The sequence below is a fragment of the Streptomyces sp. NPDC041784 genome, from assembly GCF_055591025.1.
Genome location: NZ_JBVJAB010000013.1, coordinates 1 through 56,806, shown reverse-complemented (window position 1 = coordinate 56,806; position 56,806 = coordinate 1). Strand labels below are relative to the sequence as shown.

Below are 56,806 nucleotides of genomic sequence, written 5' to 3'. Positions count from 1 at the left end.
TGGGCGCGCATGCGGTCGGGCTGATCGACGTGGGCTGTTCGGCTGGGTTCAGTCTCCATGTCGATCGTGTCGGCATCAGGTACAGCGACGGACAGTCGCTGGGCGATCCGTCGTCTGCCGTGCACCTGTCGTCTTCGGTCGTGGGAGAGCGGCCCGTCCCGGCGCGGGTGATGCCCGAGGTCGTCGCCCGGGTCGGCGTCGACCTCGATCCGGTCGACGTGACCGACGCGGATGACGCCCGGTGGTTGCGCGCCTGCCTGTGGCCGGACCAGCGGGATCGGGTCGCGAGGCTCGAAGCGGAGATGGCGTTGGCGGCGGCGAACCCTCCGCTGCTGCTGAAAGGTGATGCCGTCGAGGTGCTGCCCGATGCCTTCGCCCGTGTGCCCGCGGACGCCCTGCCTGTCGTCACCACGACGTGGGCGCTGTCGTACTTTCCGCTCGAGAGCCGCCTGCGCTTCCTGCACCGCCTCGACGAAGCGGCGGCCGGCCGGGCGGTGGCGTGGGTGTCGGCGGAGGGGGTCGGAGTCGCGCCGACGATACCGACACTTGGCGATCGCCGCGCCTCTGGCCACAGCATCATCGGGCTGGCGGTGTTCGACGGGTCGTCTCTGCGCGCCGAGGCCGTCGGCCGCTGCTGGTCACGGGGCCGCTTGCTGGCGTGGCTGGCAGATTCCTAGTGTCCTACTGTCCTGTCAGGTTGATTTATCGACGCCGTTCCTGGAGTCGGGATTTCGTGGTCCCTGGGGGCGGTCAGGCACTGGACACCCTGGTCTGGTGGTGTGGCCGGTGGTGACGGCTGTGGGGCCGCCTGGTGCTGCCCGGCCTGTGGTGAACGGCTTCGGCCGGACGTCGGCCCGCAGGCTCGGTTCTGTTACGAGGGCTTGGCCGCAGCGACAGGAAGCGTTCGGTACTGCGTCACAGTGACGCAGATCTGAATGCCGCGCTTGCCCAACTCCAGCCGATTATCGGTCAGTTGACGTTCTCCACTCTTTCGTATGCTCGTCACTTGGGCATCCGTCACCTTGATGGCCTGCCGCATCGTCGGGAAGCCGGTACGACGATCAGTGCGGGCACCGATCGCCCCGGCCGTGATGGGGCCGCTGCCTGACCGACATCCATGTCATCGTCGTCACGTCGATGACCGAAGCGGTGTGTCCGCCAGGATGCGTTCCAGGGACCGTCGGCCCGTCCGGCTCATGGCCGGGTTGCTTTCGACGTAGTACCAGACCAACCCCATCGCTTGAGCGAAGGCCCACGCCTTGCCTCGCTGCCATTCGAGGTCGTCGCAGCCCAGGTGATCGCGGAGCGCCTGCCGCGTCCGGGCCTGGAGCAGATGCCATGCGCTCACGAGATCCAGGGAAGGGTCGGCCGGCCCGAAGCCGCCGACGTCGAGAATCCCCGCGAGCCGGCCGGCGGACACGAGGAGGTTGCCGGGGATCAGGTCACCGTGCGTCATGACGTCCTCGGCCGTGCCTCGCGGCAGATCGCGCAGGGTTGCCCAGATGCGGCGAAGCCGGGGAACGTCCAGGAGGTGCTCGCTGCGCCTGAAACAGGTCTCCATCCAGGCGTCATGGGAGTGCAGGTCGCCTCCTCGGCCGGTGCCGGCGAACGTGCGGCCACGTGTGTCGATCGCGCGTAGGGCGCCGATGAGATCGGCCAGGTCGCGGGCGAAGGCGACCGATTCGCCGGGGTCCTTGTCGGCGGCCACGATCCCGGGCAGCCAGGTCTGCACCGACCACGGGAGCGGGTAGCCTGCCCCGGGTTCACCGAGCGCGACCGGCTCGGGCGTGGGGAAACGCGTGCGGCCGGCCAGCTCGCGAGCCGCTTCCGCTTCGGATTCCAGCCGGCGCCGGGTCGGCTCGACGCCTGCGGGCCTGAGGGGGAATCGAGCCGCGAACCGATCGCCGATACGGAAGAGGGCGTTCTCCGTGCCCTGTGCAGCGATGCTCCTGACGGGCACGTTCCGCCACTGAGGAAACTGCTGATCCACCAACGTGCGTGCCGTCTCGGGTGACACCGTCAGCTGGTCGGGGTGCATCTTCACGGCGGAAGCATCCGCGTCGGGGGGCTTCGACTGCAACCCGATTTCGTCGCGCAGTCTGGCCTGCTGATGGTCCGACATGTGGCGAGACGCGCCTGAGCGCCTCGTGGCGGTTCATGCCGTAGCGGTCACCGTGCGGCACGCTTGGGCACGGCCGCCGTCAGGTACGGAGGCGCGCGTGGCGGAGCGTCCCATGGGGGAGTGTCATGCGTGGCTCGCGTACAGGCGCTGGGCGCGGTCCCCGGACGGAGGGTGTCGGCCGGGCGTGAGGTCGGTGCACGTGTGTACGAGGCGGACCGGGTGCCGCCGTTGTCCGGACGTATCCGGGGACACGCCGTCGGCGCCGTCTGCGGCTTCGGCGGCTTACGCGGTCACGACTGGCTCGACTGGCTCGACCGGCTGTGCTCGGAGCCGCTGCCGGGAGTTCCGCCCGGCGTAGTGCAGTTGGCCATTGCTGTCGGGGGTGGCCGGGCAGGGCCGTGGTCGGGTCGGCCGGGGCCTCGGTGGTGTGCCTCATCCGCTGGTGAAACGTTCGTATACGAAGGCTGCGGTGTTCGGGGGGCGTCCCGGATCAGGCGTCGGCGGATCCGTCGGGTACGGCGCTGGACCGGGCGACGCGGCCGGCCTTGGCGGCGAAGGTTCGGCGACGGATTCCCGCGGTGCGGGCGCCGTTGAGGTCCAGCGACTGCCCGCCCTCGGCGGCCGGCCCGGCTCCGGGAGTTGCGAGCCGTAGCTCGTCGGGAGTTTTCCGCTTGTCGGCCTGCGCGGCACGCGGCCCTGGCGGGACGGTCATGCGGCGTGGCAGAGCACCGCGGGGTCGGCCGGGGCCGCGGCGCGGGCCACGGTCGCGTGCACGGGACGGGCGGGGCGGGCGGTGGCCGCGGCCTGCGAGCGGTTGCGCGCGAAGACGACGAGGCGCAGCACCGCGAACCGCGCGACGCCGGCGAGGGCGGAGGCGGACAGGTAGACGGCCTGCTCGAGCACCGCGCCGGGTGTCGCCACCAGTTGCTGCAGGAGCAGCATCGCCCCGCAGGTCACCGCGTACGCGGCCGCTGCGGACCCGGCCGACTGCGCATGCTGGCGCCCGGTCGCGCGCCCGCCCGCGCCGAAGGTGAAGCGGGCGTGCAGCTCGGTGGCGAGGAGCGTGGAGACCACGGTGATCAGGGCGTTGGCCAGGACCCAGGGGATCCAGGAGGCGAGGGCCGCCACGGCGAAGCTGGAGGCGAGCCCCACCCCGCCGCCGCAGACCACGAAGCGGGCGAAGGCGGTGAAGGCGCCGGGTGCTGCCTGCTGTCTACTCCGCGCCGTATCCATGATCCGTCCCCCTTGATCGCTCACTCCGCGAAACGCGCACCCCTTGGCCGACGAGGCCGAGGCGCGTGCTTCCAATGGCGCCATGATGGCACACTCATGGCGCCATTGGCGAGCCAAATGTGATGCCATGCATGTCGCCAATGGCGTCACGGTGTGGAGGGATTCGCGGATCTGCAGGTCAGCGGCTCAGCGGCTCAGCGGCTCAACTCAGCTTCGGTGTACGCCGGAAGCGTGGTGGGTCCTCCGGTTGGCACCAGTGGCACACCGACCGCAGAGAGCGCCACGACCAGGCTCTTGCCGCGCGCCCCCGATGCGGGTTCTCCGGGCGGTAGGGGGAGCGGTTTGTGCTCCGCACGTTGGCCGAGGCTGGCACGGTGGGCAGCCGGCCGCATGCCTGCCTGGCAGGTCCCGGCGGCGAGCTGACCGAGTGTGGTGGGGGTTCCTCCCGCTCGTTCTGCGAGGCCGACGTGCAGGAGGTGCTCGAGGGATTCACCGCCGGGTGCCGTGGTGTGTTCCGCCGTGCTCAGAGCTCTGGACGTCTTCGGGGCGTCGGACACTCCGCTCGTCGGGCGCGGACTGCTCGATCTGCTGCCGCGGTTCGACCTCCATCTCACTGCGGGCTCGGTGCGGCATCCCGGCGGTGTGAACCCGCCCGGGCGGGCTCAGCCGGTGCGGACGGTCGCGCGACGGACCGACAGGAGCGAGTTCCCGGTCGAGGTCATCGCCGCGCAATCCGGCAACGCCGGGCAGACCTCCGGCGGTTGCAGCCCCGCGGCCGGCGAACCGCTGATGCTCGTGGTACGCGACCTGTCGTGGACCGCCGACATCATGAACGAACTGGCCCCCTCCCAGTGGCAGACCGAGACGATCCTGCAGGCCACCGCGGAAGAGGTCCTGGGGACCGACACCGACGGCCGGATCGTCCTCGTCAGCCCCGCCGCCGCACGGATGCTGGGCTACCGGGCCGACGAGCTGGGCCGGCAGGAGCTGCACCCGCTCGTCCTGCACTCGCGCGCCGACGGCTCACCCTTGCCGTACGAGGAGTCGCCGCTGGCCGACCCCCTGCGCTCCGGGCGCAGGCACCGGGTGCGCGGGCAGGTGCTGTGGTCCAAGGGCGGGGACAAGGTCTCCGTCGACCTGACGACCGCCCCCGTGCGCGACGGCGACCAGCTCGTCGGTGCCGTGATGACCCTCACCGACCGGCGGCCGTACGACACCCTCGCCGCCGAGAAGGAAGCCGTCGAGCAGGCCCACGCGCAGCTGCTGGCTGTTCTGGGCATCTCTCTGCGCGGGCCGCTGGGCACGCTGCGTGATGAGAGGTCCCGGCTTGCCACGGACCCCGCAGGGCAGTTGTGGCCCGAGTCGAACCAGGCCCTGCACCGCCTGTCGGCCGCCTGCTCACGCGTCACTGCGCTGGTGCGCGACGTTGTTGCCTGCCGACGTCTGGACTGCGGGGCCGAAACGATCACGCGGAGCAGGGTGACGATCGAGGCGGTCATCGCGTCAGCCGTCGACGCGGCAGTGGAACTGACCGGGCCGGGACATGCGCCGGTCACCGTGCGCACCCCGGCCATCGAGGCAGACCTGGACCCGCAGCGGGTCGCCACCGCACTCGCCCATCTGATCGCCGACGTCGCGGGCGCCGCGGGCGTCGGCTTCGCGGACCACGCGAGAGCCGTGGCCGACGGCTCCCAGGAGGACACCGTCATCGTGACGGCGGCGCAGCACGGCACGGTCCTGCAGATCGACGTGCGCGGCCCTCGCACCGCAGGAGACCCGGCACACGAGAGCGTCGGCGCGCGCCGTCGTGCGCGCCCATGGCGGAGTGCTGCAGGCGCACCGGTCACCCGGCACGGACGGCAGCACCTTCACACTCGAACTGCCGGTCGCGGACGGGGACGAGGCGCATACGCCCTCCAACGCGGACGGACCCGCCGGCACCGCGGACACCCCCGCGCACCGGCCGCCCGGCCCGGCCGGCGCCACCGTCGCAGCAATCGGTGCGCTGTGCCTGCAGCCCGTCCGGGACGGGTCACCGCCGCAGCCGGACGAGCCGAGGAGACTGCTGGTGCGCCCCGCTCTGGACACCACGACACAACAGACGCTGAGCGAGAACGGCTACCAGCCCGTGATCGTCCACTCGCGTGAGGAAGCCGAAGCACAGATCCCCGCCTCCGCGGCCGCGTTCTTCGTCGACCCCCTGACGGCGCCGAGACCACCGACCTCCAGGTGGAACAGATCGCCATCCGGTGCGGCCTCGGCAGCGGCGCCAACATGCGCGCCCGATTCCGTGACGCCCTCGGCATCACGCCCACGGCCTATCGCCGCACCTTCCAGCACCAGGCCGCCTGACGGCTTAGGCCGGACCACGCGGTCGCAGAGTCCGTCGACCCGGGCGCGCGTCCGCCCACCTGTGCCGTCGCGTCCTTCCGGAGGAAGTTCAAGAACCCCTTCATATCGCGGGCGGACGCCAGCGGCGTGTTCCCATTCGGGTCGGTGTCGTGCTCACCGGCCGGACTTCGAGTGGGCCTCGAAGGGGGCGCGGGAAGGGCACGTACGGGTGCCGGTGGGGGTGGGTCTGCGGCTCTGCTGGAGGAGGCGGTGCGGCAGGCGAGATCCGCCGGGCCTGCCGGTGACGTCATCTCACCGCGGTGAGCGTCGCGTAGACCACGATGTTGCCCTGGTACCCGGTGCGCTTGTCGTAGCCGCCGCCGCAGGTGATCACCCGTAGTTCGGCCCGTTCGGAGCTGCCGTACACCTTCTCGCTCGGGAAACGTTCCTTGTGGTAGACCTCCACGGCGTTGACGCTGAATACGGCCGTGCGCTGGTCTGCCCGGGTGATCTCGATCGTGTCGCCCTTGGACACGGTGCCGAGTTCGTAGAAGACGCCAGGGTTACCGGTGCGCAGGTCCACGTGCCCCGCAGCGATGGCTGTCCCGACGGATCCCGGCGCAGTGCCCTCGCCGTACCAGCCGGCGAGGTTGGGATGGTCGGCGGGCGGGGGCCGGAGCGCCCCCGATGAGTCAAGGCGCAGCTTTGTGACGGGGGCGTTCACGTTGATGGCGGGAATCCGGAGCCGGAGTGGCTCTGAGGGCGGCAGCGGCGGGACGGCGGGTTCCGTTGTGGAGGCAGTGCGGTGGGGGGCCGTGGGGCCTGGCAGGGGGGAGAAAGCCTGTCCCGCCGCAGGCTGTGGTGGCTGACCGTCGTGCACCGCACCGGCCACCAGCACGGTACCTGCCACGAGGGTCCAGGCCAGAAGCCTGGCCGACGGGATGAACGAGGGAGGGGAGGAGTCGGTGGTCTGCCCGGGGGCCATCGCGGTCGAATCTCTTGGTTGCGGCGGGGGAGAGGGGAAACGATTCGCTCCTCGCGTCTGCTCCCGGGAGAAGGGGGTCCCGGGAGCCGACGGGGGATACGGGCGGTCAGTCTCGGTTCGCGTTCGAGCGGTGACGCATCCTCACCAGCCACCCGGCGGCGGCTGCGGCGACCAGGGCCCCGCCCAGAGCGAGCTGCGGGGCTGTGTTCCCGGTGTCTCCGAAGCCGGCCTCGACGGCACCGTCGGGTCGGCGTGACGTGAGCTGGTACGAATCCGTGATCTTGACCCGCGGCGGGCACTTGACGGTGACGGTGTCGGTGCTGGACGAAGATCCTTCCGGCACAGTGAACTCGCCGGTGAGCACCCCCTTGCTCTCGCCTTCGAAGAGGTGGAACGCTCCTGCCACCTCGGACTGGCCCTTGCCGTAGGTCACGTCCGCGCCGCAGGCCGTGGTGCTGACGGTGACCGTGGAGCCGTGGCTGGCGTGCCGCGAGCGGATGTCGAGACCTGAGTCACCGGCGGCGGCAGCGACTGGAATCTGCAGAGCCAGGGCACCGACCATCAGGCCGATACCGATGCCAACGTTTGTTTTGCCCACGAGAACCCTCCAGCGGAGCAGCGTCCGGCCATTTGTGCGGCGCCTCTTTTTGTACGCCACTGACGAGGCAACCGACGCTCCGTCACCTCCGCAACACGACGGATCGACTCACGGGTCACTCGGGCAGGTGTACCTATTGCTTGAGTGCGAGCAATTGCCCAGGTCAAGGGGGCGGAAATCGAGATGGTGGAGGAATCGCCACGGGTCGGCGAACAGGCTAACGACGCGTACCGACTCGCAGCGAGCATGTGCCCATCGCGCGCTGACGGAAGGTAAAGGTGCGAGGGATCGGGCTTGCACCGGGCCGCGCGGCAGATCCGCCATTGACTTCTCTAACCGACCACCTCATGCCTGCGCACCGGCAACAGTGGTTGATCCGGCGAGATCCTGTCACCAAGCTGTGAAGAACCCGCGGGACGCTTGTGCGCAGCCAGGCAGACTTCACGCTTCTCAATCGGGGGAACAACACTATGAGCAACGTTCGCAGAGCCGTCGTCGTCCTCACCGCCGTTTCCGCTCTCGCACTCACCGCATGTGGGCCCACCGAAGACGACGCGGCGGGCGGGGCCGTGAAGACGCCGACCGCGAGTGCGTCCAAGTCGGCGGAGCCGTCCGTACCGTCGAAGCCGTCAGCGCCGTCGACGGCTCCGTCGGGGGCCGCGGCCGGCGGCTCGTCCGGCGACGACGACAGTTCGTCGGCCGACTACGACGTTTTCCCGTGCAGCACGTACGACGTGAAGTTCACCGCGAGCCTGGCGGAACCCACGACCAGCAGCTACCTCCTGAAGATCACCAACAAGGGCACCAAGGCGTGCAGGGCGCTGGGCCATCCGGTCGTGACCTTCGGTGATCTGGACGGACAGGCCACGGAACGAGGCGAGGCGCCGGGAATCGAGGACGCACTCCGGCTCGAGCCGGGTGAGTCGGCCTACGCCGGGCTCATGGGCGGGGCCGACGACGGCAAGGGGAGGACCGTGGGCTCGATCGCGATGACCATGAACACCGAGTCCGACCTGGAGCAGACACCGCTCACAGCCACCACCCCCGCCTTCTACGTCTCGCCCGACACCAACTCCGTGACCCCCTGGATGAACAACGTGGAGGACGCGCTCAGCCTGTAGGTGGTCCAGGCGTTCGGAGAACCGCGGGCATGTGCTGCCGCTGCACAAGCGGGTCCTGGACCAGGCTTTCGGTGCTCCGACGCTCGCCTCGGCCGTCGACGTCGGGGGCCTTCGACCTGGGTAGCGCCCTTGCCGCCTGGCTCGGCGGCATGGTGATCGGCGGCGGCGGGGGGACCCGCCGCCGCCGACCAGGACCACCCCGACGCTCTCCTTGCTCCGCACGACGGCAGGGCAACGTGCGGCGGACTCAGCGTCGCGGCCAGTCCCCGGACGCACGGCCCGACCACGATCGCCGCATGTTCTGATCTGGCTCCGCCACCGCTGAGGGACGTCACTCCGACGGGTCACCGTAGTCGGCACGTCGGCACGTCGGCACGTCGGCACGTCGGCACGTCGGTGGCGGGGGAGGTGGGGTCGCGCCTACCGGCCAGGTCCGGCCGCTGCTCGCCGAGTTGTCCGCGAACTCCCCCGGAATTGTCCGTGATCGGTAACAGACGCATCCCGTGGCCGCCGCTCCTCGTCCTGTCAGGTGGTCGGAAGACGACCAAGGATCGGCGAGGAACTGCGGGAAGGCGGGGCGGACATGGCACGGCACGGCGGCGGGCGAGGCTGGTACGGCAAGATGGTCGGGGCGGCGCTCGGGGTGACGGTGCTGGCCGCCGGTGCCTCGGTGTGGACCGCGCAGGCCGGTGCCGTGGGCGGCTCGTCGCCTCAGGCGGGCGCGTCGGCCACGCCGGGCAGTGACGTCAAGCCGGTGGCGGTGACCATCGCGCACGCCTCGGACAAGGGGGCGCGCGGCGTCAACATCACCATCGACGACGGCCCCGACCCCGTGTGGACCCCCCAGATGCTCGACGTGCTGCGGGAGCACGGGGTGAAGGCCACGTTCTGCATGGTGGGGACGCAGGCGCAGGCGCACCCGGACCTCGTGAAGAAGGTGGTCGCGGCCGGGCACCGCCTGTGCGACCACTCGGTGTCGCACGACACCACCATGGACAACAAGTCCCAGGCCTACCAGTCGCAGCAGATACTCGACGCCGAACGCATGATCACCGAGGCGTCCGGGGGCGTGCGGCCGATGTACTACCGCGCGCCGGGCGGGGCTTTCACCCCCTACAGCCGCAAGCTGGCCGCCTCCCGGGGCATGCGCCCCCTGGGCTGGAACGTGGACTCCAAGGACTTCGAACGGCCGGGCACGGATGCCATCGTTGCGACCGTCGAGCGGGAGTTGCCCAATGGGCCGACGCTCCTCTTCCACGACGCCGGCGGCGACCGCTCCCAGACCGTCGAGTCCCTGCGCCGGATCCTCCCCTGGCTCAAGGAGCAGGGCTACTCCTTCGGCTTCCCGGTGCGCTGAGCCCCGTCCCGGGTCGGTCACGGCGTTCGGGGTCCCGGCCCCGGAGCTTTCACGGCGCCGCGCTAGCTGCCGGCCTGACCGTCGCCAGGGCGATGGTCACGGGCGTGCGGCAGCACGCCGACCGTCGCGACGGCGGTTCAGGCCGGCCCGGCCCACCAGGTAGACAGGTAGAGACGACGGCTGCTGCGGTCAGCGGAGCGCCCGGTGAGCCAGGCGGCCTCGTCCGCCCACTCCCTGGCCACCAGGACTGTTCGGCCGGTCTCCGGTGGTGGGGCGGCGTCACTTGCGCACGGGCTCTGCCGGCGGCGGCTGGACTCCCGATAGGAGTTTCAAGACAGGCACGGCTTACGTCGACGGCCCGGTGGCCGACCTCACATTGGCTTGCGCCACACGGAGATGTGCTTCGCGGAGTCCTGCGTGAACGGCGCCCCGTCCCAGTCCGCGACGCGACGTTCCAGCTTGAGCCCGGCGATCTTTGCCATCAGGTCGAGCTCTGCCGGCCAGGCGTACCGGTGCCGGGAGTTGCTGCGGCGGTAGCGGCCGTCGTCGCCGTCGCGGGTGAAGTGGTGCGAGACGAGAATTTGCTCGACCAGGTCGAAGGTGTCGAAGCCGAGATGCTGCTCAGAGACATCGAACGGCACCGCGATCTGGCCGGGTGGCAGGAACCGTAGCGGCGGCACGCCCAGCTCGATGACGAATCGGCCGCCGGGCCCCAGATGACGTGCGGCGTTACGGAAGCACTCGACCTGCTCGTCCTGCGTGAGCAGGTTCGTGATGGTGTTGTAGACGAGATAGACCAGGGTGAACTCGCCGGGGACGACGGTGGTGGCCATGTCTCCGATGGCTACCGGGAGCGTGTCCTCGTCGATCTTGCGCCGCAGGACCGCTGCCATGTGCTCGGACAGTTCGATGCCCACTACCGGCACGCCGCGTTCTCGGAGCGGGACGCCCACTCGTCCGGTTCCGATGGCGAACTCCAGTGCCCGGCCGTCTCCGGCGAGCTCGGCAAGGAAGGTGAGAGTCGGTCCGAGAACGGCGGCCGAGGACGTCTCGGTCTCCTCGGCGTCGTAGCGTTCGGCGGTCGCACGGGTCCACAGCTCACTGCTCGTCACGGGCGGCTACTTTGCCGGGTAGTGAGGGGCGCTGTCGACGCATTTGTCTTCCGCCGGCTTTCATCACACGGTTCGGGTCAGGCCGGTACAGGCCTTTCAGGGCACCGTCCGGCTCTGGGGCGCAAGGCCACGGCAGTGGTGTGGTCGTTCTCCTCGGCGCAGCGTTCACCTTCCACAGCCCGTTGTCTTCAGCGATCTGAATCGGGAGGCCGGGCTACTGGGACCGGGGTCATGCTGGGTTCGTCCTGCCATCGGGCAGGTAAGGGCGCGGGCTTCCCGGCATTGCGCGATGGTGCTCCTCAGCTGCTGTCGCTGCCGACACCGACTACGGGGTGGTGAACAACCACCACTGGGGGGTGCCGTTCTGCGCGCAGTAGAACGACTGCCACTGCCCGGCCTGCTGCCCCTGATTGCCGGCTATCCAGCAGACTTCGTAGCTGGCGTACGGGCCGTACACCGCCGTAGGGCGTGCTTGCGTGGGCACAGCGGCCACCTGTCGGTCCGCCGCCGTGGCTTGAGAGACGCCCGTCGCCATGAATCCGGCGACGGTGGCCGCGACAACAGCGGCGAAACGAAGCATGCCCTTGTGCATGGAAAGGGTCCTTACCTGAGAGGAGTGTGTGGACTCGGCCAGCTAGGATCACCACTCCTACCGGCCCTGCAGCCCCCTGACCAGGCGATAAGGCAGCCCATCACCCGTGTGAGCTACGCAGAATCGATGCGGCTGTGCAGCCGTCGTCGACCTGCTCGCCGACCGCGCGTCGGCGCCGGCCCCTGGGTGACGACTCCTCTCAGACGTCCGCCGGGCCGTCACTCACACCCACCCAGCGAACCGTCAACCGCGCGCTCTCGGCGGCGCGGGCACCGGTGGCACGGGGTGTGGCCCGTCACGGCGGCCGTCGCGCAGGTCCGCCCGCAGTTCGTCCCTCGCGTCCCGGCGCTCCCGGTCCCACGCCGGGCGCCGGTCCCGAGCTCCCTGCGGTGCGCTGCGCGTTCCCGCGCCCACGTCCCGCCCCGAGGGTCCTGTTCGGGGTCGCAGGCCGCCTGGCCGGAGGCGTTCACCAGGGCGGCGATGCGGCGCCGTCCGGTGTGCCGGGCCGCCCATACCTCCGCCGGGTGCTCGGGATCTGCCGCGTGCGGCCTGCAGCCGACGGGAGTATCCGGCCGCTCTCAGGTCTCCTACTCGCGCAGCGCGGCCTGTGGGCCCCTCTTTTGTCACCAGGACTTCGTGCTTGGGCAAGTACCTGATCGGCCAGTTCCCGCGGGGGCAGCACGCCGTCCAGGAACACCGTGTCGTCGGTCAGGTCTCGACCGCAGCCGTGCACGGTTCGATCCTGTCCCTGCACCAGCGCCGGACCCGCTCCTCCCGCTCGGGATCGTCCGGGGCATGGATCCGGCGGTCGATCCGCTTCTCCAGTACGTCGTCCCGGGAGACCTTGAGGAAGAAGTGGTGGACATCGATGCCGCGTCCTTCAGCGTGCTGAAGATCTCGTCGACATAGCCGGGGTGGACCAAGGTCATGGGGACCAGGACCGGGCGTCGGTACTCCTCGACCAGTCCCACAGCCAGGTCGGCGACCTGCCGCCGCCACAGCCGACCATCTTCGGGTCATAGACCAGGGCCTTGGGCCAGCGCGGACGCAACGTGTCGACCAGCGTGCTCTTCCCGCTGCCGAACGCTCCGTTCACCCAGACGATCAACGCGATCCTTGCCGCCGTCCTGCCTACCAGCCGGGCCCAGCATGCCGGATCAGCATGCGACGCGGCCGGGGTGGGGCTACATTCCATTGCGACCTACGCCGCGTCCGCCTCCGTTGCCGTGGGCCGCGCCCCGCCCGGCTTCCCCGGGCCGCACCGGCGGGCCCGTATGAAGCGCACCAGGCGCGTGATGCCGTAGCCGAGCAGCCAGGGCAGCAACGTGATGCCTCCGACGTACACGGCCAGGTAGCCGAGGAAATCGTCCAAGTGCTCCGGCGGCTCCACGGCACCGTCCACCCGCACCGGCCGCTCCCACCGGCTCAGCGGGAAGATCATGAAGATCGCCGAGGTCACCACCGGTATCAGCGGGACCAGCACCGACCACAGCCGAGGCCTCAGGCCGGGCGCGGAGGCGCACCACGCCCCCAGCGAGACCATGGCGAACGGCCCGAACAGCACCCACAGCACCGCCGGGTACAGCAGTAGCACCCACCACTCGTCCGAGTATCCGAACATCATCGGCGTCGCCCCCCCCGGGTATCGCCCGCCCCTCAGGGCATTCTCTCCGTCACATACCAGCGTGAACCTACCGCCGACGGGTCCCGGACAGCACCCGCGATTCGCGCCTCCGTGCGGCCGCGTACCCGGAACCCGGCCAGGCGACCATCAGCACCCGGACACTGACGTGATCCTCAGCTTCCCCCGTCCCGGCGTCCGGCTCGGCGCCGGCTCAACCACGCCGGCCACCTGGGGGCTGTCGACGCGTCCAGCGAGGGGAACTGTCTGACGAACAATCCACGTTCCCCTCCCTTCTCGCGCAGGCAGCTCGACGCCTGGCTCCGTGGGACGTCTGCTTCCGATCCCCGGATGCGCATGCCAACAGCTCCCAGGCGGCAGCAGGGGAACCGCAAGGCGTCCGGAGAAGCGTCGCCGTGACGACCACGCGAGCAGAACGGCTGGTGACGACGGGGTCGCCGGACGGTGGGGCCCCAAGGAGGGGATGGATCGATTCCAGAAAGACCAGGCCGTCGTAGGAGCCCCGATCGTGCGACATGTGTGCGCATTCGGGTCACGGACATCACCACCCTCTGCCGCTCGCCCGCAGACGGGGATTCCCTCGTGGGACGTCAGATCCAGGGCCGGCGCCGTACAGAGAAAGGGGAACCCTCATGATCTCAGTCGCACCCATGACGTCTGCCTCACCCTCCAGGGTCCCGCCCAACAGGTCGTCAACGAGACGGACAAGTCGGTCCAGGTGTACTTCACCGCGTCCTGCACCAACCTCGTGGCGGTCCTGGCCCCCGGCCGGGCGGTGTCCTGCATCGGCGGCCCCCGGTCGGTGCGGGTCCCTCCCTGATCCGTCGGCACAGCCCCCGACCACCGCAGGGGAGGGCCGGATCGCCCGGCCTCCCCTCCCACACCACCGGACACAAGGGGCACCCCATCCGGCGGTTCACCAGGCAGAATCCAGCCGTGGCCAGCAAAACGGTCACCGTGGTGACCGTGACCCGGAAGGCGGCCGAACCAGGCGAGCACCGGGCCGTACTGCATCGTTCACAAGCGGGTGGTCTCCACCGTGACCAACGGGCCACCTGATATCAGACTGCCGAACCCGCACGGTGCGGAAACAAGCCCTGATCCAAGGGGCAGCGCGACGCAGCCCGCAGGCTCCTGCGGCCGCGCGACGTCGGGCAGGCAGGCGCCGCAGGTGCCCCGCAGCACTTCGGGCACGCCGCCGTCGCCTCACCGGTCGGCGTCGTCGCAGCCCCCCCGTGGCCGAGACAACACGTCGCTTCCTCGACGGAATCGGCCAGATCGCCCGCGATCCAGCTGCCTGCATGCCTTCGGGCCGGGCAGGGACCGCGCCGTTTCCCGGTGCGTGCCGCGGCCGTGGCCGTGGCGGGGAGATGAGCGCGGCCGTCTCGGTTCGTGCAAGGCGGGGACTCTGCCACGGTGTGCGGTGGTAGGACGGGGCTGTACCCGGCACTGCGGACAGCAGGGCACGAGTGCGGGCCGAACGAGGGGACTGGGAGAGGGAGTTGGGCATGGCGGCTGAGAACATCGACGATGTCGTGGACGGGCTTGCCGGGATCGTGCGGGAGGCCGGCCGCGCCGGTGACCGGATCGGGTACTTCGCGGCGCTGTACCGACAGGTGACGGTTGAGGTCCGCACGGCCATTCACGATGGGCTGTTCGACGACGGCGCCCGAATGGACCGATTCGACACGCTCTTCGGCAACCGCTACTTCGACGCGCACGACGCCTGGCGCCATGACCGGAGCGGGCCGCGTTGTTGGCGCGAGGCGTTCGGCCTGCTCGACGACACCGACACCATCATCGTCCAGCACCTGATACTCGGCGTGAACGCGCACATCAACCTCGACCTGGCCATCGCCGCCGCGCGGACCAGCCCAGGTCAGGCCATCCACGCGATGCGGCGCGACTTTCTGCTGATCAACGACATCCTTGCGCGGGTGGCGCTGGCGGTGCAGGACTCGGTCGGCGCCCTGTCGCCCCTCATGTCACTGCTGGATCAGGTCGGAGCCCGCACCGATGAGCAGATACTCGACTTCAGTGTCCGTCAGTCCCGCGAGGAGGCGTGGTACAACGCCGTCCTGCTCGCCGGCCAGAACGAAGAAGAGCGTGAGGCCACCATCGAGCGGCTCGACATCCGGGCCGCCGTGCTCGCACGGTTGACAGCGCGACCGGGCGTCCTCGTCCGGCCGGCCCTGCAGCTGATCCGGAGCACCGAGAGCGATGACGTGCCGGCCGTCATCGCTCATCTGGACGACGCCATGGAGCGACCCTCCGCCCGGGAGAGGACGGGGTGAGGACCGGCGGACCGACCGTCCGGCACCTCGCTGGAGCCGATGCCGACGCGTCAGGCACCCGGGTCGTACGGCCGGACGGCCGGCGCGATCGCGCACCGCGCGGCGGGGTCCAGGTGGTCGCCCTCGTCGCGAACGGTGGGCCCAGATCGATACCCAGCGCGTCGTCGCCTCGTACTGCCTGGCGAAGGTGTGCTCAGTCCCTTCAGCACGATCATCAGGGCCTCGAAGTCGGTGTTCGTGCTGCTGGCGTGTCTGGTACCCGTCGTGTCCTCGACGAGGAGCAGATCACCGGGGCGGGCGATCACCGTCTCCTCCGGCTCCCAGGACTCGAATCGGGCGGCCCCGTCATGACCCGCGTACAGCCGTCGCAGCGTCATATCCACCACAGTAGGCGCGTAGGTGCCCCGGGCTCAGCCGCCATGACGCCACCGCCGCAGTCTCCATCACCGGGGGTTCACCGGACGGCGGCCAGGACGTGGCTGGGGCCCACCTGCCAGACGGCTCCGACGTGCTCGAATCCCGCCTCGTAGAGGAGGGTGACATGGCCGGACAGGGTCAGGTCGTTGCCCTCGCATCGAGGTCGCCCGCCCTTGCCGCTCAGGGCGAGGAGGGGGGCCAGCTCAGGGTCGGTGGCCGCGCTCGACCACCAGGATTCCCAGTCCTCGGACGACGGGGGTACGGCGTGTCGCTCGGCCCGGCGGCGTCCGATGTCGGTCGCGAGCTCGGAGACCTTCGTCGAGTCCGGGCTGATGTGGTCGCCGTTGATCAGGATGCCGCCGGGGCGCAGCAGCCCGGCAAGCTCCCGGTAGACCCGCCGCAGGGTATCCGCGCCGAGGTAGTGAAGGGCCGTGGTCGAGACCACCGCGTCCACGGGGCGTTCCAACGCGAGCGTCTCGAGCCAGCCCGGCTCGCCGATCAGCGTCCTGACGTACCGCAAGGCACTGCCGTAGTGGGCGCTGCCCAGCTCCAGCAGCAGCGGATCCGCGTCGACGGCGAGGACCTCGGCGGTGGGCAGGCGGGTGGTGAGCCGCGCCGCCAGGCAGCCGGGTCCGCTTCCCAGGTCCAGTACCAGGGGAGTGGGGCGGTCGCGGGTCACATGCTCGACCAGGTCAGCGATGACCTCGAATCGTTCCTCGCGGTCGACCGCGTACAACTGCTGCTGGCGTTCCCAGCGTTCCACCCATCGTGCCGCCGTCGCCGTACTCACGCTCATGCCGGTCGCACTGCCTCCGCCTCCGGAACCCGACTCTGTTAATGGAAATCATTGCAGAGTGGCGAGGGTGGTGAGCAACCCTTTCATCTCTTCAGGTGTGTTGTGTACGTGCAGGCTCACGCGTACCGAGCCGTCCTCCGCGCTCCGGCCTGCCTGGCAGTGGCCGTCGGTGCGCACCATGAAGCCGTGGCTGAAGAGGATGAAGCCGAGGTCCTGGGAGCCGATCTCGCGGTGTCGGAAGGTGACGAGGCTGCGGCGTCGCTGTACGTCGGACCCGGCCGCGAGGCTCTGCCGGCAGCCGAGGACCTCGTAGGCGTCCATCCGGTCCAGCCCGTCGGTCAGCAGGGACGTCAGCGCCACGGTCCAGCGTTCGATCCGGCCGCTACCGGCGGTGTCCAGCCAGTCGAGTGCCGCCGCCAGCCCGGCGATGCCGACCGTGTTGGGAGTGCCGCTCCACCCGCCGGGACGGAAGTCCGGTCCACGCCGGCCGCGGGACCAGATCGCGCCGGAACCGGGCAGGGCCATCGCCTTGTGACCGGAGAACACCACGAAGTCGACGTCGAGTTCGGCCACGGAGACCGGCAGATGGCCGATGCTCTGCGCGGCGTCCAGGCAGATCGGCACCTCCGGCCCTACCACCTGCCGTATGCGGTGCACGTTCATGTCGACGCCGTAGACGTGATGGACGTGGGTGACGGCCACGAAACGGGTGCGGGGGCCGATGATCGCGGCGAGGGCCTGTGGGTCGTAGTCGCCGGAGCTCGCCTGGTAGGGCAGCTGCCGGACCTGGATGCGCACGCCCTGGCGGGCCAGCAGCTCCTGGGCCTCCAGCCATGGCGACAGGTTCGCCTGATGGTCGGCGAACGGGACGACGATCTCGTCCCCGTCGGTGAGGAGACCGGGCAGCCAGTCCCGCGCGACGGTCCGCAGCCCTTGCGTGGTCCCGCTGGTGAAGTGGACAGACGACCGCTCCGGGTCCGGGTCGCCCAGGAACTCCTTGATTCGCTCGCGGGTGTTCTCCACCAGCGCCGTCGTGGTGTTGGCCCAGGGGTAGGAGCCCCGGCCCGCGTTGGCGTTGGACGTGGTCAGATACGTCTGTACGGCGTCCAGGACGGGCTGCGGCTTCTGGGTGGTGGCCGCGCTGTCCAGGTAGGCCAGGTCCGGGTGCTGGACGATGATCGGGAACTGGGCGCGCAACGGTCGCTGCCACGCGGCCAGTTCCACCAGGTCCGCCAGATCCGCCTGCTCCGCCGGTTCCGCCTGCTCCGCGGCGGGATCGGCCATGTCAGTCACGCACCAGCGGCGCGCCGGCGTCCCGCCAGGCGATGATGCCGCCGGCCAGGCTGCGCACGTCGGGGTGGCCCATGCGGGTGAGCAGGGCCGCGTACCGGGCGGACTTCTCGCCGACCGGGCACGCGAGCAGTACGGGCTGCCGTTTACTGAAGGGCAGCCCGCCGCGTACGAGTTCGTCGAAGAGCTCGTCGACGATGTTCATCGAGCCGTCGATGTGGAGTGCCGCGTACGCGAAAGGCCCACGCAGGTCGACCACGAGCGGGCGCTGCTCGGCGATCCACTTCTGGGCGTCGTCGACATCGATGACCGTCGCCGTGCGGATCTCGGTGTCGGTCAGTGTGGTGGGCGAGTTCTTCATGGGAGGGCGGCCCAGCAGGTCCGGGCGGCGCTGCCGGACGTAGCCGAGGTAACTCTCCACCCGGTCGCAGACGATGAAGACCGCGGTCCTGCGGTCCGTTGCCCTGCGGTCCGTCGTCCTGCGGTCCGTTGTCCTGCGGTCCGTCGTCCTGCGGTCCGTCGTCTTGCGGTCCGTTGTCCTGCGTTCCGTCAATTCGGCGTCCACCGAACGGAGATGGCGGACAGCGCCGTAGTAGGCCGCTCCGCCGGTGGGTCCGGCGAGCAGGCCGCAGCGGCGGAGCAGGGTCAGCATGCCGTCGATGGCATCGTCGGCACTCACCGCCTCCAGCGTGTCGTACGTCGCCGGGTCGAAGATGCCGACTTCCTGGACTTCGTCGAGGGTGCGGATGCCGGGGATGAAGTCCGCCTTCTGCCCGACCAGTCCGACGACGCGCACCGCCGGGTCGTGCGCGCGCAGGGCGCGGGCCACGCCGGTGGACGATCCGGCCGTGCCCACGCAGGCGATGAACCAGTCGGGGGACCGGCCGTCCAGGTCCGCGATGATCTCTGGGCCGGTTCCGGTGGCGTGCGCCTCGGTGTTGAGGGCGTTGAAGTACTGGTCGGTGTGCAGGTGGGCGCTGCCGGGCCGGTTCAGCTGCTGGTGGAAGAGCGTCAGCGGATCGTCGGTGTCGGTCGGGTCGAGGCACTCGGTCTGTCCGGGCAACTCCTCGATCTCGGCGCCGAGCAGCAGGAGCAGTTCCTTGACCTCGGGGATGCGCATCCGGTTGGTGACGCTCTTGAACGGCAGTCCGTGCAGGCCGGCGATGAGGGCCAGGGCCTTGGCGGTGTTCCCGCTGGACAGCTCCACGATCGTCTCGCCGCGCTCCTTGGCCCCGGCGATGTCCTGCCGGGTCATGCTCCACGCGGCCCGGTCCTTCAGCGAGCCGAAGGGGTTGAGCATCTCCAGCTTGGCGTAGAGGTCGATGTGGCGCAGGCCGTGCACGGCCGGGTCGATACGGACCAGCGGTGTGTCGCCGATGGCGTCGGTGATGCTGTCGTACCTCATCCCTGCGGATCCCCCGTATGTGTGAGCGGCCAGGAGTGCTCGTCCAGACACCAGCGCCAGCGCCCGGCCTCCTGGCGGACGGCGACCTTCCGGGCGACGGGCTGCTGCTGAGCGTGCGTGGCACCGAAGTCCATGCAGTAGCCGGCCGTGTTGACGAAGGCGAGAAGATCGCCGGGCCGCGGCAGCCGGGGCAGGAACACGGTCCGGCGCGTGATCAGATCAGCCTCCAGGCACAGGTTGCCCATGAGATGCACACCCACCGGCCCCGTCGCGTCGGGCGGGGCCGCCTCGTGGGGCACGACCACGGGGTCCACGAGGACTCCGTGGTCCTCCAGACCGACGTCACCCGCGTTCATCGCCAGGCGCACCATCCACTCTCCAATGTCCGTCAGCCGTACCTCCAGGACCTTGCCGAGCGTGAGCCCGCACTGGTCGGCAAGGGCCCGGCCGGGCTCGACGTAGAGGTCGTACAGGCTTTCCAGGAGCAGGATGCCCAGAGGGCGCCCCAGGCTCGGGGCTGGGAGTGAGAGCAGTGCGTCGAGATACGCGGCACCGGCGACGGGCCGATGCGCCGGGTACAGGCTCAGAGCGCCCCTCAGCGTGCCGTTCTCGACCCGGAGGCCGTAGCCGTGCCCGTCCCGGGTCAGGGGCGGGCGGCTGCCCATGACGGCGTGGGTGAGCTCGGTCGTGTAGCGCTCCCACTGGGCCGCGTGGGCCAGGTAGTTGACGCCGAAGCCGCCTCCGACGTCGATCGCTCGCGGCCGGAATCCACGGATCCGCAGCTCCTCCATGGCCTGAAAGCACCCTTCGAGTGCGACCGCCTTCTCGTCCAGGCTCGTGGTGTCGACGTGGTAGCCGACACCGATCGGCTCCAGCGCCTCCCGGTGGCGGTCGAGGACGTCGAGCAGGTGGTGCAGGGACTTCACGGAGGTGCCGAAGCGGCTCCTGCGCGAGAGTCGTCTGGCTCCGGACGTCTCGAATCCCGACAGGCGTAACAGGACGCGCAGGCGCGGAAGTCCGTACGAGCGGACGAATTCCGCCGCCTGCTCCAGTTCCGCTGGGCCGTCGACGTTGAGGCTCGCTCCGCTGCGCGCGGCGAGCCAGAGGAACTCCGGGTCCTTGGGGCCGGTCGCCATGATCCGGTCTCCCGCGAATCCGGACCCGAGGGCGTGCTGCAGTTCACGCAGCGAGGCGGCGTCGAGTGCCGCGTCCGTCGTGGTGAGGCGTCGTACGAGGGCACTGGAGCGGTTCGCCTTGTGGGCGAAGTAGATCTGCCCGGCGAGCTGGTGGCGGTCGAGGACCGAGCGGAAGCGCCGTACGTTCTCGGCGATCTGGTCCGGCAGGACGATGTTGAGAGGGGATCCGAGCGCGTCCACGAGGGTGTGCAGAAGCGGTGCCGACTCCAGGAGAGCCGCTGTGCGCGGTTCCAGCCTCGGTTCCAGATACAACGGGTCGTCGTACAACGAGTCGTCGCTCATACCAGCGGTTCCTCCCCGCCGAGGAAAACGTACCGGTGTCGGCAAACGGTCATAACGACCGTAACCCCCGCCGGGCCTTCTGGGACCGGCCCGGTGGGGGAGGGACCGTTTCCCGACCGTTTCCCGACGTCGGACGGCTGGAACGGGACGGTCGGAGAGGTCAGAGGACTCGGAGGGCTCAGAGCGTTCAGGGGGTTCAGAGCGTTCAGAGCGTTCAGAGCGTTCAGAGGGTTCAGAGGGGTCAGAGGGTGAGGCTCATCAGGATCGCGTCCCGGTCGTCGCCCGGGGCGATCCGCAACGCACCGGGCCATCGGCCGACCTCCACCCAGCCCACCTTGCGGTAGAACTCCTCCAGCCCGACACCGCCTCGCGCGGACAGCGACAGCCGCTCCAGACCCATTTCGTCCCGCGCGATGTCACGGACCCGATGCATCAGCGCGGCACCGATTCCCCGGCCGCGGAAGCGCAGATGTGTCTGGACGTGGTTGACCGTGCCGCAGTGCGCGCCGAGCGGATGCGGCTCCCGGCGGAGGATCAGCCAGCCGGCGAGCGAGCCGCCGGCGGTGGCGACGAGCAGTCTGCCGTGCCGGGGGTGCAGGCCGTGGACGAGCCCGTCGACCACGGGACCTACGTCGCGTGCGCTCACCGGCAGCGACGGGAACTCGGTGGCGAGGACCGCGCCGCCGGCATTGGCCACCGCCTCCCAACAGGCGACGATTTCCTGTCTGAGTCCCGGGGTGACGTCCCCGGGACGGGTCAACTGCAGGAATTCCGAGGCTGTGTGCAGCGTCATGTCCGTCAGCCTCGCAGAAACGCACGCGCAGACGCATTCACGCAGACGCATTCGCAGAAACGCGATGAGGGTGCCGCGGCGGGCGCCGTTGCCGGTGGCGGCCGGCGCTGATGGCGGTCGGGTTGGCGAGGCCGGCCGCGCAGGAGCAGCCGACCAGCAGCATGGTCATCGCCTGGCGGGCGTCGTCGGTGACCGCGCAGGTCAGTGCGGCCAGGGCGACGGAGACGGGGACGAACCGCCGGGTGAAAGCGGGTGGCGACGGTCTGGATCGGCACCCGTCGGGGGTGAGCGGGCCGGAGACGTCCGCGCCGGCACAGAGCGCGCTGCGCACACTGGCCGCGATCTACACGGTTGCCGAACCTTTCGACCGGGTGACCGGCCTCGCCCGCCTGGCAAGCACCAGGGCCGAGGACATCGGTGGGCTCCATGACGTGACCGGAGCGATCGGGATAGCCGACGGCGGCCCGGTCACCTGGGCCGTCGACCTGAATGCCGGCGGGGCCTCCTTGTGGATCGCGCTGCTGGTCAGCCACGGCCAGAAGCTGTTCTACATCCCCGGCCGGACCGTGCACCACGCCTCAGCGGCCTACCGGGGCAGCGGGAAGACGGACGCTAAGGACGCGTTCATCATCGCCGACACCGCCCGCATGCGCCGCGACCTGCAGCCTCTGCAGGAGCTCGGTGAGATCGCAGTAGACCTGCGGATTCTGACCGCGCGCCGGATCGACCTCGCGGCCGACCGCACTCGCGCGATCAACCGCCTCCGCGCGCAGCTGCTGGAGTACTTCCCCGCCCTGGAGCGTGCCTTCGATCTGAGCACCTCCAAGAGCGCACTGATTCTGCTGGCCGGCTACCAAACCCCGGCAGCCCTGCGAAGGATCGGCCGGTCGCGGCTCACGACCTGGTTGAAGAACCACGGCGTGCGCACCAGCACTGCTGCCAGGAGCACGGCCGAGGCCGCGGTGACCGCCGGAGAAGCCCAGTTCACCGCCGTTCCCGGGGAAGGACCTGCGCGCGGATGGTCCACACGCTGGCCGCGGCGGTGACGGCCCTCGACGAGGAAATCTCGGAGCTCGAAGCCCAGATCGAGGCCCGGTTCCGGGAGCATCCCGACGCAGAGGTGATCACCAGCATGCCCGGCATCGGCATGACGCTGGGAGCCGAGTTCATCGCCGCTACCGGTGGAGACATGTCTGTGTTCGGTAGCGCCGACCGGCTCGCCGGTGTGGCCGGCCTGGCCCCGGTCCCCCGTGACTCGGGCATGGTCAGCGGTAACCTCCGCAGGCCCCGGCGCTACAGCAGGCGACTGCTGCGAATGTTCTATCTCTCTGCCCAGGTCGCCACCGTGTACTGCCCTGAATCGAAGCGGTACTACCAGCGCAAACGCGCGGAGGGAAAGTCCCACAAGCAAGCCGTCCTGGCCCTCGCCCGGCGCCGCCTGAACGTGCTCTGGGCCCTCCTGCGTGACCACAAGCTCTTCGAGACCGCTGCGGCGCGCGCAGGCGCGACAGCGATATGACCCGACCACAGTGGGTCACTACCGCCGCTTGACAACATCATTGGGAATCAGTGGCCACGCTGAAAACGCTCACTGAGCGCCGCCAGTACCCACGGGCGGCGCTCGGTGATGCTGTTCTGTTTCAGGCGCTCATGGTCTTCAGGAGTGCGGCGAGGCCGTCGACGTAGATGCCGTGGAAGAGCTCCTCGGCGTCGGTGTCGGTGACACCGACGGGGGTGAACGTGCCGGACCATTCGACGCGCGAGACGTCGGGGCGGCCGGGGACGGCGTGCACCTGCAGAGTGGACAGGTAGCCGGTCACCGGGAACGGCGCCCGCTCGATGGCGTAGGAGTAGCTGCGGGCATCGTGGTCGAAGGCCTGGAGGCGTTCGACGATGACGCCGCCGTCCTGGTTGGTCAGACGGCGTACGCGGCCGCCTTCGCTCAGCTCGCTCTCGGGGATGTAAGGGAGCCAGTCGGGCAGGGATCCGAAACCGCCGATGAGCTGCCAGACGCTGTCGGGGCTCTGCGGGATGTCGAGAGATGCGGTGGTGGTGGTGGCCATGGTGAGTGCTTCCGTGCTTCCTGCTGTGTGCTGCGGTGTGCCGTGCTGTGCTGCGGTGTGTCAGGCGGTGGGGGTGGGGGCGTCGGCGGCGATGAGCTTTTCGTCGCGCAGGGCGGTCCAGAAGGCGGCCGGGACGCTCTCGGCGAGGGCGGCGACGTCCTCGGCGATGCGGCTGGGCCTGGTGGCGCCGGGTACGACGGCGGCTGTGGCGGGGTGGGCCAGTGCGAACTGCAGTGCGGCCGCCTTGATGCTCACACCGTGTTCGGCGGCCAGTGCCTTGATCCGTTCGACCTTGGCGACGATCTCCGCCGGGGCCTCCTGGTACTCGAAGTGCCGACCGCCGGCGAGGACGCCGGAGCTGTACGGGCCGCCGACGACCATGTCGACGCCCTGCTCGGTGGCGGCGGGCAGCAGGCGCTGCAGGGACCGGTTGTGGTCGAGGAGGGTGTAGCGGCCGGCCAGGAGGAACGCGTCGGGCCGGGGCTCGTCCAGGTCGAGGGTGAGCTCGATCGGCTCCACACGGTTGACGCCGAGGCCCCACGCCTTGATGACGCCTTCGTCACGCAGCCGCTGCAGGGCGCGGAAAGCACCGGTGCGCGCGGTCTCGTAGACGGCCAGCCAGTCGTCGCCGTGGAAGTCCTGGGCGACGTCGTGCACCCAGACGATGTCGAGGCGGTCCGTCCTCAGGCGGGTGAGGCTGTCCTCGATGGAGCGCAGGGTGGCGTCCGCCGTGTAGACGTCGATCATCTTGTTCGGGCGGCCGTGCTCGAACAGGCCGCCCTTTTCGCCCAGGTCTCGGGCGGCGGGGTCCTCCAGCTCGTCGAGGATGACACGGCCGACCTTGGTGCTGAGCACGAACTCGTCGCGCGGCCGGCCGGCCAGCACCTCGCCCAGGCGGATCTCGGACAGACCGGCGCCGTAGAACGGGGCGGTGTCGAAGTAGCGGATGCCCTGGTCCCAGGCGGCTTCGACGGTGGCCGCGGCCTCCTCGTCCGGGATGCTGCGGAACATGTTGCCCAGCGGTGCGGTACCGAAGCCGAGGGTGCCCGGCAGAAGGGACTTGATGCCCATGAGGAAGATCCTTCTCTCCATGACGTGACGCGTAGTTCGGGAGGGTTTTTCCGCTCCGCGTCTCTTGCCCTGTCGAGGTTAGGATCGAGGGATAAGACTGTCCAAGACTTGCTTGGACACACTTGAGTCCCGAGAGGTCTTACATGCTTGACCTGCGACAACTCCGATATTTCGTGGCCGTCGCCGAAGAGGAACACGTCGGCCGGGCCGCCGAACGCCTGCACATCTCGCAGTCGCCGCTGAGCCGGCAGATCGCCCAGCTGGAGAAGAACCTGGGTCTGACGCTGTTCGAGCGCAGCCAGCAACGCCTCCGGCTCACCTCCGACGGCCGCGTCTTCCTCACCGAGGCCACAGCCCTGCTGCGGCACGCGGACCGACTGGAGAACCTGGGCCGGCGCCTCGGCCGGGGCGAAGAGGGCGGCCTGTGCGTGGGGTACGTGGGCGACGCCATGCACACTGGCCTCCTGCCCCAGGCCCTGCGCGCGCTGCAGGACGAGCGCCCCGGAATCCATGTCGCCCTCTACGACCTGACCTCTCCACAGCAGTTCGAGGGACTGCGCCAACGCAGCCTGGACATCGCCCTGGTCCCGGAGGCACCGTCCGAGACGGACCCGGACCTGCGCTGCGCCCTCCTCCTCGAGGACCCTCTGCTCCTGGCCATGCCGAGCAGCCACTCCCTCGCCGACGCGACGGAGATCCTGCCCGAAGACCTGGACTCCCAGCCGTGGATCGCCATCGAGAACAGTCAGGACCATGCCTGGCGGGACAATTTCGTCGCGTACTGCGCCGCCGCCGGGTTCACCCCCGACATCCGACTCGAGGCCCCGGAATCCCTCACCGCACTCGGCCTCGTCGCGTCCGGGCTCGGCACAGCGTTCGTACAGAAGAGCATGCTGAACGGCCACACACCAGGCATCACGGTCCGCGAACTCCCCTGGTTCCAGAGGTCCGTGCGCCTGTGGGCTGCCTGGCACCAGATCGATCTCCGCCCGGTCGTCGCCTCGTTCCGCGAGACCGTCCTGAACATCGGAAAAAACGAGCGGGAACTCACTGGCTGAACCCGCGAAACCCGCGAAACCCACGGCACAGACGGTGTCGAGGAACTGAGTGCCGAGGCCGCTCAGCCGTCAGGCGTCCCATGGCGTCGGCCTTCGGACAGCGCCGAAGAAGTGGTGCCGACCTCGTCCACACACACCCGGCAGCACAGACCCAGGGCGGCTTCGACTTCCAACCATGAGGCTGCAGAAGCGGGAGTTCGGACGGTGAGTAGTGGCTGGTAGAAGCCGCTGTCCGCTGGCTTGTGCCAGGCGAGGTCCGTGAATCCGACTTCGCTGACGAATTCCGTCAGTTGCTGTCGGGTGAGCGCCCAATACGTTGTCCGGCGCCTGCGGACAGTCCACGTGCCGTGCCGCGGCTGGAGCTGGAAGTGGTACGGCTGCACGCCGACGGCCGGGCGGTGATCCGGTCGGGCACCCAGGACATCGGCACCGGGATCGTCACCGTCCTCACCCAGGTCGCGTGCGAGGTGCTGGGGCTCGAGCCCGACCAGGTGAGCTGCGAGATCGGTGACACCGCCCTGCCGGAGGCCGGACCGACCTTCGGGTCCTCCTCGACGATGGGCGTCGGCGCCGCCGTGATGGCCGCTGCCAAGGACGCGCCGGCGCAGCTGCGCGACCGCTCCGGGCACGCGGTGCCCGGGCACGCGGTGTCCGGGCACGCGGTGGAGGAAGCGCCTCACGGCGGCGATGGAGGCCGCCGGTGTCCAGGAACCGGTCGGCGTCGGCTCGTTCGCGCCCCAGGACAGCGAGTACGCGCTGCACACCTTCGGCGCGATCTTCGTGGAGATCGGCTTCGACCCCGAACTCCGGATCCTGCGCCTGCGCCGTGCCGTCGGCCGCTACAGCGTCGGGCGGATCGTCAACCCGCGCATGGCGCGAGCGCAGATCCTCGGCGGCATCGTCTGGGGCTGGGGCAAGGCGACCATGGAGGGCAGCGGCCAGGACGAGCGCCTGGGACGCCGGCTGTCCAAGAACCTCGCCGGCGTCGCGCTGCCCGTCAACGCCGACATTCCCTCCGACCTCGACGTCGCGTTCGTCGACGAGGTCGACGAGCACGCGAGCCCGATCGGCGGCAAGGGTATCGGCGAGATCGCCGCCACCGGCGTCGACGCGGCGGTGGCCGACGCCGTCTTCCACGCGACCGGAAGGCGCATCCGCGACCTCCCGATCACCCCCGACAAACGCGTCTAGCCCGCCGTGAGCCCGCCATTAGCCCGCCGTGAGCCCGCCGTCGAGCTGTAGGAGCACTCCATGCGTGAGATCGCCCAGCGACTCGGTGCCTGGCACCGTGCGGGGGTGCGGTACGCCCGGCCACCGTCATCGGCGTACATGGCAGCGCCTCGCGTCAGGCGGGCGCGGCCATGGCCGTGGCCGAGGACGGCGAGGCGGTGGGCAGCGTGTCGGGCGGCTGCGTCGAAGGCGCGGTGTACGAGCTGTGCCGCGAGGTGACGGAGACCGGCGTGGCGGTGCGCGCCGGCTTCGGCCACTCCGACGACACCGCGTTCGCCGTCGGCCTGACCTGCGGCCGCACCGTCGAGGTCTTCGTTCAGCCGTCCCCTCCTCCGCAGGTCGTCGAGGCGGTCTCCGGCGCGTCTTCGGTGGCCGTGGCCCATGTGCTGGACGGCTCGGGCGCGACCCTCGCGGTCCGGCCCGAGCGGGTGTACGGCACCACCGGACCGGCCGATATCGACGCCGACCACGCGGCCTCGGTCGCGGCCATCGGCACCTTCCTGGGGTTCCGGGTCACGGTCTGCGACGCCCGCCCGGTGTTCGCCACCGAAGGCCGGTTCCCCGATGCCGACAAGGTGGTCGTCGACCGGCCGCACCGCTACCTGAAGTCGGACCGAGGTGGATTCCCGCACGGCTGTCGTGGTCCTCACCCACGACCCCAAGTACGACGTACCGCTGCTCGAGGTCGCTCTCCGGCTGCCTGTCGGTTACGTGGGCGCGATGGGATCGCGCCGCACCCATACTGAGAGACTGGTCGGACTGCGCGAAGCCGGGCTGACCGACGAGGAACTCGCGCGCCTGCGTTCCCCCATCGGCCTCGACCTCGGTGCCCGCACGCCCCAGGAGACCGCCGTGGCGATCGCGGCGGAGTTCATCGCCGTACGCCACGGTGGCACCGCCCTGCCCCTCGGGCGGCTCGACGGCCCCATCCACCACGACCGCACGGCGTCCGCCGCCGCGGTTCGGAACTGACTCGTACGGAGTAGACGTGAAGATAGTTCTCTTCGGGGCATCAGGCATGGTCGGACAAGGCGTCCTGCGCGCATGCCTGGAAGACCCCGAGGTGACCGAGGTCATCGCCGTCGCACGACGACCACTCGGCAAGAACGCGCCGAAGCTTCGCGAAGTGCGGCACGCCGACTTCTCCGACCTCACCCCGATCGCACCGGAGCTGTCAGGGGCGGACGCGTGCTTCTACTGCCTCGGAGTGTCGTCGGTGGGGCACAGCCCCGAGGAGTACGAGAAGATCACGTACGGCTACACCCTGGAGGCCGCGCGAGTGGTGGCGGCCGACAATCCACACGTGACATTCGTGTACGTGTCAGGGGAAGGCACCGACGCCACGGAGCGGGGGCGCGTCTTCTGGGCCCGGGTGAAGGGCCGGACGGAGAATGCGCTGATGGCGATGGACATGCGCACGTACGCCTTCCGTCCCGGATGGATCCAGCCCGTCCACGGGGAGACCTCCGGAACGCGGTGGTACCGCCTGGCCTACCGGCTCACGTCCTGGCTCTATCCGCTCCTGCGCCGCGTGGTGCCTCGCTACGTGACCAGCACCGAGCACCTCGGGCGGGCGATGATCGCCGTCGCCCGGCTCGACGGTTCCGGACCCCGCATCCTGCGGACGGACCAGATCACCCGGATCGGGGCGTAGAGACGTTCGGGGTGTAGAGACGTTCGCGGTGTAGAGATACTCGGGGTGTAGAGATGTTCGGGGTGTAGAGACGCTCGGGGCGTAGAGGCGTACGGAGCAGCAAGGACCGCAGGCCGGCCGGCGGGAATCACCGGAATCCGGTGAGGACCTTTCACCTGCCCGGCGGCAACCCTGAACCAGGGGCGTGCAGTGATGGCGCCGCGGCCTGCGAAGGAGATGTCGCCGTGAGTATCCATACGTCAGTCACCGAAGCGGAGGCCGCCGACCGGCTCGCCCTCCGCGAACTGGTCGACGCCTACGCGCACTGCGACGACCGGCGTGACGCCAAGGGCCAGATGGCCCTGCCGTGCCCCGCCCGCTCCCGTCCGCGTCGTCGTCCCCGCCGAGCACCAGCGCGGAAGCGAGCGCTCCGCCCATGACGACGACGGCCACGGCGCCGATGGCGAGCCCGATACGGCGGCGCCGGCCCGGCGGCTCGGCGGCCGGGTGCGCCTCCGCCGTACTCATCCCCCTTACCGCCTTTGCGGCCTCCCCATGGGGCTCCCGGCTTCCGGTCCGGCCTGACCGTTCCCGGGCTCCCAGCAGCAGCTCATGAAGTCGGCGACCGCCCGGCTCGGACCGCAGGGAGTCTTCACCGCGTTCACCGCGTTCTCCTGCCTCCACGTCGTCCCGCTGCCCCTGGCCGAGCGCTTCCGCCGCCTGCTGGTCGAACTGTTCGAGGAGGTTGTGCCCAGCCGGACCATCTGGCGCAACGCCCCTCCGGCCTTCGCCCTCCACGCCCGCAGACCATGTACGTGAGCCCGCGCTGCAAAGGAGACGACCCAGTGCGGCCCGCAGGCTAAGCCAACGGCAAGGGGAGGCACTCTCCTCCCAGACCCGACCTCCTGTGCCCGATCAGGTTCTATGTGGTGAGGCGGCATTCGGCCACGGAGCCTCCGCAAAAACCCGTTGGCGGGCCACGGCGACCGTTGCTAATCTCCCGGAAGCCGTGCGAGTGAATGAGGAGGTGGTACCCGTGAACGCAGTATCGACATGGGTGCTCTCCTCCGGGGTCACGGTCGGGCGATAGGTCGTCCGGGAGCGCCGTTCAAGAGCCCTCCCGAAAGGCACGACCGTGCAATTCACTTCTGAACAGCGCCTCGATGACGGCGTCCTCGAGCGCGAATTCACCCTCGGCGAGATCCCCGGCACCCTGTGGACACCTGGATCCGCACCGGCCCCGCTGGTCCTGATGGCCCACAACAACGGCCTGCCCAAGGCGGAACCCCGGCTGGTGGCCCGGGCCCGGTACACCGCGGCGCGCGGCTATGCGGTGGCCACCATCGACGCCGCTGGGTGCGGTGACCGTCCTCGTTCCGCCGCCGACGAGCAGGCCCGCGCCGACCTCCGGCGGGCGATGCAGGCCGGCGAGCCGGTCGACGAGATCTTCGAGTCCTTCATCGGCCCGCTGGTCGAAAATGCGGTCCCGGAATGGCAGACCACTCTGGACGCCCTCCTTGAGCTGCCCGAGATCGGCGGCCCGGTCGGGTACTCCGGGGGGTGGACCGCCCTCGGCATTCGGCTGGCGGTGGTCGAGCCGCGCATCGCGGCCGCAGGCTTCTTCGCCGGGGGGTACGTGCCCCGTGCCCAGCGCGAGGAGGCCCGGCAGGTCACCGTTCCGCTGCTGTTCCTGCTGCAGTGGGACGACGAAGGGAACCCCCGGCAACGGGCCCTGGACCTGTTCGACGCCTTCGGCAGCAAGGAGAAGACGCTGCACGCCAATCTGGGAGGGCACACCGGCACCCCGTGGTTCGAACTGGAGGACGGGTGCCGGTTCTTGGACCGACACCTGAAGTGAGGCCGGGTCGTCTGGCGGGCAGCAGACGGTAGGCGGTGTCGGCCAGGATGGCGCTCATCGAGGACAGGTCCGGGCCCTCCTCGATGGCGGTGGCCGGCAGATGTACAACCGCCCCGATCGCGGCGGTACCGGCCATCGGCGGTACCGGCCGGTCGGGGCGGCGCTCGGCAGCCAGCAGGCGGCACCAGGTACGCATCATCGCGGCGTTCAGCATCCCGCGAGGTCCGCCGCTGGGCTCGGTGATCCGGCTGGCCTCGGTGAACAGGGCCTCGGCGGCGGCCCGGTACGCGGCGACGAAGAAGTTGTCCTTGGTCTTGAGACCGTGCCCTATGTGGCGAGGCGGAGAAGCCGTTTGTAGCAGCAGAGGGTGGCGGCGAGACCGAGAAAGGCCAGGGGTCGGGTTGTACGGCAGCGGCGAGAAGGTCGTCGCCCGGCTCGCCGGTGGGAGCGAGGGCGGCTTGTCGAGACGGGATCGGACGGCGTCACCGGTCCGTGAGCGGGCGGCGAGCCTCCGCCTGGGCCAACGACGCCTACCCGTACGCGGCGCGCCACTGCTTCGCGAGAAGCCTGTCGGTTCCAGCGGACTGCAAAAGGCAAAGGAAATAGGAATAGGCAAGGAGATCTCTCTCCTTGCCACTCTTAACGTATAGCCCACTGGGGGGCTTGCGGCAAGGCCCGGGTGGTGGCGCAAAATCGTCGGCCGAGGCCACAACCTGCGGAAATGAGGGCACGACGTGCGTGTGTTGACGTATGGGGGACGCGGTGACGTCGAACCAATGGTGGGACTGCCCGGGGTGGGACTGGCAGTGCGATCGCGAGCGCTCGGGGCGGTGGTGTGGGGGTGCGCGCCGCCCGACCGGGCGGAGCGGTCGGGCGGTGCGTCAGAGGGCGGGCAGCCAGCGACGAGGACGTGCCGGACAAGAGGTTCGACAGAGCTGGAGGCGCCGGTGATTCGATCGGCCGGTGCAGTGCAACGGGACACGGCTGCCTCAGAGGTATCGCGATGATCGAGCAGTACGTGTGGGATCTTCAAGAGGTCGACGAGACGCAGGTCGCGGTCGTCGGTGGCAAGGGCGCGCACCTGGGCGGGCTGTCGCGGATCGAAGGCATCCGCGTGCCGGCCGGCTTCTGCGTGACGACGGACGCCTTCCGGCGGATCATGGCGGAAGTGCCGTCGATCGACGATCGGCTCGATCAGCTGTCACGCCTCAACCCGGACGACCGGGAGGTGATCCGCACGCTCAGCGCGCAGATCCGCCGGACCATCGAAGGGATCCCCATCCCGGGCGATCTCGCGGCGGCGATCATCCGCGCGCTCGCCCGGCTCGGCGAGCAGGCCGCCTACGCCGTCCGATCCAGCGCGACGGCAGAGGACCTGCCGACGGCCTCCTTCGCCGGCCAGCAGGACACGTACCTGAACGTCGTGGGGCCGGCGGCGATCCTCCAGCACGTCAGCCGGTGCTGGGCCTCGCTGTTCACCGAGCGGGCCGTGACCTACCGTCAGCGGAACGGCATCGACCACCGTACGATCCACATGGCCGTGGTCGTGCAGCAGATGGTCTTCCCGCAGGCGGCCGGCATCCTGTTCACGGCCGATCCCGTCACAGGCAACCGGAAGGTCGCCACCGTGGACGCCGGCTTCGGCCTCGGCGAGGCCCTGGTCTGCGGCCTGGTCAACCCGGACGTCTTCAAGGTGCGACACGGCGAAGTCGTCGCCAAGGCGATCGCCGTCAAAGAGCGTGCCGTTCACGCCCTGCCGGCCGGCGGTACGCAGGAAGTGGCGATCGACTCGCAGCGGCAGGAGCAGCCGGCGCTGACGGATGCGCAGGTGGTGCGGCTCGTGCAGCTCGGGCGGCGGATCGAAGCGCACTTCGGCAGCCCGCAGGACATCGAATGGTGCCTGATCGATGATGACTTCCAGATCGTTCAGAGCCGGCCGATCACGACGCTGTTCCCCATCCCCGAGACCGGCGACCAGGAGAATCACGTCTACGTCTCCGTTGGTCATGGGCAGATGATGACCGACCCCATGAAGCCCCTGGGGCTCTCCATGTGGCAGCTGACGGCGATGGCGCCGATGCACGAGGCCGGCGGGAGACTGTTCGTCGACGTCACCCCGCGCCTGGCCTCGCCCGCGAGCCGCGCCGCCCTCCTGGACGTCATGGGGAGAGGCGATCCGCTGGTCAGGGACGCTCTGGAGACCGTCCTGGACCACGAAGACTTCGTCCCGTCGCTCCCGGACGCGGGTCTCGGCGGGCCGCCGGTCGGCCAGGCATCCGTCCCGATCGAGACCGATCCGGCCATCGTCACCGAGCTGATCGAGCGCAGCCAGGCGTCCATCGCCGCCCTGGAGCGCGACATCCGGACGAAGACCGGACCGGCGCTGTTCGACTTCCTGCTGGATGCCTTCGAGGAGCAGAAGCGAGTCCTCAGTGATCCGCTGAACCTTCAGGCGATCATGGCGGGAATGGAGGCCACGTGGTGGCTCAACGACAAGCTGTGGGAGTGGCTGGGCGAGAAGAACGCGGCTGACACTCTCACGCTGTCCGCCCCCGGCAACGTCACGTCGGAGATGGGACTGGCGCTGCTCGACGTCGCGGACGTGATCCGCCCGCATCCGGAGGTGGTGGCGTTCCTGCAGGGCGTCGAGGACGAGGACTTCCTGGACAGGCTGGCGAAGCTCGCGGGCGGGACCGAAGCGCGCGACGCTATCGAGGCCTACCTCGACCGGTACGGCATGCGCTGCGTCGGCGAGATCGACATCACGAGGCCGCGTTGGCGCGAGCGCCCCACCACGCTCGTGCCCGTGATCCTCGACAACGTCAGGAACTTCGAGCCGGGCGCCGCCGAGCGGCGCTTCGAGGAAGGCCGGCAGAAGGCGCAGAAGAAGGAACAGGACGTGCTGTCACGCTTGCGAGCCCTGCCGGACGGGGACCAGAAGGCCGACGAGGCCAAGCGGATGATCGACCGAGTCCGAACCTTCATCGGGTACCGGGAGTACCCGAAGTACGGCATCGTCAGCCGCTACTTCGTCTACAAGCAGGCGTTGCTGGAGGAGGGCGAGCGCCTCGTGCAGGCAGGCGTGCTTCCTGAGCAGGAGGACATCTTCTACCTCACGTTCCAGGAGTTCCACCACGTCGTGTGCTCGAACCAGGTGGATGACCAGCTCATCCAGCAGCGCAAGGACGCGTTCCGGTCGTACCACGCGCTCACACCGCCCCGGGTCCTCACATCGGACGGCGAGGCCCTCACCGGGGCGTACCGGCGCGACGACGTGCCGGCCGGTGCCCTGATCGGCCTCCCGGTGTCCGCCGGGACCATCGAGGGGAGGGCCCGCGTCATCCTTGACATGGCGGAGGCCGATCTCGAGGCGGGCGACATCCTGGTCACGACCCACACGGACCCCAGCTGGTCGCCGCTGTTCGTCGCAGTCGCGGGCCTGGTGACGGAGGTGGGCGGCTTGATGACCCATGGCGCAGTGATCGCCCGGGAGTACGGCTTGCCGGCCGTCGTGGGCGTGGAGCAGGCCACTCGGCTGATCCGGGACGGGCAGCGGATCCGTGTGCACGGAACCGACGGGTACGTCGAGATCCTGACTTGACCGACAACACCGAGAAGGACCATCCGGCCCATCCGTAGCGTCCGGCTAGAACCACGCCAAGCAGTTCGTGACCCCTCCACGACCCGCCGCCCGCAACGCGCACACGCGCACACGCGCACACGCGGATGCGACCGGGAACGACACGGACGCACCTGGCGTGGGGCGGCTTCAGTCGTCGCGCCCCAGACCGCGATCGGGTGCGCTCATGTCCCCCGTCCCGGGCGTGCCGTCGGCGAGCCCGTAGCGCAGGTACACGGTGCCCTTCGGACCGGCTACCGGCGGTTCGAGGAGGGTGACGTTCGTGGGTACCGCGCCACCGTCGAACACCTTCTTCCCGACGCCGAGCACGATCGGGTGCACCCAGAGGTCGAGACGGTCGAAGAGCTTCTCGCGCAGGAGGGTCTGCACCAGGTTCAGGCTCCCGACGACCTTCACGTGCTCGTGTCTGTCACGGACCTCGCGCACCGCGCCGGCCAGATCCGGGCCGAGCTGCGTCGACCCGGCCCACGAGAGGTCTGGCCTGCCGCGGGAGGCCACGTACTTCGGGACGCTGTTGAAGAGTGTGGCGATCTCGTTGTCCGCGCCGCCCTCCTGGTGCGGCCAGTAGGCGGCGAAGATGTCATACGTCCGCCGACCGAGCAGGAGGGCGTCCGTGCCCTCGTACGCGGCACCGACCTGCGCCCCGGCGACCTCGTCCAGCAGGGGCGCCTGCCAGCCGCCGAACGGGAACCCCACCGGGTCCTCGTCGGGGCCGCCGGGCGACTGCCCGACGAGGTCGAGGGTTGCGAACAGCTCGATGTGGATGAGACCCATGCCTTACTCCCGATTCGTTGTCTCGGTCGGGAGGTGGACCTGTGGGCGACGGCAGACTCATCGCTGCGACGGCACCCAGCTTCGTAACCGTCGACCGCCTTGCCGGGTGCATCGGTCACCATCCCGTCCCGCGGTCAGCGTCCGCGTCCTTGCGACGCCCGGCAGCGGGGCTCGACAGGTATGCCGTGCGCCGTGACCCAGGCGCGCGAACGTCCGGTTCCTCGAACAGCACATGCTGACCGACTTGAAGCGCGTAGCACGGTGCCCTGCTTACGCCGCCCCGCCGCCAGGCCGGAACGCTGCACCGGCACTCCCCACTCACGATAGATCACAGGCCGCCTCCATGCTGGGTGGCTGCCCTGCGTCCAGCGTCACTGCAGGTCACGGGCGCGATCTGCGGCTGTGGTACGGGTGACCCGAGTCGGAGATTCGTTGTCGCGACGGTATGCGTCGTCCGGCTCCGAAGGTTCCGCCGTTGTCGGTGACGGTGACAGCGTCCAGCGGGTGGTGCTGGAGGGCTGGGTGCGTCGCCGTACGACGGCTCAGGCTCGGTTCTGGCCCTGCGGTCGCGGATCTCTGAGCGGCCATTCGGCGTGGACGGTCGGGCGCCTCACGGTCGTCAGTTCTGGCGCGTCCTCTCGGCGGCCATGGGTAGTTCCAGGCGGGGCCCGTGGAAGCGTTCGCGCAGGAGCCGGTCATGTGTCACCACGACCAGCGTGCCGGTGTAGTGGGCCAGGGCTGCCTCGATCTCTTCCATCAAGGCGGGGGCCAAGTGGTTCGTCGGCTCGTCGAGCAGGAGCAGATCGAGTGGGCCGGCCGTCACGAGCCGGGCCAGTTCGAGCTTGCGGCGCTGCCCGACGGACAGGCTCCGTACGGGAACGGCGAGGTCGGCGGCGTGGAACAGGCCGAGCGCAAGGAGTGCGTCGGCGTGCTCGTCGGGCTGCCCCGCCCTGTCGGCCGCGAATGCCGCGAGCAGCGTTCGGGCATCGAAGGCGTCGTCGGGCGCGCTTTGCTGACGTAGGAATCCAACCTGGCGCGGTCGGCGCACGGTACCGGCGTCAGGCGTCAGTTCCCCTGCCAGCAGTTGGAGAAGGGTACTTTTGCCGACACCGTTGGGGCCGGTGACGAGGAGTCGGTCACCAGGGGCGAGGTTCAGGGACGGAACGTACAACCGCCCTTTGACCAGGACGCCTTCCAGGTGCGCTGCCGTTGATGTTTCCTCGGCGGTCGGCGTGCCTTCGACGCGGCCTGTGAACCGCAGTGGCTGCGGAGGTGGCGGCACGGGGTGCTCCGTGAGCCGTTGCAACCGCTCGCGTGCGTTCCGGATGCGGCTTTGTGCGCCGTGTGCCCGCGAACGGGCTCGAAAAGCGCCGGCGCCGCTGAACGCCCACGGCCCCTTGCGGGGGATCTCGGTCAGCAGCCCGATACTGGAGTCGGCGAGGTGTTCCTGTCGGGCGACCTCATTGCGCCATTGCTCGTGATCCCACACCCACCGGGCCCGGGCTGCCGCCTTGGCGGTGAGAAAGCCGGCGTATCCATTGCCGTAGCGCCGTACCGTGCGCTGATCGTGGTCCACTTCCAGGATGGTGTCGGTGACGCGTTCCAGGAATGCCCGGTCGTGCGTGGCCACGATGACCGTGCCCCGATGACGGCGTAGATGTCCTTCGAGCCAGGCCACGGCCTCGTCGTCCAGATCGTTGGTCGGCTCGTCGAGCAGCAGCAGCTCGGGGGACAGGGCCAGGGTCGCGGCGAGCGCGAGCCGGGAGCGCTGCCCTCCGGAGAGGGTGCTCAGCACACGCTCCCGGTCCAGTGGCGCGTGCTCGCCGAGCCGGCGCAGGCTCACCTCGACCCGGCGATCCGCTCCGTGCCCGCCCCGCGCATCGAACTCGGCCACCAGTGTGGCGTAGCGCTCGAACTCAGCAGGGCCTGCCGTGCTCAGTGCGGCCTCGGCGACACGAATACGGTGTTCCAGGGCGCGCAGTTCGCCCAGTACGTGATCCACGGCATCGCCCACGCGCGCCGAACCGGGCAGATCGAGAGTCTGGCGAAGGTGGCCGATCCCGCCCGGTGCCATGACGGTCAGGCTGCCGTTGTCGACAGGCTCCTGTCCTGCCAGCAGCCGCAGGAGCGTGGACTTCCCAGAGCCGTTGTCCCCGACGATCCCGACCTTTTCGCCCGGCCGGACAGTGAGAGACACGCGGTCCAGCACCATGCGGTCGCCGTAGCGCTTGGTCACCTCGGCAAGGGCGATCTGAGACGCGGTGAGAGGAGAAGCAGTGACGGTGGTGTCGACGGAAGCACAGTGCAAGAGCAGTCCTTTGCTGGGCGACAGGATCGTGTGGCCGGCAGAAGGAGCACAATCTGCCTGCCGATGAAAGAGAAGTTAGACGATACGGTCCGTCTCGTCAAGCGGGTCTTCCCCATCATGTCCTGCCCGGCGAGCAGTGAGTCGATCAGCTCCAGCTCGCCCGCGCGCCCCACGAGGTCTCCGGGGCCGTAAGCATCGGGCTGCGCGGGATGCCGCCGACTCTCGGATGTCGCCATGGGGCGAGACAGTCATGCCGTGGCGTAGTCGGCGAGTGAGGGCTCCAGTAGGCCGAAGGCGCTGTCCGCCTCCGCGGTGACGGTGGTGGAGATCCGGGAGCTGTCCTCGCCGGCGAGGGTGAGTTCCTGGATGCGCTGGAACAGGGTGCGGTGCACGGCGCCGAGCAGGGCGGCGGCGGCGCGGGGGGTGATGTCGTCCCGGGGTGTGCCGGTGGCCTGGGCCAGAGCGTCGGCCAGGGCTGCCTCGCGCAGGTCGTGCAGGTCGCGCAGGCGGGCGGAGAGGGTGGGGCTGTCGGCGATCATGCGGGCGAAGTCGTGACCGGAGAACCCGGCGACCGGTTCGGCGGCCCTGGCTGCATCGGTGAAGGTGCGGCGCAGTGCCGCCAGGGCGGACTCACCGGCCTGGCGATCGGTCACGGTGCGGGCCAAGGAGGCGATGAAGGCGTACTGGTGGTCCAGGGCCAGGTCTTCCTTGCGCGGGAAGTAGTTGGTCACCGTCTTCTTGGCGACCCGTGCGGCGGCGGCGATCTCGGCGATGGTGGTCTGCTCGAAGCCCTGGGCGATGAAGAGGCGGGTGGCGTGGTCGGAGATGAGCTGCCGGGTCTCCTGTTTTTTCGATTCCCGCAGGCCGGCAGGGGGTGCGGACGAGGTGACGTCAGTACTCATGGGGCAATCTTACACTCGTAGTATTTTTATGTTGACACCTTCGAGGTGGCTGGACTAAGTTTACGTCCGTCATAAATTTCCCATGGGGCGAGGAACGGAAGCGCCCTTGCCCGAACCCCGCATCACGGCGCGCGACCTCGACCGACCGGCACGCACCACTCCCCACCCCGAAACCCATGAGGAGAAACACCTTGCAGATCACCGCCTCCACCGTCTCGCTCACCGTCGATGACGTCGCCGCCTCCCAGCAGTTCTTCACGACCCACCTGGGCTACACCGAGCAGGCCGCCGCCGATGGCTTCGCCTCCCTGACCCGCCCGGATGCCGCGGTCGACATCGTCCTGCTCGCCCGCGGCATCCAGATCCTGCCGGCCGACCAGCGTGACCAGCACGCCTCCGGCCTGATCCTCGCCTTCACCACCACCGGCATCGAGGACGAGGAGAAGCGCCTGCAGGCCGCGGGCGTGGACATCACCATGCCGCTGCGCGAGGAGCTCTGGGGCGAACGGCTCTTCCAGATCACCGACCCCAACGGCGTGATCGTCCAGTTCGTCGAGTGGGTCGCACCGGCCGCTCCCTGATCCCACGCCGCCGCCGTCACGCCCTGCCCCCGCCCAGAGGAGACATCCCATACGACGCCCACTACCCCCTCGCCGGCCTCGCTGCGCCCCGCCCCGCACCGCACGCACGGAGACGTCATCGAACGACATCGACCGGCCCGGCCGAGAAAAGGGGGAACGGCATCACGCGTACGTCACAACTCACTCCAACCACATCACCAAGCGATACGGCGACCACGTCGTACTCGACCAGGTGAGCCTCACCGTCAAGCCGGGCGAGAAGGTCGGTGCCATCGGTGACAACGGCTCCGGAAAGTCCATGCTGCTCAGACTCATCGCACGGCAGGAGCGCTTCGAGACCGGCGAGTTGACCGTGACGGCGCCAGGCGGCACCGGATACCTGTCCCAGACGCTGCGCCTCCCGCTTCGAGCGCCAGTGACCAGCAGCAGCGTGAAATCTGCACGACGGTTGACACGGATGCAGGTTGGCTGTCACTCGATAGGCGGCCGTGGTGAGCAGGGCCGTGCTTTTCGGGCCGGTGCCCGGGTCGGCCGCCGGCGGCCCGGGCACTCGATTCTGGACGTCTACTCCATGAACTGGAAGGTCCATGCCTGGCGTACATCGTCTACATCGAGTGGCCTCAGGGCGATGCGGGGCGGGAAGATCCGCAGCAGGCTGAGGTCCAGGGCCAGCTCCTGGCCGTCGACGGGGCCTCCCGGGACGACGACGTGGAAGGTGTGCGGCTGCGCGCTCTGGTAGAGCGCCCATTCGCGCGGTTCGGGGTACCCGACGACCGGCTTGTTCATCTCCGGGTCACCGTCGAAGGCCAGATACGTTTCGCTCCTGAGATTGCGAATCGTGCAGTTGCCGTTGCTGAGTTCCTCCAGCTGCCACTCCTGCTCGCCGGGGTTGCCGGTGGGCGGCAGCAGCACAACGGGTGTCTTGGGTTCCGACGACCCGTCCTCCATCGTGAGCAGTTGCTCGCCGGGACGGGCGATCATGTAGGTTCCGTTCGGTACCAAAGCCGACTCCACTTCTGACGCGGGGCGCCCGCGAGGGACGCCGCCGATCGTTTGGACCGACGAATCCCTTCCCCGCCAACAGACGACGACGGTCGGGAAAGCATTGCGTCACCCTTCAGGAGCAGAGCGGATTCATCCCGATGACGTCCTGAACGACGACGTCGCCTGGCTCTCCCCGCTCAAGCAGGCGAGCGCAACGTGCTGGGCCGCTACAGCTTCCGCACCTCCAATCCGGCCGGCGGCGGCCTGCGCCCGCTGCGCAACCCAGCCGCGGACGAGCCGGACGGTGTTGACGGCGGCGCCGACTGAGCGGGTACCGCTGTGGCGGGAGGAGTGATCCGGACGCTGCGGTCGAGGTACAGACTGCAGGGTGCCAGACCGCCCGGCAGGGCACGCTACTCGTTGTGGGCGGGGACGGCGATCTCCACGCTCGCCGTGGCGGACCCGGCGCGCCAGGGTCCGTTCGGGGGCTGGAAGGCGGCGGGTGCGGCTGAAGTCGTCGACGGTGAGAGCCGTGCTGTGGGGAGTGGGGCGGCACCGTGGTCAGCATGGACCCGGCCGTCGGCGATCTCGACCGCGGTGACGTGCTGCTCGAGGACGGAGTGATCGTCGAGGTGGCCGAGCGCGTCGACGCGCCGGACGCCGAGGTGATCGACGCGACCGACCGGATCGTCATGCCCGGCTTCGTGGACAACCACCGCCACACCTGGCAGACCGTGTTCCGAGGCGTCGGCGCGGACTGGACGTTCCCCGAGTGGGCGGCGGCCATGCACGGCACGGTCAAACCCCACTACCAGCCCGAAGACGTCTGTGCGGGAACCTTCTCGGCCGCCTGGAGGCCCTGCACTCCGGCGTGACCACGATGCTGGACTGGTACCACGTCGCGCAGAGCCACGAGCACGAGGACGCCGCCGGCGCCGCGCTGCGGGACGCGCCGGGGCGGTCGATCTTCTGCCTCGGCGCCGGATGGGGCACCCCCGACCCCGTCGACGCCGACATCCGCCGCGTCCGCTCCGACCTGGCCGGGGACGGCCTGGTCACCATGGCGCTGGGGCTGCGCGGACCCGAGGTCACCAGCATGGACACCGTCGCCCGGGAGCTGAAGCTGGCAGCCGAACTCGGCCTGCGCACCAGCCTGCACATCGCCTCTGACGGTACGCAGCGCCCGGTTGCCGATCTGCGCGAGCACGGTCTGCTCCGGGACGCCACCACGTTCGTGCACGCCAACGGGATCAGCGACGAAGAACTGCGGATGCTCGCCGACGCGGGCAGCTCGGTGTCGATCAGCCCGGACGTCGAGCTGAAGATGGGGTTCGGAACGCCGATGACCGGCCGGGCATTGGCCGCCGGCCTGCGCCCGACGCTGTCCATCGACGACGTCCCGTCGGTCGGCGGCGACATGTTCTCCACCATGCGCACCGCCTTCGCCGTGCGGCGCGGCCTGGACGGCGGCCTGCGCTCCCGCGACCTGCTGGCGTTCACCACCGTCGACGCCGCCGCCTCGTGCGGACTCGATGCCCGAACCGGCAGCCTCACGCCCGGCAAGGACGCCGACGTCATCCTGCTGCGCGCCGACGACCTGACCGTCTTCCCGGTCACCGACCCGGCCGCCACCATCGTCAGCGCCGGCCACCCCGGTCTGGTGGACACCGTCCTCGTCGCCGGCCGCGTGGTCAAACGCGACGGCGTGCTCGTGGACGTCGACCTGACGGCCCTGAGAACCCGACTGCTCGCATCCCGCAACCGGATCGCGGCCGCCGCCGGCTTTCCGCTCGACGGCACATTGCGCCCACGGCCGGAATCGGAGTAACGGTGGCTGAAGGGCTCGACACCCGCGTCGGACGGGTGTGGCTGGGTGGCGGCCTGGCCGCGGTAGCAGCGCTGTTTCATCGTCGGCGCGGACGCCGACTTCTTCGGGCCTGGCGATTTCAACGGACCGGCCTTGGCGTGGGCGACAGTCGACAGCGCGCTGTGCGTGTGCCACCACGACCCCGGACCGAACAACACGGTCTTCGGGAACGTCAGGCCGGTGGCGTCTATTGACATCTGTCGGCGTACTCGTCGAAGTGCTCAACCAGGTACGGATGAACGTGCTCAGTTGCTGCGCTCCAAGCTGTGGGCTCCCACAGGGCCACCACAGGAATCTGCGCAGGGCTCGTCGTGCGAGCCGGAGCCACGGATGATCGACTCATGCGAGGCAACTTCGACGACGTCCCCATGGCCGTGCTTTTCCCACTCCTGTCGCCGGCTGATGTGGACTCTCTGGATCAGGCGGCCCGCTCGGTCGACGCGGCTCGTGCTGGTAGAGGCGCGGCGGATTGGGAGTGGTTCCCGGAGCACGCCGCCTTCCCAGGGGCGCGGGTGGGGACGCCGATCATCCTCGGACTGGATGTCATCGGGCACGCCGAGGGTGGCGAGCAGCTGGAGTTCCTGCTTCAGGTGGTGTGGACAGACGCGGGCGGGCTCGCGGTCGACACGGCTGTGAACGTGGCCTGCTGGTGCGAGACCGATCACGCCACGCATGACGTCGACGCCCTCAGGATCGTGGCCGCCGAGGAGGCCTTGTTGCCCCAGGCCTTCCGTGCCGGCGCTGAACGTCTGACCGGCTGGCTGGCAGATCCTCACGACGCGGACTACTGGCGGGCCAAAGCGGGGCTGTCTCCCCGGTGACCCGCCGATATGTTCTCCACATGGTCCGTGCCGCTGCAACGCCAGGCGGCGCAGGTGAGGGGCATCGCCGAGGCCTACGGCGTGAAGTCGGCCTGCCGCCAGGCCCTGGTCGCCTCCATCCTCGAACGCCAACTGCGCCACGTCCGGTTCTGGACCAGGTTCCTGACCGCAGTCGCTCAGCCCACCGCACCGCTCGGCAGCGGCCGCAGCAGCGGTGCTCGAGGACAGGATCGCCCGCAGCAGGCGGGAACACGGCTTCACCTGCAAGAACCGGGAAGGCTTCGACGCTCCCCTCGCCTGAGGGCAGAGGTCAGGCCGGCTGGTCCTGCGCCTGGTCCTCGGCCCGCGGCGGAGCTTCGGGGGAGGTGTAGAAGACGGACGAGCCCTGCTTGGTGCGTTGGGCGTGGTTCTTGGCGACCAGCCCTTCGAGGGTGGTGCGCACGACGGTCGTCTTGATGCCGCGCTCGGGATGCTGCTGTCCCAGCGACTGGGCGACCTCTGCTGCGGAGCGTGGTTCGCTCTGGCCTGCCAGGTGCTCGCGGACCAGGGAGACCAGCGAGGGCGGAGCCGGCTCGGCGGGCGTCGTGCGGGGCGTCCTCTGCTTGCCGGCCGGCTTGCCGGCCGCTGTGGCGGACTTCTTGGCCTTCGTCTGCTTGGCCGTGCCCGCCGTGGTCGCAGCCTTCTTGCGGGCAGCGGGCACCTTCGCAACAGGCTCGGCAATAGGCGCGGCGGGGGAGGAGACGGAGCCGAGTGCCTGCTGGAGGTTCAGCAGCACCGTCCGGTCCTTCTCCAGAGCGTCCAACTGGCCCTGCAGCACGGCGATCTCACCGGCGAGGCGTTCCCGCTCCTTGAGATTGTGCTCCAGGTCACCGGCCACCTGAGCTGCGTACTGGGAGGTCACCCCGTTTGTTTCGGTCGTGGTGTCAGACATGATCCTCACGCTCCTTCATGGACCTCGCAGGCCCGCGCCCGGACTCGGATGCGGACTCTTCCAACTGCCGCTGCGTCCGTCAGTGGTTACTGCTGCTCTTTCGTGTCCTAGTGATACTACGGATGCGGGATGCGGCATTCCTCATCCGCAAGGCTGGGAACAGGTGGTCGGTCAGCACCGGTGCCTGTCTGCGCTGCAGATGGTTCGGTGAGGCCTTTCCGTAGCCGCCTGCCAGAACACCTCGTCGGTTCCCTGTTGGTGCTGCCAGGAACTGAGGACGCGAACGCCGACCAGCCGGTCGAGGAGTTCCGCGGTCTGCCGAGACGAGTGCCCACACAGGCGTGCGACGACGTCCATATCGGCCGCGCAGCCGGCCGCGATGGTGTGTGCCGCCGGCACGAGTGCGGTCAGCCGCTCGGCTGGTGCAGCTGCCGCGGATACGACCAGCAGGGCAGGCCGTAGCGCCCAGTGGGCGGCGTACCGACGGGCGGTGCGCCCCGGGGCTCGATCCAGTCGCCCGGGACGAGTTCCTGCCACACCTCGCCGCGCCGGTGCAGGCGCATGCCGCGCAGCAGGCGGCCGGCAGGCGGACCTCGCTGCCCGCGTTCACGCGGAGGGCGCACTGCATGGCGTGGCGCACTGCAGGGCCGGCAGCCGGGCCGCAGAGGACCTGATACTCGGCAGGCGCGGACGCGAGGTGGGCGAGTGTCTCTCCCACACCCGCTGGGGCTTGTCCCGAATGCGCGGTGTCCTGCAACGACGTACCGCCGTCGCGGGCCGTTCGGGGCTGAGCATGGTGTCCGGCACCACGGCGGCGTTGCGGGTCGCTGCCGCGCAAACGGCGCAGGTGTCGGCCAGCCGCCATGCGCGGCCGCTGCGATCGCGGGTGGGAGTGAGCAGCACCGGCCCGCCGAAGCCCTGGTGGCGCGGATGCCATGTGCAGCCGCGCTCCCGGCACGCGCATGTGCGCACAACCGACAACCTCCCCCGACCATGACCTTGGCGGCACCGACTTCGCCCAGCGCGACCCCGAACGCGCCACCCGCCGGGCCCTCAACCAGCTCAACCAGCTCGACCAGGTCAACCAGCCCGGCTATACCGTCACCCTCAACCCGAGGGAGAACGCCACCTGACTGGCAACCCCGGACACCCGACACCCGGACCCTCCACGGCCGCCGGGCACCCACCCTGCCCACACCCACCCTGCCCACACCCACCCTGGCCAGTCCCTATTGACGCGTCAGAGGCTCCACCAGGGTCGGCTCCTGGGGCCGGTGTTCGCATTGCGTGGTGATGCAGTGAGGCCCTATCGCGCGGCCGTCTGGCAGCCGGTTTGAGTGGACTGGTCGTGCAGGTAGCGGGACTGTTCCAGAGGGGTGAGAGCGGTGTCGATGGCCTCGCAAATGGTGCGGATCGCGCGGGCCGGGTCGGGCAACTCGACGTTCCACAGCCCGACGGAGCCGCCCGTGCTGATCGCCAGGGTTTGTCCGTCCGGGCTGAACGCCACTGCTGCGAGCGAGCGGGTCGGCAGGGTGATTCTGGCCTGGCTGGTGGCGAGGTCCCACAGCTGGACTCCTCTTACGCTGCTTGCGGCCAGGGTGCGTCCATCGGAGCTGAAAGCCAGCGACCCCACCTCACCGCTGACACTGAAGCTGTCTTGGAGCTGACCGTTGCCCGCATCCCACGTCTTCACGACTCCGTTGCTGCTGCTCGCGGTGGCCAGGGTGTGCCCGTCCGGGCTGAACGCGAGGGACAGCGGGCTCCGGGCGCCCGGCTTGATGGTGCGCTGTGTGCGGCCGGTTGCGGCGTCGAACAGCGTGACCTGTTCGTCGCCGGCCTCGACGGTCGCGACGGCGAGTGTGCGGCCGTCCGGGGTGAACGCCAGCGCCCTGACGGGTCGGCCGTGGCCGGTGCCGGCGTTGTGCAGGGCGCCGGTTGAAAGGTGCCAGATGTGCACCGATTCCCCCCTGCCGACGATGGCGAGCCGTGTCCCGTCGGGGCTGAAGGCCGCCGTCTGAACGGCGCCCAGGGCACGGCTTTGGCGTAGGCGGCCCGTGGCAACGTCACGGACCTCGATCACCCTGTTCTTGACGGCCCAGGCAGCCAGGGCGCGCCCGGTCGGGCTGAACCCCACGGCCCGGAGGCGGGAATCCGTGACGGGCAGCTGCTTTCCCCGGAGTGCTGGGTCGGTGTCGAGTACCTGTGCGGCTTCGGGATCACCGGTCCTGGCATCCCAGAGCTGTACCGACCCACGGCCGGCGGGCGGCCCTTGGTGAACCGTGGACACCGTCCGTCCGTCCGGGCTGAATGCCAGGTCGGTGAGGTACGTGCCGGCATGGCCTGGCAGAGTGGTCTGCGGGTGATCTGCGGATAGGCGGTGGACGCGGACGGTGGGGTCCGAGTTGCTGCTGGTGACCAGGGTGCGGCCGTCCGCGCTGAGGGCCACGTTCATGGCTCCCAGCCCGTGGTGACCGGCGGTCACGGTGGCCCGCGCTGTGCCGGAGGCGGTGTCCCAGAGGCGCACTGCGTCCCCAGGGCCCGGGATGGCGAGAGTCCGCCCGTCCGGGGCGAAGGCCACCTTGCTCAACTCGACGGGACCGTCTCCCAGGGTGCGCCGGACGACGCCAGTGGCCACCTCACGCAGTTGCACCGAACCGTCGGCGCGGACGATCGCGTATGTCCGGCCGTCCGGGCTGAAGCCCACCGCATGGCCCTCGATGTGGCTGTCGTGGGTGGTCCGGGTACGGCCGGTGGCCACGTCCCACACCCGCACCACTCCGTTGCGGTCTACCGCGGCGACGGTACGTCCGTCAGGGCCGAAGGCGACCGCCCGCGGGTCGGGGTGGCCCCTGAAGCTGTGACGCCGGCCGGTGGCCACGTCCCACACCCGTACAGCCGCCGGGGAGGAGGCCGCCACCTTACGACCGTCAGGGCTGAAGGCCATCCCGCGTACCGAGCCGTCGGGGATGGTGAAGGATCTGAGCTTCCTGCCGGTGACCGGATCCCACAGGCCTATCTGCGCGCCGGTGCCACTGGCCGTAGCGACGGCGAGGGTACGTCCGTCTGGGCTGAACGCGGCGACATCGCCGGTGTTGTGGCCGGTGAACGTGTGTCGGAGCCGGCCTTCGGGCAGATCCCAGATCCGCACCTTGCCGTCTCCACTGTGGGCGGCGAGGGTGTGTCCGTCCGGGCTGAGGGCGATGGAATCCACGGGCTTGGTGCCGCTGATCAGGCGTTTGCGCAGCGGTAGCGCCGCGGCAGCATACAGGGCGGCGGCGGCTTCGCGGGTCGGGCTGGTTCGGTAGGCGTGGACGGCGAGCAGTGAGGCGAGGTCGGGCTCGGAGTCCAGCAATGCACCGGATTGGGCGGCCAGTTGGCGGGACTGGGCCAGATGCTGGGCGGTGACCGCGCTCTGCCACTGCCCCACGGCGAGGCCGGCGGCGACGAGGGCGAGGCACAGGGCGGCGGTGACCGCGGTGAGCACCAGCCGGTACCGGCGACGGCCCTTCCGCTCGTGGTCGAGGCCGGCGTCGAGGAAGGCATGCTCCAGGTCGGTCAGGTCCTCGCGCGGTGCGCCGCCGAAGTGCTCCTGGGCGGCGGCGAGCCGGCTTCCCCGGAACAAAGCGCCCTGTTCGCGGCCCAGTTCCCGCCAGGCGTTTGCCGCTTCGGTCAGGTTCCGGTGCACACGGAGGCGTTCGCGGTCTTCCTCGATCCACCCGCGCAGCCGGGGCCAGCCCGTGATCAGGGCCTCGTGGGCCATCTCGACCGTGTCGCCGTCCAGGGTGAGCAGCCGCGACCCGGCGAGCGCCTCCACCACCTGGGCGGTGTCATCCCGGCCGGTGCCGGGCAGTTCCGCGCGCTCGACGGGGCGACGGGTGTCGGGGGTGCCGTCACCGGGGGCGACCATGCGCAGCAACACCCGGCGGGCGGCAGATGCCTGGTCCTCGGTGAACCGGCCGTAGACCTTCTCGGCGGTCTTGGCGATCGCGCCGTCCAGGCAACCGGCCGCCTCGTACCCCGCCATGGTCAGTGTCTTGCCACGGCGGCGGTGCCAGGTCTCCAGCAACGCGTGGGACAGCAGCGGCAGCCCGCCCGGCGCGTCGGCGACCTCCTCGACCAGCCGGGTGGTGAGGGCGCGTTCCACGGTCAGCCCGGCGGCCGTGGCCGGCTTGACGACGGCGTCGCGCAGTTCCGCCTGGCTCATCGTTGCGGCCAGGAGGTTGGCATCGCGCAGTGCGTCGGCCAGCTCGCGGTGCTCGGCGCAGCGGCCGTAGAAGTCGCCGCGCACCGCCAACAGCACCCGCAGGCGGCTCTCGGGCTGCCGGGCCGTCAGCAACAGATCGATGAAGCGAGCGCGCTCGGCCGCATCGTGGCAGAGGGTGAAGACCTCCTCGAACTGGTCGATGATCACGAACGTGTCCGCTCCGCCGCTGAGGACGCTGCGGTCGAGGGGAGTCGCGGGTGTGAGGACGGCTGCGTGGCTGCGGGCGGGGTGTGCGCCCGGTGTCAGGACCCGGATCGCGGCCGGGCGCAGGCCCGGCTCCTGCGTACGCCGGAGGACGGGTATCAGGCCGGCCCGGAGCAGGGAGGACTTGCCGCTGCCGGAGGGGCCGAAGACCGCGGCGAACCGTCGGCGGCGCAGCAGGTCGACCAGATCGGCGGTGAGCTGGTCCCGGCCGAAGAACAGGCCGCTGTCCCCGCTCTCGAACCGTGCCAGACCCCGGTACGGCGTGCGTGATCCGTCGTCGTCCCCAGAGCCCTCACCGGCGGACTCCTCCACCGCCTCCCTCCATCGGGCCTCCCATTCCGCCAAATCTCCACCGCACGCCCCCACATAGGCCAGGGCCACCGGCAGCGTCGGCAACTGGGCGCCCGCCGCTGCCTGCGACAGCGTGGTCACCGAGTAGCCCGCCCGCTGGGCCAGTGACCGGTAGGTGATCCCTTCCGCCTCCGCCCTCAGCTTGCGTAACTCGAACGCGAACCGCTGCACCGGACCCGCCGCCGGATCCACCGGCACCTCACGACGCCCCGCCACACCTTCACCCCCTCCGGCCGCCCCTGCATCACAGCGGGCAGCCGATCCATGCGCCTCTACGACACCCGAAAGACTCGCGCGCCCCGTTTCATTGTTCGGCCGCCAGAACGGTACTGCCGAACAATGCTCCAGCCGCTGGACTCGGTGATGTGAGCGGCGCGGGGGACCGCTCTGCGGGGAACTCCCTGCTGGTCGTTGGCGACTGGCAGGGGGCGTCCTGCAAGCGCACCCAGCGGGTCCACGTCGCCCCTGGGGAGTAGTCCCTGCAAGTCAGGACCGCACCGGAAGGAATGAAACAGTGCACAGGAACCGAGTCCGAGGCGGCCGGTGAGTGCCGGTGAGTGCCGGTGAGTATCTCGCCAAAGCCGCGGAGGCGAAGTTCCGCGGGCGCCAGGCAACCGGCACACGGGGGCACGGGGGCACGGGGGCACGGGGGCACGGGGGCACGGCCCATGGCGCGCTCTCTGCCGCAGCGCGAGTGATGGGTATGCTCGCCCCCTTCTCGGGGCTGGTCAGCCACTGAACATCACACGGGTGATCGCGGCGTAACCACCACATCAGGCGCGTCCTGCTGCCTTCCGCCGCCCTTCCGTCGCCCTGCGGCCGCACCTTCGTCGGCCGGATCGAAGGTTTGACGATCTCCCCCCGCCCGCTGCGGAGCACGCCGGCAACCGCCTCACGACAAGCCCAACGAACACCTCACCGAAGGACTTCGTCTACGCATGGAATCCCCACCCCTCGTCCTTGCTTCACCGAAACGCTCACTGTCCGTCACTTCACGATTACTGGCCATCATCGCGGCGGCCGGTCCGTCGCGGTTGGGTTGGCTGGACGCGTTGCGCGGCATCGCCGCCCTCGTCGTGGTGTTCGACCACTCCTCGTACACCTTCATGGCGGACTTCCGGCGGGAGTTGATGCCGCAGTTCAACACCAGCCGCTACGCCATCATGGTGTTCTTCCTGGTGAGCGGCTACATCATCCCCGCTTCGCTGGAGCGCCGGGGCTGCGTCAGGACGTTCTGGATCGGACGGATCTTCCGTGTGTACCCGCTGTGGGCAGCTGTCGTCACTGCGCTCCTTGCCGTCAACCTCTTGGGCATTGCGGAGATGCGTGACTTCGGTCAGCAGAACGCTGCCACCGTGGCTGTCGCCCACGCCACCATGCTCCAGGAGTTACTGGGGACACCCAATCTCCTGCTCGTCCTGTGGACGCTCTCGTACGAGATGTCCTTCTACCTTCTGGTCGTCGCTCTCTTCACGGTCCGCCTTCACCAGCAGTCTGCGGCGCTCGCCGTGATCTTGGCCGGGCTCGCCGCTGTGAGCGTGACGGCAGGGGTGGTGCTGCCGGCCTCTGCCCTGTCCGGCCTGGTCGGCACCGGCCCGCTGATCGCGTTCGCCTCGATCGCCATGGGGGTCGCCATCTGCTGTGCGAGCGCCAGGTCACCCGTGCTCCGGGGGTTCGGGGGTGTGTTGGGCGGGGTGCTGGCGCTCGTCCTGGTCCCGTTCAACGGCACGGTCCCGCTGTGGGAGGGTCTGGTGATCCTCGCCGTGATGTTCCTCGGCACCGCCGTCTACCGTGCCGAGAACGGTCAGGGCACCTGGCGCTATGCGGCCGGCACTGCCGTCATGGTGGTCGCCTGTGCCGTGGGGAGTGCGTACTGGTACGGCGACGATGGCCACTTCACACGGCGAGGCTGGATCGTCGCATTCCTGCTGGCTGTGCTCACGTTCGGCGCCGGACTGGCGTCGCGCCGCCGGCGCATACCGCGGATGCTGACCGGATTGGGAACGATCAGCTACTCGGTCTATCTGGTGCATCCGGTGCTGCTGGCGGTGATCGACAGCACGATGGGCCGGCGGCGGCAGGACAATCTCGTGCTCGAAGCGGCGTTCTTCACCGTGCTGCTGCCCCTGTGCCTGCTGACCTACCGCTGCATTGAAGTGCCGAGCCAGACCTGGGGCCGCAGGTTGGCACGCCGCGTGCAGCCACCGTGACGAGCGTCGTGGCGCACCGACTTCGCGGTGCCCTGCTGACGCGGGTGTACCCGACCTGGCCTGACCACCGGGCAGCGGCGTTCTTGGTCGGATGCGGCCGCCCCCGGGCAGTTCCTTCGTGGTGGCGGTGTGCGGGTCGGGCCACGCTGGCGCAGCCCTCGTCGTGCTGGTGCGCGACACGGCAGGGCGTGGTTCGTCCGCTGAATGCCGCCTGGCGTCGACCTGTCACACCCCCCGCACAACGCCCCGCACAACGCACCGTAGAACAGCCACGCCGACGAATTGCGATCCCTGCACTTGCGACTGGCAGAGCCACCGCTTCCCCGAACGAATGAAGCCCAGCTCAGAAGGCATCTGAGCCAGGCTTCAGCGGAGCCTCCCGCGGAATTCGCAGCAGGCCCGACAAGTCAGGCGGTCGCTACGGACGCAGGCTCGCCCCCAGGGTTTGGCCGCCCGAGGTCGGCTTGACCTGGACCCAGCCGGCGGTGCTGGGCACGCCCTCCTCGTTCAGGAGGAAGAGCATGTAGTAGCCGGGAGGGGCGGCATTGGCCGACGGCGGCGCCTGGAGTTCGAGGAAGCTGCCGCTGCGGCTCTTGATCCGCAGGTCGAGGTGGCGCTGGCTGGTATTGACCGAGTGGGTCGCGGTGGTCGGCGCCAGCAGGACGGCACGGGTGACGTCGGCGGCGGTGTTGCTGCTCACCGTGATCTTGTCGTTGTACCCGACGGACGGGTTGAACACAATGCCGAGGTGGGGGCGGCTGCCCTGCTGGAGGTAGGCCGGCTCGTAGATCTCGATGCTGCCGTTCATGTCGTCGGTGATGTCGGGGTCGTTGGCGAGCTGCTGGAGCTCGTCACCGGTGACCATCACCCGGCCGTCCGGGAGCACCACGGCGTTGGAGTGATAGCCGCGCGGCAGCCGCTGGGCCGGGCCGAGCCTCCAGTTGCCGTTCTCGTCACGCAGTTCGATCTGGCGGTACTTCAGGTCCGCGTTGGGGTTGTACGGGCCGTTGCCGTAGTCGCGGATGTCGAAGGCGCCGTTGACGGTCATCAGGGTGGCGTCCGGCATGAGCAGGGTGTCGTCCTGGGTGCGGCCGAACGCCCTCGCCTTCTCCTTGCTCCACTGGCCGCCGACCAGCTGATACGTGTTCGGGTCGTTCCGGTCCCCGCCGAGCACCACCACCGAGTCCGGGCCCTTGAAACCGGCCGGGAGCGGCACGGCCGAACCGTAGTTGCGCGGCATGTTGTCCGGACGGGGTGCCAGGTCCGTCCGGGTCTCGGCGGCGGTGTCGAACTTCCACTGCTGCTCGGGGTTCCGGCCCAGGCCGTAGATCTTGCCGTCCCGCAGTGAGAAGAGGTGCGGGTAGTCCCGCTTGAACGGGGCGTCGGCCTTGAACCGTTCCACCGCCCAGCCTTCCGGCTTGTCCGTCTTGGCCGTGGGTACGGGCTTGTTCAGGGCGGGAAAGCGCTCGACGATCGAGGTGGGGGTGCCCCAGCCGAGCTCCGACTGGCCGGACATGATCAGCTGCCGCCCGTCCGCGCCGGTCACCACCGACGGGTACCACCGGCCGACCGCCATGTCCTGGTTCTGGTACCACTTCTCCTCCCACGGGTCGAAGACGAGGGAGAGCTTCGCGCCGGTACCGCCGTTGCCGCCGAGGTTGCCGCCGAAGACGCCGAGCATCCCGTTGGGCAGGAAGGAGTGGCCGGCACAGAAGAACGGCGCGGGGCGGGGCTGGTTGAGCCCGTCCGGCATGTTGATCACGGGCGGCGTGACCTTGGTGAACGAGCTCGCGCCGGTGCCCTTGGCCGGATCCCACAGGTACGCGCGGCCCGCGTTCTCCTTGCCGATGGTGTCGGTCGGGGCCGGCTCCTTCTGGGGGTTGCTCTCGATGCGCTCGAAGGAGAACAGCAGCACCTTGCCGGTGGGCAGCATGGCGATGTGCGCGGCGAAGTCCGGGGACTGGAAGTACTCTCGGAACTTACCGGCGTCCAGCGCGTCGAAGTCCGCGTTGACCGTGGCCTGGGAGGCCGCGAGTGCCTTGAGCCGCTCGGTGCGGGTGGACTGCGGGTACTCGCCGACGGCCTTGATGGCCCTCCTGGTCATGGCGTGTTCCTCGGCGTGCTCCTTGCCGATGACCGTCGCCTCGTCCGGGTCGGCCTGCGCCCGGTCGGCCGAGGGGGCGTCACCGCCGTGCCCGTGGGCGGCGGCCGGGCCGGACGACAGCACGGTGAGTGTCAGCGCGGAGACGGCACACGCGGAGATCGCCGCGTACAGCATCCGTCTGGACGACGGACCGGGCAGGTTCCTGGGGGACATGGGACTCCTTGCGAGAGAGAGGGCAGGGCGCGCAGCGGTGGCGTCGCGGGCCGCGCCGTGTCACCGGTCCGATGGCAAGCACATGACGAGAGCGCATGACGAGAGCGCATGACGAGAGCGCATGACGAGTGCACATGACGCAGGCGTACGACATAGGCATCCGGCATAGGCACACGACGCAGGTAAGCGACTACTCACAGTGTTCACGTGCCGGACGGCCGATGTCGCGCGATGCCGGGCAGGCGGGTGACCTCTCGACGGCCAAGCGGGTCAGAACCCTTGCGGGACGGGGGTTCTGGGCTACGGCGCGGGATCGCGACGCGCAGCCGACTCGGAGATGCCCCGTCCTCACATCGATCACATAGCGTAGTTTTGTGATTACCATGATGATCCCATGGCATATGCGACCGTCAAGGAGAAAGCATGACGGAAGACCTCAAGCTGCGTCAGAGTGACGACATCCAGGGCGATGTGATCGCGGGCTTCAAGAAGGACCGCATGACGCTGCTCTTCCTCAAGTTCGAGGACCCGCCGCGGGCACGCACCTGGGTGAAACGGCTCGCCTCCCAGATCTCCACCACCAGACAGGTGGCCACCTTCAACGCGGCGTTCCGCAAGGCCAGACAGGCCACCGGCGGCGACGACCCGCAGACATTGAAGGCCACCTGGACGAACGTCAGCTTCACCTACGAGGGCCTGAAGGTCCTCATCGGCGGCAAGGACCCCCTGCCCTCGGTACGCAAGGGCGGCACCCTTGAGGCGTTCAAGGAGGGGTCCCACAAGCGCTCACTGGGCGACACCGGCGACAGCTCACCCGAGAACTGGCTGTTCGGGGACGGTAAGGGCCAGACCGTGCACGCCGTGATCACCGTCGCCTCCGACACCGCCGAGGGGCTCCAGGACGCGTTGACCGCCCAGCGCGAGGCAGCCGCTCAGGCCAAGATCGTGATCGTCTTCCAGCAGAACGGCGCCACGCTGCCGGGCGCCCGCCGCGGAAAGGAACACTTCGGCTTCAAGGACGGGGTCAGCGAGCCGGGGGTCATCGGCTTCGACGAGCCCGACCCGAAGCGGCCGGAGTACGTCAAGGACCACCCGGGCACCCGGCTGATCCCGCCTGGTGAGTTCGTGATCGGGCACGAGAGGGTCGGCGGGATTCCGTACGACGAGATGCCCGAGTGGGCCAACAACGGCAGCTTCCAGGTGGTGCGCCGGCTCGGTCAGGACGTCCCGGGCTGGTGGGCCCAGGTCACCGCGCAACTGAAGGTCCTGAGGAAGGCCAAGGTGGTGCCGGACGAGGCGACCGCCGAATGGCTGGCCGCCCGGCTGGTGGGCCGCTGGCGCTCGGGCACGCCCGTCGCCAAGTGCCCGCACGCCGACATGCCGGACAACGCCCTCGCGAGCCAGGACAACGACTTCGGCTACCGCAACGACCCCGAGGGGTTCATCACCCCGCTCTTCTCCCACCTGCGCAAGACCAATCCCCGGGACGGCCTGCAGGAGAAGCCCGGCGCGGACCCGTTCCCCGAGAACCCGGTCATGGACCGACGCCGGATCATCCGCCGCGGCGCCCCCTACGGCGCGCCCTTCGATCCGGCCTCGGACGGCCCCGGCGGCCCCGACCACCCGCGCGGACTGCTCTTCGTCTGCTACCAGTCCGACCTCGTCGAGCAGTTCGAGTTCATCCAGAAGAGCTGGATCAACAACGTCGACTTCCCGCCGAACCGCCCTGCGAAGCCCGGCCCCGACCCGATGGTCGGCCCCACGGGCAAGGTCGCCTTCGAGAGCCCCAACGCGACGACCGAGCTGAGCTTCCATCAGTTCGTCACCACCGAGGGCTCGGTCTACGCCTTCGTCCCCTCGCTCACCACACTGCGGCTGCTGGGCGACGGCCGCCTCACCGACAAGCTCCCGGACAACGTCCGGCCGACCGACGCCTTCCTGCCGATCCCCGATCGCCAACGGGACCAGGGCAAGAGCTGGTACTGGGCCTTCGGGACCGGCGGCGACGGAGCGGTCTGCCGCACCATCTCCATCGCCGACGGCGACGAGCACAAGGACGTCGTCGAGCGCCCCGACCGGCCCCTGTCCACCTGGCCGTGCTACGACGGCGTGTCGAAGGTGGACGCGATCCTGCCGGTGCCGGACGAGCAGCGTGTCAACGGCCGGAGCCGGTACTGGCTGTTCCACACCGTGGAAGGCCGCCAGGTCTACCGGCTGATCTCGGTCGCGGACGGAGCGGAGTCCGGGCTCGCCCCGGAGGCGGCAGCCGCCGTCGACCGGCCCGACCGGCCGATCTCGGCCTGGGCCTCGTTCAACGGAATCGCGCAGGTGGACGCCTTCCTGCCGGTGCCCGACATGCAGCGCCAGAATGGGAAGAGCTACTACTGGCTCTTCCACTCGTCCCTGGGGCAGCAGGTCTACCGGCTGATCTCGATCGCCGACGGCTCCGCACACAACGACGTCATCGAACGCGGCGACCGTTCGCTCAGCTTGTGGCAGTCACTGGCCGGCATCTCCCGCGTGGACGAGTTCCTCGCCGTGCCGGACATGCAACGCATCAACGGGCTGAGCCTGTTCTGGGTGTTCCACCAGCAGAAATACCGGATCATTTCCATCGCCGACGGCCACGGGCACAACGACCAGGTCGCGGTCGAGGACCGCCCGATCACCCTGTGGAAGTCCCTGACCGCCTGAGGCACGCCCCGCCGTCACACCCACTGAACACTGGATCCCAGCTCAGAAAGTGTCTGGGCTGGGATCCAGTGGAGCCGCCTTCGGGATTCGAACCCGAGGCCTACGCGTGAGGAGGGCCTGCATGATCGTGACGGCGGGTGCCGGCGCATGACGTGACATCCTGTTTTGCCAGGTCAGTGACTGCGGCCGCGATCCCCATGACCCTCAGCCCCCCATGACCCCCAGCCCCCCATGACCCCCAGCCGTTTGGGCAGTTGCCGGGGCTGCAGGCATGCCGGATCGTGGCCATCTCCGTGCCAAGGCGAATGAGTACGACCATGTCGCACCCGTCCACCATCACCCTCCACCCCGAACGCATCGCCCGGTCCATGGACCTCATCGCCTTCAACCCGCGAGGCCCCCTCGGCCGGTCCAGCAGATCATGTGATTACTAGGATCAAGGCATTGTCATCCCTCATGGTCAGGCTGGCGCAACGGGTGGATAGATACAGTGACAAGCGGTGCGGATCCGGCGCTTCCCGGAGTGGACGGCGAGCGGGGGCGTATGGGGAGCCGACGGCTGCATGGATGGCTCGGCGTGGTGGCGGGGCTGGCTCTCGCGGTGCTTACCGCCATGCTTCTGGGAAGGTCGTGGAACGCCTGCGACGTGGGAGTGAACAACGCGGCCAACGGCGGCTTCCTCCTCTTCCTCTTCATCCCGGGCCTCTGGGCGCTCCTGCTGCTGGTCTGGGTCGGGGTGGGCGTCCTCATCGGGAACCGGCCACTTCTCCATGCCTTCGCCCTCGCGGTGACGCTCCTCGCCGTTGTGTGGTGCGTCGTCTCGATCTTCTGGGACGGCGCCACCACCCCTTCCTGCCCCAGCGGCGTGCCCTCGTGGTGGCCGAGCTTCATGCCGGCCCCCGGATTCTGAGAGGACCCTTGGTGGAGGCGAATTGCCATGCAAGCCCTAGCTAGTAGGACTCAGTTAGGTCTGTCTCGCGGTCCTGTTTGGGGGCATGTTGGTGGTGTGGACGCACATGAAGTGAACCGTGCTCGGGCGAAGTTGGCGTTATTCGTGGCCGATGTGTTCGCGTCGGTGCCGCGCAAGGATCAGCGGGCGAAGGGGGACTGCTATCTGCGGGGGCTGATGCTGGACGGGCGGCGGAAGTCGATCCAGCCGATGGCGGAGCGGCTGCCGGACGGCAACGAGCAGAATTTGCAGCAGTTCGTGAACCAGTCGACGTGGGATCCGGTGCCGGTGCGGCGGCGGATCGCGGAGCGGATGGTGCCGCTGATCGGCCCGGATGCCTGGGCGGTCGATGATGTGTCGTTCCCCAAGGACGGGAAGATGTCGGTGGCGGTTGCGCACCAGTACTGCGGGGCGCTGGGCAAGCAGGCCAACTGTCAGGTCGCGGTGAGCGTGCACGCGGTCTCCGACACTGCCTCCTGTCCGCTGCAGTGGCGGTTGTTCGTGCCCGAGGAGTGGGCGCATGATGCGCC

44 protein-coding genes and 10 pseudogenes (1 of these 54 cut by a window edge) are annotated in these 56,806 nt (G+C 69.6%); 28 read left to right on the top strand and 26 right to left on the bottom strand.

The genetic code is table 11. From position 1 onward, the window contains the following. On the top strand, window positions 1–677 hold the 3' portion of the coding sequence (locus tag ACZ6D7_RS26780) for a DUF2332 domain-containing protein (RefSeq protein ID WP_469495663.1). It extends 361 nt beyond the left edge of the window; 677 of the gene's 1,038 nt are visible here — the last part of the coding sequence; its start codon lies beyond the left edge, outside the window; its stop codon occupies window positions 675–677. Window positions 678–1,129: 452 nt separating this feature from the next. On the opposite strand, the gene ACZ6D7_RS26775 is transcribed toward ACZ6D7_RS26780, so the two are convergent. The 3 genes from ACZ6D7_RS26775 to ACZ6D7_RS26765 all read right to left on the bottom strand — a co-directional run bounded on the left by ACZ6D7_RS26775 (window position 1,130) and on the right by ACZ6D7_RS26765 (window position 3,355). Continuing rightward, the gene (locus tag ACZ6D7_RS26775; protein ID WP_469495660.1) at window positions 1,130–2,044 is read right to left on the bottom strand and encodes an aminoglycoside phosphotransferase family protein; all 915 of its coding nucleotides are present in this window, start codon (window positions 2,042–2,044) and stop codon (window positions 1,130–1,132) included. Window positions 2,045–2,612: 568 nt separating this feature from the next. Next, on the bottom strand, window positions 2,613–2,834 hold the full coding sequence (locus tag ACZ6D7_RS26770) for a hypothetical protein (protein WP_469495658.1): 222 nt from the start codon (window positions 2,832–2,834) through the stop codon (window positions 2,613–2,615). After that, window positions 2,831–3,355 (bottom strand): GtrA domain-containing protein, encoded by a 525-nt coding sequence (locus ACZ6D7_RS26765; protein ID WP_469495655.1) that lies wholly within the window; start codon window positions 3,353–3,355, stop codon window positions 2,831–2,833. Before ACZ6D7_RS26765 ends, ACZ6D7_RS26770 begins: the two co-directional genes overlap by 4 nt. A 504-nt stretch (window positions 3,356–3,859) precedes the next feature. On the opposite strand from ACZ6D7_RS26765, the pseudogene ACZ6D7_RS26760 reads away from it, so the two are divergent. Further along, window positions 3,860–5,068, top strand: a pseudogene (locus tag ACZ6D7_RS26760) (PAS domain-containing protein); the annotation flags it as partial. Window positions 5,069–5,581: 513 nt separating this feature from the next. Next, window positions 5,582–5,707, top strand: a pseudogene (locus tag ACZ6D7_RS26755) (AraC family transcriptional regulator); the annotation flags it as partial. A 286-nt stretch (window positions 5,708–5,993) separates the two neighbouring features. Here the strand turns inward: ACZ6D7_RS26755 and ACZ6D7_RS26750 are convergent. Together ACZ6D7_RS26750 and ACZ6D7_RS26745 are read right to left on the bottom strand one after the other, a co-directional pair. After that, the gene (locus ACZ6D7_RS26750; RefSeq protein WP_469495652.1) at window positions 5,994–6,410 is read right to left on the bottom strand and encodes a class F sortase; all 417 of its coding nucleotides are present in this window, start codon (window positions 6,408–6,410) and stop codon (window positions 5,994–5,996) included. A gap of 367 nt (window positions 6,411–6,777) precedes the next feature. Further along, window positions 6,778–7,329 carry a sortase gene (locus ACZ6D7_RS26745; RefSeq protein WP_469495649.1) on the bottom strand — a complete coding sequence of 184 codons (552 nt, stop codon included), beginning with the start codon at window positions 7,327–7,329 and terminating at the stop codon, window positions 6,778–6,780. A 410-nt stretch (window positions 7,330–7,739) separates the two neighbouring features. Between ACZ6D7_RS26745 and ACZ6D7_RS26740 the strand changes: the two genes are divergently transcribed. From ACZ6D7_RS26740 to ACZ6D7_RS26730, 3 genes and pseudogenes are all read left to right on the top strand, one after another. Next, entirely contained in the window at window positions 7,740–8,390 is a 651-nt protein-coding gene (locus ACZ6D7_RS26740) for a DUF4232 domain-containing protein (protein ID WP_469495646.1), read from the top strand. Between the two features lie 31 nt (window positions 8,391–8,421). Beyond that, window positions 8,422–8,563 (top strand): annotated as a pseudogene (locus tag ACZ6D7_RS26735) (MFS transporter); the annotation flags it as partial. A 410-nt stretch (window positions 8,564–8,973) separates the two neighbouring features. Further along, window positions 8,974–9,747 (top strand): polysaccharide deacetylase family protein, encoded by a 774-nt coding sequence (locus tag ACZ6D7_RS26730; RefSeq protein ID WP_469495643.1) that lies wholly within the window; start codon window positions 8,974–8,976, stop codon window positions 9,745–9,747. 371 nt (window positions 9,748–10,118) lie between these two features. On the opposite strand, the gene ACZ6D7_RS26725 is transcribed toward ACZ6D7_RS26730, so the two are convergent. Continuing rightward, window positions 10,119–10,859 carry a class I SAM-dependent DNA methyltransferase gene (locus ACZ6D7_RS26725; RefSeq protein ID WP_469495641.1) on the bottom strand — a complete coding sequence of 247 codons (741 nt, stop codon included), beginning with the start codon at window positions 10,857–10,859 and terminating at the stop codon, window positions 10,119–10,121. Window positions 10,860–11,184: 325 nt separating this feature from the next. Continuing rightward, window positions 11,185–11,451 carry a hypothetical protein gene (locus ACZ6D7_RS26720; RefSeq protein ID WP_469495638.1) on the bottom strand — a complete coding sequence of 89 codons (267 nt, stop codon included), beginning with the start codon at window positions 11,449–11,451 and terminating at the stop codon, window positions 11,185–11,187. A gap of 159 nt (window positions 11,452–11,610) precedes the next feature. Here ACZ6D7_RS26720 and ACZ6D7_RS26715 point away from each other — a divergent pair. Beyond that, a pseudogene (locus ACZ6D7_RS26715) lies at window positions 11,611–11,747 on the top strand (IS5/IS1182 family transposase); the annotation flags it as partial. Window positions 11,748–12,091: 344 nt separating this feature from the next. Here ACZ6D7_RS26715 and ACZ6D7_RS26710 read toward each other — a convergent pair. Beyond that, a pseudogene (locus tag ACZ6D7_RS26710) lies at window positions 12,092–12,559 on the bottom strand (P-loop nucleotide/nucleoside kinase family protein); the annotation flags it as partial. 93 nt (window positions 12,560–12,652) lie between these two features. Continuing rightward, on the bottom strand, window positions 12,653–13,075 hold the full coding sequence (locus tag ACZ6D7_RS26705; protein WP_469495635.1) for a hypothetical protein: 423 nt from the start codon (window positions 13,073–13,075) through the stop codon (window positions 12,653–12,655). 1,526 nt (window positions 13,076–14,601) lie between these two features. Between ACZ6D7_RS26705 and ACZ6D7_RS26700 the strand changes: the two genes are divergently transcribed. Continuing rightward, window positions 14,602–15,387 carry a DUF5995 family protein gene (locus ACZ6D7_RS26700; RefSeq protein ID WP_469495632.1) on the top strand — a complete coding sequence of 262 codons (786 nt, stop codon included), beginning with the start codon at window positions 14,602–14,604 and terminating at the stop codon, window positions 15,385–15,387. 50 nt (window positions 15,388–15,437) lie between these two features. Here ACZ6D7_RS26700 and ACZ6D7_RS26695 read toward each other — a convergent pair whose 3' ends face one another. From ACZ6D7_RS26695 to ACZ6D7_RS26670, 6 genes are all read right to left on the bottom strand, one after another. Further along, complete coding sequence (locus ACZ6D7_RS26695) at window positions 15,438–15,764, bottom strand: hypothetical protein (protein WP_469495629.1); 327 nt, start codon at window positions 15,762–15,764, stop codon at window positions 15,438–15,440. Window positions 15,765–15,841: 77 nt separating this feature from the next. Beyond that, window positions 15,842–16,600, bottom strand: coding sequence for a class I SAM-dependent methyltransferase (locus tag ACZ6D7_RS26690; RefSeq protein WP_469495626.1), 759 nt, complete (start codon window positions 16,598–16,600; stop codon window positions 15,842–15,844). 48 nt (window positions 16,601–16,648) lie between these two features. Beyond that, entirely contained in the window at window positions 16,649–17,884 is a 1,236-nt protein-coding gene (locus ACZ6D7_RS26685) for an aminotransferase class V-fold PLP-dependent enzyme (protein WP_469495623.1), read from the bottom strand. A 1-nt stretch (window position 17,885) separates the two neighbouring features. Beyond that, window positions 17,886–19,295, bottom strand: coding sequence for a pyridoxal-phosphate dependent enzyme (locus ACZ6D7_RS26680; protein ID WP_469495621.1), 1,410 nt, complete (start codon window positions 19,293–19,295; stop codon window positions 17,886–17,888). After that, a complete protein-coding gene (locus ACZ6D7_RS26675; RefSeq protein ID WP_469495618.1) occupies window positions 19,292–20,773 on the bottom strand; it encodes a type III PLP-dependent enzyme domain-containing protein in 1,482 nt (493 codons plus the stop codon). Before ACZ6D7_RS26675 ends, ACZ6D7_RS26680 begins: the two co-directional genes overlap by 4 nt. Before the next feature lie 241 nt (window positions 20,774–21,014). After that, the gene (locus tag ACZ6D7_RS26670) at window positions 21,015–21,566 is read right to left on the bottom strand and encodes a GNAT family N-acetyltransferase (protein ID WP_469495616.1); all 552 of its coding nucleotides are present in this window, start codon (window positions 21,564–21,566) and stop codon (window positions 21,015–21,017) included. 386 nt (window positions 21,567–21,952) lie between these two features. Between ACZ6D7_RS26670 and ACZ6D7_RS26665 the strand changes: the two are divergent. Continuing rightward, window positions 21,953–23,085 (top strand): annotated as a pseudogene (locus ACZ6D7_RS26665) (IS110 family RNA-guided transposase); the annotation flags it as partial. A gap of 121 nt (window positions 23,086–23,206) precedes the next feature. Here the strand turns inward: ACZ6D7_RS26665 and ACZ6D7_RS26660 are convergent. Continuing rightward, window positions 23,207–23,629 (bottom strand): SRPBCC family protein, encoded by a 423-nt coding sequence (locus tag ACZ6D7_RS26660; RefSeq protein ID WP_469495614.1) that lies wholly within the window; start codon window positions 23,627–23,629, stop codon window positions 23,207–23,209. A gap of 60 nt (window positions 23,630–23,689) precedes the next feature. Beyond that, entirely contained in the window at window positions 23,690–24,700 is a 1,011-nt protein-coding gene (locus ACZ6D7_RS26655) for an aldo/keto reductase (RefSeq protein ID WP_469496203.1), read from the bottom strand. 143 nt (window positions 24,701–24,843) lie between these two features. On the opposite strand from ACZ6D7_RS26655, the gene ACZ6D7_RS26650 reads away from it, so the two are divergent. The 8 genes and pseudogenes from ACZ6D7_RS26650 to ACZ6D7_RS26615 all read left to right on the top strand — a co-directional run bounded on the left by ACZ6D7_RS26650 (window position 24,844) and on the right by ACZ6D7_RS26615 (window position 30,479). Continuing rightward, window positions 24,844–25,758, top strand: a complete 915-nt coding sequence (locus ACZ6D7_RS26650; RefSeq protein WP_469495611.1) for a LysR substrate-binding domain-containing protein — start codon at window positions 24,844–24,846, stop codon at window positions 25,756–25,758. Between the two features lie 242 nt (window positions 25,759–26,000). Beyond that, a pseudogene (locus tag ACZ6D7_RS26645) lies at window positions 26,001–26,327 on the top strand (molybdopterin cofactor-binding domain-containing protein); the annotation flags it as partial. Window positions 26,328–26,445: 118 nt separating this feature from the next. Further along, window positions 26,446–26,949 carry a molybdopterin cofactor-binding domain-containing protein gene (locus ACZ6D7_RS26640; protein ID WP_469495608.1) on the top strand — a complete coding sequence of 168 codons (504 nt, stop codon included), beginning with the start codon at window positions 26,446–26,448 and terminating at the stop codon, window positions 26,947–26,949. Window positions 26,950–27,009: 60 nt separating this feature from the next. After that, window positions 27,010–27,960: pseudogene (locus ACZ6D7_RS26635) on the top strand (XdhC family protein). A gap of 16 nt (window positions 27,961–27,976) precedes the next feature. Beyond that, window positions 27,977–28,642, top strand: coding sequence for an NAD-dependent epimerase/dehydratase family protein (locus ACZ6D7_RS26630; RefSeq protein WP_469495605.1), 666 nt, complete (start codon window positions 27,977–27,979; stop codon window positions 28,640–28,642). A 224-nt stretch (window positions 28,643–28,866) separates the two neighbouring features. Then, window positions 28,867–29,061, top strand: a complete 195-nt coding sequence (locus tag ACZ6D7_RS26625; RefSeq protein WP_469495604.1) for a hypothetical protein — start codon at window positions 28,867–28,869, stop codon at window positions 29,059–29,061. Window positions 29,062–29,233: 172 nt separating this feature from the next. Beyond that, complete coding sequence (locus ACZ6D7_RS26620) at window positions 29,234–29,440, top strand: hypothetical protein (RefSeq protein WP_469495601.1); 207 nt, start codon at window positions 29,234–29,236, stop codon at window positions 29,438–29,440. 316 nt (window positions 29,441–29,756) lie between these two features. After that, window positions 29,757–30,479, top strand: a complete 723-nt coding sequence (locus ACZ6D7_RS26615) for a dienelactone hydrolase family protein (RefSeq protein WP_469495598.1) — start codon at window positions 29,757–29,759, stop codon at window positions 30,477–30,479. Window positions 30,480–30,806: 327 nt separating this feature from the next. On the opposite strand, the pseudogene ACZ6D7_RS26610 reads toward ACZ6D7_RS26615, so the two are convergent. Beyond that, a pseudogene (locus ACZ6D7_RS26610) lies at window positions 30,807–30,923 on the bottom strand (IS5/IS1182 family transposase); the annotation flags it as partial. Between the two features lie 559 nt (window positions 30,924–31,482). Between ACZ6D7_RS26610 and rph the strand changes: the two are divergent. Beyond that, a complete protein-coding gene (gene rph, locus ACZ6D7_RS26605) occupies window positions 31,483–34,080 on the top strand; it encodes a rifamycin-inactivating phosphotransferase (protein WP_469495595.1) in 2,598 nt (865 codons plus the stop codon). A gap of 168 nt (window positions 34,081–34,248) precedes the next feature. Here the strand turns inward: rph and ACZ6D7_RS26600 are convergent, their stop codons facing one another. The 3 genes from ACZ6D7_RS26600 to ACZ6D7_RS26590 form a co-directional block, all read right to left on the bottom strand. After that, window positions 34,249–34,893 carry a dihydrofolate reductase family protein gene (locus ACZ6D7_RS26600; protein WP_469495592.1) on the bottom strand — a complete coding sequence of 215 codons (645 nt, stop codon included), beginning with the start codon at window positions 34,891–34,893 and terminating at the stop codon, window positions 34,249–34,251. A 619-nt stretch (window positions 34,894–35,512) separates the two neighbouring features. Beyond that, on the bottom strand, window positions 35,513–37,105 hold the full coding sequence (locus ACZ6D7_RS26595) for an ABC-F family ATP-binding cassette domain-containing protein (RefSeq protein WP_469496201.1): 1,593 nt from the start codon (window positions 37,103–37,105) through the stop codon (window positions 35,513–35,515). Window positions 37,106–37,449: 344 nt separating this feature from the next. Next, window positions 37,450–38,103 (bottom strand): TetR/AcrR family transcriptional regulator, encoded by a 654-nt coding sequence (locus ACZ6D7_RS26590; RefSeq protein ID WP_469495589.1) that lies wholly within the window; start codon window positions 38,101–38,103, stop codon window positions 37,450–37,452. A 191-nt stretch (window positions 38,104–38,294) separates the two neighbouring features. Here ACZ6D7_RS26590 and ACZ6D7_RS26585 point away from each other — a divergent pair, with 191 nt between their 5' ends. After that, complete coding sequence (locus tag ACZ6D7_RS26585; RefSeq protein ID WP_469495587.1) at window positions 38,295–38,684, top strand: VOC family protein; 390 nt, start codon at window positions 38,295–38,297, stop codon at window positions 38,682–38,684. A 193-nt stretch (window positions 38,685–38,877) separates the two neighbouring features. Continuing rightward, window positions 38,878–39,102, top strand: a pseudogene (locus ACZ6D7_RS26580) (ATP-binding cassette domain-containing protein); the annotation flags it as partial. Window positions 39,103–39,248: 146 nt separating this feature from the next. On the opposite strand, the gene ACZ6D7_RS26575 reads toward ACZ6D7_RS26580, so the two are convergent. Then, complete coding sequence (locus tag ACZ6D7_RS26575; protein ID WP_469495585.1) at window positions 39,249–39,665, bottom strand: hypothetical protein; 417 nt, start codon at window positions 39,663–39,665, stop codon at window positions 39,249–39,251. A 569-nt stretch (window positions 39,666–40,234) separates the two neighbouring features. On the opposite strand from ACZ6D7_RS26575, the gene ACZ6D7_RS26570 reads away from it, so the two are divergent. The 3 genes from ACZ6D7_RS26570 (at window position 40,235) to ACZ6D7_RS26560 (ending at window position 42,356) form a co-directional block, all read left to right on the top strand. After that, window positions 40,235–40,543: a hypothetical protein gene (locus ACZ6D7_RS26570; protein ID WP_469495583.1), complete on the top strand. Its 309-nt coding sequence runs from the start codon at window positions 40,235–40,237 to the stop codon at window positions 40,541–40,543. Window positions 40,544–40,548: 5 nt separating this feature from the next. Continuing rightward, window positions 40,549–41,496, top strand: a complete 948-nt coding sequence (locus tag ACZ6D7_RS26565; RefSeq protein WP_469496199.1) for an amidohydrolase family protein — start codon at window positions 40,549–40,551, stop codon at window positions 41,494–41,496. A gap of 380 nt (window positions 41,497–41,876) precedes the next feature. Further along, window positions 41,877–42,356, top strand: coding sequence for a hypothetical protein (locus tag ACZ6D7_RS26560; RefSeq protein WP_469495580.1), 480 nt, complete (start codon window positions 41,877–41,879; stop codon window positions 42,354–42,356). Between the two features lie 310 nt (window positions 42,357–42,666). On the opposite strand, the gene ACZ6D7_RS26555 is transcribed toward ACZ6D7_RS26560, so the two are convergent. Continuing rightward, a complete protein-coding gene (locus ACZ6D7_RS26555) occupies window positions 42,667–43,287 on the bottom strand; it encodes a hypothetical protein (RefSeq protein WP_469495577.1) in 621 nt (206 codons plus the stop codon). Window positions 43,288–43,694: 407 nt separating this feature from the next. Continuing rightward, window positions 43,695–43,850, bottom strand: coding sequence for a hypothetical protein (locus tag ACZ6D7_RS26550; RefSeq protein ID WP_469495574.1), 156 nt, complete (start codon window positions 43,848–43,850; stop codon window positions 43,695–43,697). Between the two features lie 399 nt (window positions 43,851–44,249). On the opposite strand from ACZ6D7_RS26550, the gene ACZ6D7_RS26545 reads away from it, so the two are divergent. Beyond that, window positions 44,250–44,420 (top strand): hypothetical protein, encoded by a 171-nt coding sequence (locus ACZ6D7_RS26545; protein ID WP_469495571.1) that lies wholly within the window; start codon window positions 44,250–44,252, stop codon window positions 44,418–44,420. Window positions 44,421–44,593: 173 nt separating this feature from the next. Here ACZ6D7_RS26545 and ACZ6D7_RS26540 read toward each other — a convergent pair whose 3' ends face one another. Next, on the bottom strand, window positions 44,594–48,322 hold the full coding sequence (locus ACZ6D7_RS26540; RefSeq protein WP_469495568.1) for an nSTAND1 domain-containing NTPase: 3,729 nt from the start codon (window positions 48,320–48,322) through the stop codon (window positions 44,594–44,596). A 722-nt stretch (window positions 48,323–49,044) separates the two neighbouring features. Between ACZ6D7_RS26540 and ACZ6D7_RS26535 the strand changes: the two genes are divergently transcribed. Further along, complete coding sequence (locus tag ACZ6D7_RS26535; protein WP_469495565.1) at window positions 49,045–50,316, top strand: acyltransferase family protein; 1,272 nt, start codon at window positions 49,045–49,047, stop codon at window positions 50,314–50,316. A gap of 418 nt (window positions 50,317–50,734) precedes the next feature. On the opposite strand, the gene ACZ6D7_RS26530 is transcribed toward ACZ6D7_RS26535, so the two are convergent. Then, complete coding sequence (locus ACZ6D7_RS26530) at window positions 50,735–52,633, bottom strand: galactose oxidase-like domain-containing protein (protein WP_469495562.1); 1,899 nt, start codon at window positions 52,631–52,633, stop codon at window positions 50,735–50,737. A gap of 423 nt (window positions 52,634–53,056) precedes the next feature. Between ACZ6D7_RS26530 and ACZ6D7_RS26525 the strand changes: the two genes are divergently transcribed. The 3 genes from ACZ6D7_RS26525 to ACZ6D7_RS26515 all read left to right on the top strand — a co-directional run. Further along, window positions 53,057–55,327, top strand: coding sequence for a Dyp-type peroxidase (locus ACZ6D7_RS26525; RefSeq protein WP_469495559.1), 2,271 nt, complete (start codon window positions 53,057–53,059; stop codon window positions 55,325–55,327). A 613-nt stretch (window positions 55,328–55,940) separates the two neighbouring features. Then, window positions 55,941–56,237: a hypothetical protein gene (locus ACZ6D7_RS26520; RefSeq protein ID WP_469495556.1), complete on the top strand. Its 297-nt coding sequence runs from the start codon at window positions 55,941–55,943 to the stop codon at window positions 56,235–56,237. A 96-nt stretch (window positions 56,238–56,333) separates the two neighbouring features. Then, window positions 56,334–56,806 (top strand): IS701 family transposase (locus ACZ6D7_RS26515; RefSeq protein ID WP_469495552.1); only part of this gene is annotated, 473 nt, incomplete at its 3' end.

Coding starts and splice junctions, on each gene's coding strand:
- ACZ6D7_RS26770 (WP_469495658.1), bottom strand. CDS start 2,834: ATGACCGTCCCGCCAGGGCCGCGTGCCGCGCAGGCCGACAAGCGGAAA.
- ACZ6D7_RS26765 (WP_469495655.1), bottom strand. CDS start 3,355: ATGGATACGGCGCGGAGTAGACAGCAGGCAGCACCCGGCGCCTTCACC.
- ACZ6D7_RS26740 (WP_469495646.1), top strand. CDS start 7,740: ATGAGCAACGTTCGCAGAGCCGTCGTCGTCCTCACCGCCGTTTCCGCT.
- ACZ6D7_RS26730 (WP_469495643.1), top strand. CDS start 8,974: ATGGCACGGCACGGCGGCGGGCGAGGCTGGTACGGCAAGATGGTCGGG.
- ACZ6D7_RS26720 (WP_469495638.1), bottom strand. CDS start 11,451: ATGCACAAGGGCATGCTTCGTTTCGCCGCTGTTGTCGCGGCCACCGTC.
- ACZ6D7_RS26705 (WP_469495635.1), bottom strand. CDS start 13,075: ATGATGTTCGGATACTCGGACGAGTGGTGGGTGCTACTGCTGTACCCG.
- ACZ6D7_RS26700 (WP_469495632.1), top strand. CDS start 14,602: ATGGCGGCTGAGAACATCGACGATGTCGTGGACGGGCTTGCCGGGATC.
- ACZ6D7_RS26695 (WP_469495629.1), bottom strand. CDS start 15,764: ATGACGCTGCGACGGCTGTACGCGGGTCATGACGGGGCCGCCCGATTC.
- ACZ6D7_RS26690 (WP_469495626.1), bottom strand. CDS start 16,600: ATGAGCGTGAGTACGGCGACGGCGGCACGATGGGTGGAACGCTGGGAA.
- ACZ6D7_RS26685 (WP_469495623.1), bottom strand. CDS start 17,884: ATGGCCGATCCCGCCGCGGAGCAGGCGGAACCGGCGGAGCAGGCGGAT.
- ACZ6D7_RS26680 (WP_469495621.1), bottom strand. CDS start 19,295: ATGAGGTACGACAGCATCACCGACGCCATCGGCGACACACCGCTGGTC.
- ACZ6D7_RS26675 (WP_469495618.1), bottom strand. CDS start 20,773: ATGAGCGACGACTCGTTGTACGACGACCCGTTGTATCTGGAACCGAGG.
- ACZ6D7_RS26670 (WP_469495616.1), bottom strand. CDS start 21,566: ATGACGCTGCACACAGCCTCGGAATTCCTGCAGTTGACCCGTCCCGGG.
- ACZ6D7_RS26660 (WP_469495614.1), bottom strand. CDS start 23,629: ATGGCCACCACCACCACCGCATCTCTCGACATCCCGCAGAGCCCCGAC.
- ACZ6D7_RS26655 (WP_469496203.1), bottom strand. CDS start 24,700: ATGGGCATCAAGTCCCTTCTGCCGGGCACCCTCGGCTTCGGTACCGCA.
- ACZ6D7_RS26650 (WP_469495611.1), top strand. CDS start 24,844: ATGCTTGACCTGCGACAACTCCGATATTTCGTGGCCGTCGCCGAAGAG.
- ACZ6D7_RS26640 (WP_469495608.1), top strand. CDS start 26,446: ATGGAGGCCGCCGGTGTCCAGGAACCGGTCGGCGTCGGCTCGTTCGCG.
- ACZ6D7_RS26620 (WP_469495601.1), top strand. CDS start 29,234: ATGAAGTCGGCGACCGCCCGGCTCGGACCGCAGGGAGTCTTCACCGCG.
- rph (WP_469495595.1), top strand. CDS start 31,483: ATGATCGAGCAGTACGTGTGGGATCTTCAAGAGGTCGACGAGACGCAG.
- ACZ6D7_RS26600 (WP_469495592.1), bottom strand. CDS start 34,893: ATGGGTCTCATCCACATCGAGCTGTTCGCAACCCTCGACCTCGTCGGG.
- ACZ6D7_RS26595 (WP_469496201.1), bottom strand. CDS start 37,105: ATGGTGCTGGACCGCGTGTCTCTCACTGTCCGGCCGGGCGAAAAGGTC.
- ACZ6D7_RS26590 (WP_469495589.1), bottom strand. CDS start 38,103: ATGAGTACTGACGTCACCTCGTCCGCACCCCCTGCCGGCCTGCGGGAA.
- ACZ6D7_RS26575 (WP_469495585.1), bottom strand. CDS start 39,665: ATGATCGCCCGTCCCGGCGAGCAACTGCTCACGATGGAGGACGGGTCG.
- ACZ6D7_RS26570 (WP_469495583.1), top strand. CDS start 40,235: ATGGACCCGGCCGTCGGCGATCTCGACCGCGGTGACGTGCTGCTCGAG.
- ACZ6D7_RS26565 (WP_469496199.1), top strand. CDS start 40,549: ATGCTGGACTGGTACCACGTCGCGCAGAGCCACGAGCACGAGGACGCC.
- ACZ6D7_RS26560 (WP_469495580.1), top strand. CDS start 41,877: ATGCGAGGCAACTTCGACGACGTCCCCATGGCCGTGCTTTTCCCACTC.
- ACZ6D7_RS26555 (WP_469495577.1), bottom strand. CDS start 43,287: ATGTCTGACACCACGACCGAAACAAACGGGGTGACCTCCCAGTACGCA.
- ACZ6D7_RS26550 (WP_469495574.1), bottom strand. CDS start 43,850: ATGCGCCTGCACCGGCGCGGCGAGGTGTGGCAGGAACTCGTCCCGGGC.
- ACZ6D7_RS26545 (WP_469495571.1), top strand. CDS start 44,250: ATGTGCGCACAACCGACAACCTCCCCCGACCATGACCTTGGCGGCACC.
- ACZ6D7_RS26535 (WP_469495565.1), top strand. CDS start 49,045: ATGGAATCCCCACCCCTCGTCCTTGCTTCACCGAAACGCTCACTGTCC.
- ACZ6D7_RS26530 (WP_469495562.1), bottom strand. CDS start 52,633: ATGTCCCCCAGGAACCTGCCCGGTCCGTCGTCCAGACGGATGCTGTAC.
- ACZ6D7_RS26525 (WP_469495559.1), top strand. CDS start 53,057: ATGACGGAAGACCTCAAGCTGCGTCAGAGTGACGACATCCAGGGCGAT.
- ACZ6D7_RS26520 (WP_469495556.1), top strand. CDS start 55,941: ATGCTTCTGGGAAGGTCGTGGAACGCCTGCGACGTGGGAGTGAACAAC.